The sequence below is a fragment of the Martinezella sp. CNPSo 3957 genome, from assembly GCF_057784395.1.
In genome coordinates, this window is the sequence record NZ_JBXSOU010000004.1 from 228658 (window position 1) to 286328 (window position 57671).

Sequence of the window (57671 nt, forward strand, 5' to 3'; positions counted from 1 at the left end):
GATTTCCGCCGCTGGGACCTTTTCGACAAGACGCCCCGCGTCGCTTCCCATTCCCATGACGGCGTCATCGAATTGATGCCCACCTCGGATGGCGCCGTCTACAGCTTCAAATATGTCAACGGCCATCCGAAGAACATGGCGCAGGGACTGCAGACGGTGACCGCCTTCGGCCTGCTTGCAGAAGTCTCGACCGGATATCCGGTGCTTCTGACGGAAATGACGCTGCTGACGGCGCTGCGCACCGCTGCCACCTCGGCGATGGCGGCCAAACATCTGGCGCCGGCCAATTCGCGCCGTCTCACCCTGATTGGCAATGGCGCACAGGCGGAATTCCAGGCGCTGGCAATGAAGGCGGTCCTCGGCATCGAGGAAGTTCGCCTCTACGACATTGACCCGAGAGCAACCGAAAAGACCGCCCGCAATCTCGCCAGAACAGGCCTGCGTCTGGTGCCCTGCACCTCGGCTCAGGCTGCCATCGAAGGCGCCGATATCATCACGACGTGCACGGCCGACAAGCAATTCGCGACCATTCTGACAGACAACATGGTCGGCGCCGGCGTCCACATCAATGCCATCGGTGGTGATTGCCCCGGCAAGACAGAGCTCCACCGCGACATCCTGCTGCGCTCCGACACTTTTGTCGAATATCCGCCGCAGACCCGCATCGAGGGCGAAATCCAGCAGATGGGCGCGGACTATCCGGTCACCGAACTCTGGCAGGTCGTCAGCGGCCGGGCACCGGGCCGTAGCAGTGACAGGCAGATCACGCTCTTCGATAGCGTCGGCTTCGCGATCGAGGATTTTTCCGCTCTGCGCTATGTCCGCGAAAAGCTGGCCGGCACGGACTATTTCCAAAAGCTCGATATCATCGCCGATCCAGACGATCCGCGCGACCTCTTCGGCATGCTGCTGCGGGCAGCCTGACACAACTCCCAGAAAGAGCGCGAAAATGATCCGATCTCCCGAATTTCTGGTAGCCAACTCGAAGCGAGCGTCAAATTGGCGCCTAGCCAAGACGGGAGCTTATGGCGCTCCCTTTGAATACCCCAGATATTCGTAGCGGACATTCACTTATCTCACTTAAAATACATCGAAATCAGCAGTTTTCTCCCTGCACTTTTTGAGGGAGAATATGCTATGAATTCGCAAGCATCGGGGAGACCCGGAAGTTCTTGCGAACTGCAGTCGCTAACGAGAGGATGCATTCTGAACATCGTGCCCGAACTGGCTAGACAAACGAACGAAATGGCTGACCTTATCTCCGGCTTCGATTGGGCAGCCACTAGTCTTGGGCCTAGGTCGGAATGGCCCGCATGCCTTACAGCTGCTGTCGATATCATGCTCCCCGCCCAAGCTCAGATCGTTATGTTCTGGGGCGAGGACTTTATTGCACTTTACAATGACGCCTATGCGCCGACGATAGGCGACAAACATCCTCGCGCACTCGGCCGGCCTGCGCGAGAAAACTGGGCCGAACTCTGGAGCGACCTCGAACCGCTTCTTCGCTCCGTTCTTCATGATGGCATGGCAGTCGTCGCCAAGGACCGGCCCTTCTACATCGAGCGCTACGGATATCCCGAAACGGTTTATTTCGACATTTCCTATTCGCCCGTCCGTGATGCGGACGGCCGGGCGCTCGGTGTCTTCTGCATCGTCAACGAAACGACGGAACGAGTTCGTACCGAGCAGGCGGCGCGTGAAAGTGAAGAGCTGTTTCGCGCCGTCATCTCGCAATCGACGACAGGGTTTGCCCAGTGCGAACTCGATGGCCGTTTCGTCCGGGTGAATGAGCGTTTCTGCAAGATTGTCGGCTATTCCGAAAGCGAGCTCCTCGGCCTGCGGACGTACGACATTACCTATCCGGACGATTTAGATGAGAATAAGCGCCTGTTCGAGGCAATGATGACGACCGGCGAAAGCTTCGAGCTCGAAAAGCGCTATGTTCGCAAGGATGGTAGCCTCGTCTGGGTTGCAAACTCCGTTTCCGGTTTGAAGGACAGCTCGGGACGCATCCAGCGAACCGCCGCGATCGTCACCGATATCAGTGAACGCAAGCGTGCACAGGAGGTAGAACGGCAGCTGGCAGCTATTGTCGCCTCATCGGACGACGCCATCCTCAGCATCGATCTCAACATGATCATCACAAGCTGGAATAGCGGTGCGGAAAGGCTTTATGGACAATCGGCCGAAGAGGCCATCGGTCAGTCCGTGATGATGCTCGTTCCGGAAGACCGCAGTGACGAAGAGCCGGCGATTCTGGCGCGGATCCGTTCGGGCCAAAAAGTAGAGCCTTACGAAACCAAGCGACGCAACAAGAACGGCGAGCTTGTCGATGTTCTCCTTAGCGTTTCCCCGATCTATGACGTCTATGGCAGGATCGTGGGGGCGTCGAAGACTGCTCATGACATCAGCGCCAAGAAGGAGGCCGAGCGCCTGCAGACCGTGCTGGTGGGCGAACTTAATCATCGTGTCAAGAATGTGCTTGCGACCGTCATGGCCATTGCACGCCAGACATTGGGAAGAGATGACGTCGACAAGACATCCGTCGAGACCTTCGAGGCAAGGCTCTCCTCAATGGCGCGCGCTCACGATTTGCTGATCCATGGCAAATGGGAGCAGGCCGAATTGACTGAAATCATAGCCCAGGCATTGTCGCCCTATCCGAAAGACCGGTTCGAAATCTCCGGCCCTGCCATCCAGCTTGCGCCGCGGGCCGTTGTTTCCATATCGCTCGCGCTGCATGAGCTTGCGACGAATGCCGCCAAATACGGTGCGCTTTCAGTGGCGGATGGCCGCGTTGCGATCACCTGGTCCGTGGAAACGGGTGAGACCGACCGGCTCAAGCTGCGTTGGCAGGAATCAGGAGGGCCAATCGTAAAGCCTCCGACCCGCAAGGGCTTCGGCTCCCGCTTGATCGAAAGCCTGCTGGCAGCTGAATTGAGCGGCAAGGTCCAAGTCCGTTACGAGCCGAGCGGCTTGATCTGCGAGGTAGATGCCGCCGCAGGCATCGGCTGGGATCAAGCCCACGACACGGCGGAGTAACGCCGCGCCCGGTGCCGAAGCAGTTTCGGTCGATTCAACGCAGCCCCTTCGGCCGCGTCGCAAGCACGTTGCGGATCGAGAAGCTCGAATGGATTCGCAGCACTCCCGGCATGGTCGACAGAATATCCTTATGGATACGTTCGAAGTCGCCAGGATTGGCGACCTCGACACGCAGCAGATAGTCGGAGCCGCCCGTCATCAAAAAGCATTCCTTGATCTCGGGATGTTTGCGCACCGCCGCCTCGAAGCGATCGAGATGCTCTTCCGTCTGCCGCTCGAGCGTGATGTTGATGATAACGGCGATCGATGCCTCCGCCTGGGAGGTGTCCACCAGCGCCGTATAACCGCGGATTACCCCCGCCTGCTCCATCAATTTGATGCGCCGCAGGCAGGCCGATGGCGATAGTCCCACCTCACTTGCCAGCTTGGCGTTGCTGACGCGGGCATCGAGCCGAAGCACACGGAGAATATTGCGATCGATAGCGTCGAGAGCAGCCATGTGGATTCTTTCAAAAATTCGCAGATCGTTTCAATATTGATGCAACTACACAATTATCAATCACTATTTGATAGGCAATTTCACGATCCTTTCAATAATCTGCCTTGAAAGAAGCGAGGGCGGACATGGACGGCGGTATTGTGGATTCTCGGACGCCAAAGTTGGCGATGGATAGTGGAGCATGTGGCTATCTGACGATCGATCTGGCCGCGCTATGCCGGAATTACGACAAGTTATCCACCATCGTCGCGCCGGCGAAAACAGCTGCCGTCGTCAAGGCCGATTCCTATGGACTCGGTGCCAATCAAGTCTCGAAAGCGCTCTATGGACGCGGGTGCCGGCATTTCTTCGTAGCCCATTTCATCGAGGCATTGCGGCTGCGGCCGCAACTCTCTGGCGATGCGACGATTTTTGTACTGAACGGCCTGTTGCCCGGCAACGAGGCTACCTGCGCCGATGGCGGCATCGTGCCTGTCATCAATTCGCTCGATCAGTTGCGGCAGTGGTCCGACACTGCGCGATCCCTGCAGCGCCGGCTGACGGCAGTTCTGCAATTCGATACCGGCATGTCGCGCCTTGGCATTCCGCCGGAAGATCGTGGCGCGGTCGCGGCGCACCTGCAGTCATCCGACGACATCGATATCCTGTTCATCATGAGCCATCTCGCCTCCGCAGATGAGGCCGACAGCGAACAAAATGCCGATCAGCTCGCCGAAATGCGTCGCGTTGCAGCGGAATTCGCGCAATATCAGGTCTCCTTCGCAAATTCCGGCGGCATCTTCCTCGGCGGAGATTTTCACGGCGTGTTAGCGCGCCCGGGGATTGCCCTTTATGGAGGCGCTCCGACCGGTGGCGTTGCAAACCCCATGGAGGCCGTCGTTCGGCTCGATGTCGCAGTCGTACAGACGCGAACCGTTCCGGAGGGCGCGCGGGTCGGCTATGGCGGGGTGCATGTGACGAAGGGCCGGACCCGGCTCGCGACGATCGCCGCCGGCTATGCCGATGGCTTGCCGCGCAGCCTCAGCGATCGAGGCGCGGTCTATTACAACGGCGTCCGCCTGCCGATCGTCGGCCGCGTCTCGATGGACAGCGCGACAATCGATATCAGCGCCTTACCTGAAGGCGCGCTCTCCTTCGGTAGCATGGTGGAAGTTCTTGGAGATCATCAGACCGTGGATGATCTTGCGCGCGACGCCGGCTTGATTTCCTACGAAATCCTGACCAGTCTCGGCCATCGCTTCCACCGTCAATATCGCTGACCTTCCCATCTCTCAAGTCTCTGAGGACATCATGAAAGTCGTCGTTCTGGGTGCCGGCATCATCGGCGTGACGTCAGCCTATCAGCTTGCCAAGGCGGGCCACGAAGTCACGGTCATCGACCGGCAGCAGGGACCGGCGCTGGAGACGAGCTTTGCCAATGCCGGCGAAGTCTCTTTCGGCTACTGCTCGCCCTGGGCGGCCCCCGGCATTCCGATGAAGGCGATCAAGTGGCTGTTCATGCACCATGCGCCCCTCATCCTGCGCCCGAAGGTCGATGGCGCCATGCTCTCGTGGCTCGTCAAGATGCTGTCGAACTGCACGTCGGAACGCTACGCGATCAACAAGAGCCGCATGCTGCGCCTTGCCGATTATAGCCGCATTTCGCTCGCTGAGCTTCGTGAAGAGACGGGTATTGCCTATGACGAACGCACGCAGGGCACGCTGCAGCTTTTCCGCACGCAAGCGCAGCTCGATGCATCGGCCAAGGACGTCAAGGCCCTGGCAGCCGACGGCATCCCCTATGAGGTGCTCGATCCCGATGGCTGCGTCAGCGTCGAACCGGCGCTTAGGCACGTTCGCGGCAAGATCGTCGGTGGCCTGCTGACGCCGAAGGACGAGACCGGCGACTGCTTTAAATTCACCAATGCGCTTGCGGCGAAGGCAAGCGAGCTCGGCGTGAAGTTCCAATACGGCACGACGATCAAGGGGCTCGACGTCGAAGGCAGCCAGGTACGTGGCGTGATGACGAATCTTGGACGCGTGGATGCCGATGCGATCGTTGTCGCGCTCGGCAGCTATTCGCCGCTTTTGCTGAAGCCGCTCGGCATCAGCCTGTCCGTCTATCCGGTCAAGGGTTACTCGCTGACGATCCCGATCACCGATGCCTCGCGCGCACCGGAATCGACCGTCATGGACGAAACCTACAAGATCGCCATCACCCGGCTTGGCGATCGCATCCGCGTCGGCGGCATGGCCGAGATTTCCGGCTATACCAACGATCTCGGGCTTGCCCGACGCCGGACGCTCGAGCATTCCGTCACCGATCTCTTCCCCGGCGGCGATGTCGCAAAGGCATCCTTCTGGTCGGGCCTGCGACCGATGACGCCGGATGGGACTCCGGTCATCGGACCGACGAAGATCAAGGGGCTTTACCTCAATACCGGCCACGGCACGCTTGGATGGACCATGAGTTCGGGCTCGGCGCGCGTCATCAGCGATCTCGTCAGTGGCCGCAAGCCTGATATCGACGCCACCGATCTCGCCATCAGCCGCTACGCCTGACAAGCGGCTTGCGCATAAGTGCTCCAGAAAAGAGGCGGGCTGCTTGCCCGCCGATTTCGATCAATGCCGTGGAATTCGTGGCAGGAAGATCGTGAATAATCCCAACAACGGCAGATACGAGCAGAGCGTATAGACGAAGGGGATGCCATGGGTGTCGGCAAAATCTCCGAGAGCCGCAGCCCCCAATCCACCCGCGCCGAAGGCGAAGCCGAAGAAGATGCCGCCGATCAGTCCGACGCGGCCGGGGATCAGCTCCTGCGCAAAGACCACAATCGCCGGGAAGGCTGAGGCAAGCACGAGGCCGATGACGACAGTCAGGACGCAGGTCCAGAATAGATTCGCATAGGGCATCAAAAGCGCAAACGGGATGACGCCGAGGATCGAGAACCAGATCACGAAACGCGCGCCAAAGCGGTCGCCCACCGGACCGCCCATGATCGTGCCGACGGCGACCGAACCGAGAAAGAGGAACAGCATCAGCTGCGCGTCGCGGACATCGAGATGAAACTTGTCGATGACGTAGAAGGTGAAATAGCTGGATATGCTCGCCATGTAGACATTCTTTGTGGCGGTCAGCAGGATGAGGATGGCAAGCGCCCACATCGCCTTGCTGCGTGCGATCGGCAAGGCCCGGCTCGGTGCGGGACGGGCCGACTGCTGGCGGCGGTGGTTGATGAACCAGTTGCCGACCCAGCTCAGAACGATGAATCCGATCACCGCGAGCATCGAAAGCCAGGCCACGCTCTTCTGGCCGTTCTGCAGGACGAAGAAAGCGGCAATCAGCGGCCCGATTGCCGAACCGGCATTGCCGCCGAGCTGGAATAGCGACTGCGCCAGACCATGGCGTCCCCCCGACGCCAGCCGGGCGACACGCGAAGCCTCCGGATGGAAGACGGCCGAACCGAAGCCGATCAGGCTTGCAGCGATCAGGAGAACGCCGAAACTGCCGGCATAGCCAAGCAGCAGCAAGCCTGCAAAGGTGCTTACCATGCCCACAGGCAGCGAATAGGGCATCGGCCATTTGTCAGTGACGATACCGACCACCGGCTGCAGCAGCGATGCGGTGATCTGAAACATCATCGTCAGCAGGCCGATCTGCACGAAATCGAGCGCATAATTCTCTCTGAACATCGGGTAGAGCGATGTCAAAAGCGACTGCATCGTGTCGTTCAGCAGATGGCACGTGCTGACGGCCATGACGACCGACATCGTCGTCTTTTGATATCGGGCCTGCGTGCCCAAGACTTCCGCAACCATCGGGGTAATCCTTCCTGTGCCGGCAGATTTGCCAAGCATATGACTTGATCCGCCTTTAGCACGGCTTGCGTGTGTCCTTCTTTCGTGTTCTGGTCCAATAGTTTCTCGATTGGGCCAAAATGGAAAAGCTTTCGAAACAGTTGCTGGCAACCCTCGCCGACGATCATGTGCAGAACATGCGCTGGATGGAGGATTCGCCCGCGGATATCCTCGTCCATAGCGCCGAGCCGCCGCAGGGCTATACCGTTCCGTGGCACCGCCACCGCCGCACGCAACTGCTGTGCATCTTCGCCGGCGTCGCGCTCATCATGACGGCGCGCGGCCGCTGGATGGTGCCGCCCGGTCATGCCCTTTTCATTCCCGTCGGGCTGGAACATTCGATCGAGATCCTGAGCGATGTCAGCATGAAATCCGTCTACGTGACGCCGCGCAGCCAGCCGCCGAAGGACGAGGCCCCGCGCGTCGTCGAAGTGACTGACCTCGCTCGCAGCCTGCTATTGGAGGCCATTCGGCTGCGGGAGGCGCCGGTCACTCATCGAAAGGCAAGGCTGGTCCTGTCTCTTCTCGTCGAAGAAATCGCGACGCTGCCGGAACGGCCCCTCGGTCTCCCCTTCCCGTCCGACCGTCGGATGGCCGCGCTCTGCCGCGACTATCTGTCCACTCCATCGCCCAACGCTAGATTGGACGATTGGGCGGAGAAGCTTTCAGTAAGCCGTCGCACCTTCACCCGACAGTTCCGCAAGGAAACCGGCATCAGCTTCACCACATGGCGGCAGCAGGCGAGCGTCTTTGCCTGCCTGCCGCAGCTCGCCGAGGGTCAGCCCGTCACCAATGTCGCGCTCGAAGCGGGCTACGAGAGCGTGGCCGCCTTCACCACCATGTTCCGCCGCATGCTAGGCACCTCGCCGCGCAGCTATATGGCCAGCCGCTGGACCTTCGAGCGGCAATCGGCTTGAACGTCTGCTCTTGAAATGGTCGAGCGCTTCCGGCAAACAGCGCTGAAGAGCGAGGGCGAGCACATGCGGCATATCCACATCGTCGGTATCGGCACGGGAAATCCCGAACATCTGACCGTGCAGGCGATCAACGCACTGAACGCGGCCGATGTCATTTTCATTCCCAGCAAGGGCGCGGCCAAGACGGAACTTGCCGATGTCAGGCGCGAGATCTGCCAGCGCTATGTCACCAATCCGGCCACGCGTTTCGTTGGTTATGACGTGCCCTCGCGCCAGACAGCGGACCGCAGCTATGTGCAGAGTGTCGACGAATGGCATGACGCAATTTCCGCGACTTATGAGCGGTTGTTTCTGGAACATCTGACGGAAAGCCAGAGCGCTGCCTTTCTCGTCTGGGGCGATCCGGGCCTTTACGACAGCACGTTGCGCATTCTCGAGCGTGTCGTCGCTCGCGGTAAGATCGCTCTCGACTATAGCGTTGTTCCCGGCATCACCAGCATCCAGGCGCTGACGGCAAGCCATCGCATCCCACTTAACCTCGTCGGCAAGCCGGTGCAGATCACCACCGGTCGGCGGCTGGCCGAGAGCTTTCCCGGAATTGCCGAAACGGCCGTCGTCATGCTCGACGGCGACCAGGCCTTCAGCAAGATAGATGATCCCGATGCCTATATCTATTGGGGAGCCTATCTCGGCACTCGGGATGAGATCACGATCGCCGGCAGGCTGGCTGACGTTTCCGAGCGCATTCTCGCGACCCGCGCCGAAGCCCGCGCCAGGCACGGATGGATCATGGATATCTACCTCATGCGCAAGGGGCAGGATTTCGACGATCTCGAATAAGCGCCGAATACCAAATCGTTTGCCCGCCGATCCGGTTTGTGCAAGGAAATGTCCCTTATGAAGGGCAGTTTTATGGATGCGGCCGACACGCAGACAATGGAGGACCAGGCGTGCTTCTCTGAGAGGGGAGCCGCCGAGGATGGCGTTGCGTCGCCCCTGCCCTCCATGGTTCGCGGTGCCTGCCCCTCCTTGAGCGCGCCGATGCAGACGGGCGACGGTTTGCTCGTACGCCTGCGGCCATCAACGCCGGGCCTCACCGTCGCTCAACTTCGCTCCTTGGCCGAGGCTACAGAAAAGCATGGCAACGGTCTGATCGAGATCACCGCGCGAGGCAATTTTCAGCTGCGCGGTATAACACCGCAAAGCATGCCGGGACTGGCCGCCGATATCGACCGCGCCGGCATCGTGCCGGAGAGCGGCGTTGCGATCGAAGTCCCGCCGCTCAGCGATGTCGATCCGTCGGAGATCGCCGATGCGCGTGGGCTCGCTCAACGGCTGCGAAACGCCATCCATTCCCTATATCCCAAGCCGGCGCTCGCTGCCAAGCTCGCTATCATCGTCGACGGCGGCGGCCGGGTGATCCTCGATGAAATTTCGGCGGATATTCGTTTGAAGGCGATTAACGCCATAGATGACAGGCAACTGTGGGAGCTTGCGATTGCCGGAACACAGGCGGCGGCCACGCCGCTTGCCAACTTGACCGACGAACAAGCGATTCCTGGCGTCATCACCTTGGTCAAAGCATTGACTGCAGTCGGTCCTCGCGCTCGCGGCCGCGATCTGGACATTGCCTCTCTGCAAGCGCAACTTCCGGCCGTTCCCCGTTTCTCACCCGTCGAAAGCGCTACCCCGGCCTCTCCTGTCGGCCTCATCCCGCTCGGCAAGCAGCATGCGGCCCTCGGCCTGCGACCGGCCTTCGGTCGGATCCACGCCCAAGATCTCATTCGCTTTCTCGACACGGCTGAGGTTGCGGGAGTGCATGATATTCGGACGGGCCCGGCGCACAGCCTGCTATTGCTCGGGCTTCCTCGCGATCGCATTGAAGACATCCTAGCCACGGCAGCTGAATGCGGCTTTCAAACACGCGCCGACGATCCGGCCAATTATGCAATCCCGTGTTCCGGTGCCGGAGCATGCGCCTCTGCGCATTATTCAACGAGGCAGGCGGCCGCCGATCTCATCAACTTAGGCCCCGAACTGCTAGACGGCTCGCTCAAGGTACATCTGTCCGGCTGCACGAAAGGCTGCGCCCATCCCTCACCGACAATGCTGACCATTGTCGGTGCTGCAACGGGCTATGCTATTGTCGTAAATGGGTCATCATCATCAGAGCCGGTGGCTTACATCCACAAGGAAGACCTGAAATCGGCGCTGGCTGCGCTCGGGAAACTGGTACGGAACAACAAAGCTGCTGGCGAATCGGCACAGCAGTGTCTTAAACGGCTCGGCTGGGACGCAATCGCGACGGCTTTACGACAGGGATAGAAATGCCTGACTATGACTATATCCGCGAGGGGGATGCGATCTATGAACGCTCCTTCGCGATCATCCGCAGCGAAGCCGATCTCCAGCGTTTTCCCGAAGCCGAGGCCGATGTCGCCGTCCGCATGATCCATGCCTGCGGATTGGTGGAAGCAGCAGAGCATTTTTTCTTCTCCCCCGATTTTGTCGCATCCGCCCGCAAGGCGCTGACTGACGGTGCGCCGATCTTCTGCGATGCCGAAATGGTCGCCCGTGGCGTGACCCGCGCCCGCCTGCCCGCCGCCAACGAAGTGATCTGCACCTTGCAGGATCCGCGCACGGTGGAGATCGCAAAGACCATCGGCAATACGCGCTCGGCTGCCGCCATGCATCTTTGGACCGACCGCCTTGCCGGCTCGGTCGTTGCCATCGGCAACGCGCCGACCGCCCTCTTCCATCTTCTCGAAATGCTGCGTGACGGCGCGCCGAAGCCGGCCGCCATCATCGGCATGCCCGTCGGTTTCGTGGGTGCGGCGGAATCGAAGGATGCGCTCGCCGAAAACTCCTATGGCGTTCCCTTTGCCATCGTGCGCGGCCGGCTGGGCGGCAGTGCGATGACGGCAGCCGCCCTCAACGCGCTTGCGAGGCCAGGCCTATGAGCGCGCCGTCAATTGGAAGCCTGATCGGTGTCGGCACCGGCCCCGGTGATCCGGAATTGCTGACAGTCAAGGCCGTCAAGGCCCTGGAGCGCGCCGACGTGGTTGCCTATTTTGCCAAACAGGGCAGAGGCGGCAACGGCAAGGCTATCGTCAGCGGCCTCCTGAAAACCGACGTGACGCTGCTGCCGCTCTACTATCCCGTCACGACCGAGATCGACAAGGACGCGCCTGACTACATCGATCAGATCACCGCCTTTTACGACGTCTCGGCCGAGATGGTGGCGGCGCATCTTCGCGAAGGAAAGACGGTTGCCATACTCAGCGAAGGCGATCCGCTGTTTTATGGCTCCTACATGCACCTGCATGTGCGCCTTGCCGATCGCTTCCCCACAGAGGTCATTCCCGGTGTGACGGCCATGTCCGGCTGCTGGTCGCTCGCCGGCTTGCCGATGGTGCAGGGAGACGACGTTCTCTCCGTGCTGCCGGGAACGATGGCGGAGGCTGAGCTTACTCGCCGCCTGGGCGATACGCAGGCGGCCGTCATCATGAAAGTCGGCCGCAACCTGCCAAAAATCCGCCGCGCGCTCGATGCCGCCGGCCGGCTGGAAGAGGCGATCTATGTCGAGCGCGGCACGATGGCGAACGGCGCCATGACGCCACTTGCCAGCCGCGACGATGCCGAGGCACCGTATTTCTCCCTGGTTCTCGTGCCCGGCTGGGAAAGCAGACCATGAGCGGGCGTCTTTATGTCATCGGCACCGGCCCCGGCAAGCCTGAGCAGACGACGCCGGAGGCGCTGGCCGCTGTCGCGGATTCCCATGAATTTTACGGCTACGGTCCTTATCTTGACCGCCTGACGCTGCGCGACGACCAGATCCGTCAGGCATCGGACAATCGCGAGGAATTGGATCGCGCCAAGGTGGCGCTGCAGCGGGCCTCAGCCGGCATCAATGTCTGCGTCGTGTCCGGCGGCGATCCCGGCGTGTTTGCCATGGCGGCCGCCGTTTGCGAGGCGATCGATCACGGTCCGGCAGAATGGCGGACAGTAGACCTTATCGTCGTGCCCGGCATCACCGCCATGCTTGCCGTGGCGGCGCGCATCGGTGCGCCTCTTGGGCACGATTTTTGCGCCACCTCGCTATCGGACAATCTGAAACCCTGGCCGCTGATCGAGAGTCGTCTCCGCGCCGTCGCCGAAGCGGGCTTCGTGATCGCGCTCTACAATCCGATCAGCAAGGCTCGACCCTGGCAGCTCGGCAAGGCCTTCGAAATCCTGCGCGCCGTACTGCCCGGCGAAACACCTGTCATCTTCGGCCGGGCCGCCGGTCGTCCTGACGAGCGCATTATGGTGGCTCGGCTCGCAGATGCGGAGGCGTCACAAGCGGATATGGCGACCTGCGTCATCATCGGCTCGGCCGAAACGCGCATCATCGCCCGCGAAGGCCGTCCGGATCTGGTCTATACGCCGCGTTTCATCGGAGAAGAGGCGAAATGATCGATCCAACCGAGCGCAGCCTCCACCGTTTCGACCACCGGCAGACCGGCGGCCTCAGCGCGTTCGACCATGATCACCTTGATGCCAAGGTGCCTTGCAGCCTCGATCTTCCCATAGGTCGCGTCGCCACCACTGTTTTTGGCGACGACCACCTCGATCTGATACTGTCGCAGCATGTCAAGTTCGTCGGCCAGGCGAAACGGACCCCGGCTATGGATGTAGCCGACATGCGGCACCTCCAGCGGCGGCTCGACGGGATCGACGCTGCGGACCCAATAATGGTGCTGCGGCGCGGCGTTCGCCTGGTGCGCCTCCTGCCGACCGGTCGCAAGGAAAACGCGCAAGGGCGCATCGCCGAGGGCGGCGATAGCCTGCGAGACGCTGTGCACGGAAAGCCAATCATCGCCTTCGACCGGCACCCACGCCGGACGGCGCAGCGCGAAAGCGGACACATGGCATTCAGCAGCCGCCGCTGCGGCATTGGCCGAGATGCGGGCTGCGAAGGGATGCGTGGCATCGATCAACAGGTCGATCTCCTCGTCACTGATATAACGGGCAAGCCCCTCTGCGCCGCCGAAACCGCCGCTGCGCACCGGAACGGGCTGCGGCGCCGGATCGGTGGTTCTGCCGGCAAGCGACAGGATGATCTCAAGATCCGCTCGCGAGGCAAGAGCCGTCGCCAGCGCACGGGCTTCCGTGGTGCCGCCGAGGATCAGAATGCGGGCCTTGCCCATGGCTGAGACACCTTCAATTCAACGCTGGCTCATTCTTATCGGCATCGGCGAAGACGGTCCAGCCGGTCTCGGCGACGAAGCCAAGCGGCTGGTCGCCTCATCGCCGGTCGTCTTCGGCGGGACGCGCCATATCGAGTTGATGAGCTCGCTCATATCAGGCGAAACGCAAACATGGCTTTCGCCATTCGAAAAATCCGTCGAGGCGGTGCGTGCCCGGCGCGGCAAGCCGACGGTGGTTCTCGCATCAGGTGATCCCTTTTTCTACGGCGTCGGCGCGACACTTTCGCGGAGCATTCCGGCCGCTGAAATGACTGTTATCCCGGCGCCCTCCTCCTTCAGCCTCGCCGCTGCGCGCCTCGGCTGGCCTTTGCAGGAGACGACGGTTCTCTCGCTGCACGGGCGGCCGATCGATCTGATCCGGCCGCATCTGCATGCTGGCCGCAAAATCCTGGTGCTGACGTCCGACGGCAAAGGCCCTGCCGAATTGGCGGCCCTGCTGCAAAGCTCCGGCTTCGGCCCATCTGAGCTTACGGTTCTGGAAGCGCTGGGCGGCCCGCATGAAAAGACCTCTCGCCAGAGTGCGGCCGATTTTTCCCTATCCGGCATCAACGATCTGAACATCTGCGGCGTCGAGGTCAAGGCGGACGCGGGCGCGCGCATTTTACCGCTGAGTGCGGGTCTCCCCGACGAGCTTTTCGAACATGACGGCCAGATCACCAAGCGGGAGATTCGCGCGATGACGCTATCGGCGCTCGCCCCGCGCCATGGCGAACTGCTCTGGGATATCGGCGCCGGCTCCGGTTCGATCGGCATCGAATGGATGCTGGCCGATCCCTCGCTGCGCGCCATTGCCATCGAAGCATCGCCCGAGCGTGCGGCGCGTATCCGCCGTAATGCCGGCAATTTCGGCGTACCTGGCCTGGTGATTGTCGAAGGCGAGGCACCGGCTGCTCTTTCTGACCTCGCCGCGCCCGATGCGATCTTCATTGGCGGCGGCGGCAGCGATGCCGACGTGCTGGAGGCCGCCATCAATGGATTAAAAAGCGGCGGCAGGCTGGTCGCCAATGCCGTGACGACGGAAATGGAAGCGCTTTTGCTGGCCGAGCAGGCACGCCGCGGCGGCTCCCTGATCCGCATCGATATTGCGCGCGCCGCCCCCGTCGGCCGCATGACCGGCTGGCGGCCGGCCATGCCGGTGACGCAATGGTCTTGGACCAAGCCATAGTGATGAATGAGGTAGAGCGATGACAGTGCATTTCATTGGCGCAGGCCCAGGGGCCGCCGACCTGATTACGGTGCGCGGCCGCGACCTGATCGGCAAGTGCCCGGTCTGCCTCTATGCCGGCTCGATCGTTTCGCCGGAACTGCTGCAATATTGCCCGCCCAGAGCTCGCATTATCGATACGGCGCCCATGTCGCTTGACGAGATCGAGGCGGAATATCTGAAAGCGGCTAAAGCTGGGGAGGATGTTGCGCGTCTGCATTCCGGCGACCTCTCGGTCTGGAGCGCGGTCGCTGAACAGATCCGCAGGCTAGAACAGCATGGCATCGACTATACGATGACCCCAGGCGTTCCCGCTTTCGCAGCCGCTGCTTCGGCGCTCGGACGCGAGCTGACCATCCCGGCGGTAGCTCAAAGTCTCGTCCTGACCCGCGTGTCCGGTCGTGCCTCGCCGATGCCGAACAACGAGACGCTGGCAAAATTCGGCGCGACCGGCGCCACGCTCGCGATCCATCTGGCAATCCATGCGCTCAAAGAAGTCGTCGAAGATCTGATGCCGCTATACGGGCCCGATTGCCCGGTTGCGATCGTCGTCAAGGCGTCCTGGCCCGATGAGCGGATCATTCGGGGTACGCTTGCCACGATCGAAGCGCAGGTGGCCGCCGATCCGATCGAGCGCACGGCCCTGATCTTTGTCGGTCAGTCACTTGGCGCCAGCGATTTCCGCGAAAGCTCGCTCTACGACCCGACCTATCAGCGCCGTTTTCGCGGCCGGCAATAGCGCGGCACCGTTGCAAATCTCTCCGAAATTTCCTCTAGTCGGGGCCGACAAACCGTGGGGAACAGGATCGGGACATGCAGCGGATTACCATTACCATCGATGACGATCTTCTGGAGACGATTGACCAGATCAGCGCACAGCGCGGCTATGCCAGCCGTTCGGAAACCTTGCGCGATCTCGTTCGCGACGCCGTTACGCGCGCGCAGCCGACCGTGGATGGCGACGCCAGATGCTACGCCGCCCTCGCCTATGTCTATGAACATGAAACCCGCGACCTATCGCGCCGGCTGACGACGGCGCAACACCATCACCACGATCTCTCAGTCTCGACGCTTCACGTTCACATCGATGGGCACGATTGCCTCGAAGTCTCCGTGCTGAAGGGCAAGACGGATGACATCAGGGCATTTGCCGACAGCGTGGTGACACAGCGCGGCGTGCGCTTCGGAAACCTGCACATCATCCCATCGGACGACGGCGCGAAGCACTCCGAGACGCATTCACATGACTGAGCGGGCGCATGATTGCACGGGCACACGAGTTGCCGGGCTACTCGGTCAAAGCCGACCGGCGATATAAGCCATGCTTTCCTTGAGAGCCGTAACCGGCTCCTTCAGGGCATGCACCGCCGGGGCAAAAGGTTCGAAAGACACCGGTCCGGCATAGCCAGCAGAGAGTAGTGCCCGGAGCTGACCGACATTATCGAGACGATCCTCCGCATCGACAAGAACACGATGCGGATCGCGCATGTCCGCAACGGAAACATCGGGATCGCTGACGCCGGAAATATGCACGAGACCCGTCAGTTCGGGGAAGGTTGCCGCCTCACCTGCGAGGTGATGGTGGAAAGTATCGTGCACGAGGAGGAAGGTGGATCTCGCACCAAGTTCCTCGATCGCCGCTGCCGCTTCGCTCTTCAGGCGCAGCGAGCAGATCTCGAAGCCGAGCGGCTCTACCAGGCCGATGATGCCGGCCGCTTCCAGCATCGGCTTCAGGGCCGACAGCGCCTTGCGGAGATTAGCATGCCGCGCCTCCGGCTCGCGGCCGCTGCCGTCGTTGACCGGAACGAGGACGAGCGCCCCGGCGCCGCAATCGCGCGCGTAATCGATCAGCGCCGCTGCCTCCCGGGCACGCTCGTCGTTCCACTCATTGAAACGCTGCAGAGCGTTGATCGAGATGATCGTCAGCCCATGCCGCGCCGCGAGCTCCTTGACGGCCGCTGCCGGCGTACCATCCAGGATCGCGTTCCCGGCAAGGTCATTGCGGATCTCGACGCTATCGATGCCGAGCTCTTTTGCGGCGGCAAAGAACGATTCGAGCCTCAATGACGGCGCACACATATGATTGAGCGCGAAACGAATGGAACTCATGATGGGCACTCCTCCTCAAGGCGTCCGGCAGCAAGAGATATTCCAGATCCGCTGCGCCTGCTTTGCGAAGAACTAGCGACATTCCTGTCCTTCTTCCATCGGCATCAGCCATCATTCCTGATAGAATTCTTGAGATAATGATAGAATTACATCATACTTGTCAGATGTTTTCCGAGAGGAAGATTTCAAACGGCAGGAAGCTCTGCCCGGGAACGGCAGCGTCATCGCTCTCGACGGACTTGATCATCAGGCTCATCAGTTCCTTGCAAAGCGCCGGCAGCGGCGTGCCGATCGCCATGGCTACGACATCGTCGGCAAGCGCTGCCCTCGATTCCGGCGTCAACTCGTTGACGACGGCGATCAGCTTGCCGGATAAACGCTCCTCGCGAATGGCGGAAATTGCTCCCTCCATGCCGCCACCGCAGACATAGAAGCCGATGAGTTCGGGATGCTTCTGCAGGAGATCGAGCGTCGCCTCATGGGTAATCTCGGGCGTGTCGAGATTGATGAGCGTATCCAGCACCTCGAATTCCGGGGCATTTTCGCGGAAATAGGAGCGAAAGCCGATTTCGCGCAGCTCATGGCCGAGGAAGCGGTGGCTGCCGACAAAACAGGCGACCTTTCCCGGACGCCGTGCGGAGCGTGCGATGATCCAGGCGGCCGTGCGCCCGACCTTGCGGTTGTCGACACCGATATAGCCCTGGCGCGCCGTGGTGGAGAAATCTGACAGGAGCGAAAAGACCGGGATGCCCTTTTCCTTCAGCTCCTCGATCGCAGCCGTGACCGCCGGATAGTCCGGTGCGACAAGCGCGACCGCCTGGCTGCGTGCGGCCACCGTCTTCAGCTTCTCGACGATCGCCGTCGGGGTCGAGGCTGCGACGAAGTCGATCTGGGCATTGATGCGCGCCGTCGTGACCGCCTGCGCCGCCGCCGCAATCTCCCTGGCAAAGGCCTGGTAGAAAGCTTGAACCGGTTTCTGCAAGACGAAGCCCAACCGATATTGCGGCAAGTCCTCGAAGACGCGCTGACGCAGGAGGCCCACGGCATGATAGCCGATTTCCTGCGCCGCCTCATAGACGCGGCGTGCCGTTTCTTCCCGTACGCGATGGCGCCCATTCAGCACACGATCGATCGTTGCGACGCTGACGCCGGACGCCTTGGCAAGATCCGCTATGGTGGGGCGACGCATGGCTACTCCTGAGATATGTCATCATTCATGACGTCAGAGTTTGATATGTTTTGATAGATTCCATCATTCATGCATTGAGGCAAGCGAAAAGTCGATCTATCGTTTTCGGCATCGAGGCGGTGCGCTGTTGCACATCGCGGGAGGCAGGAATGACGACGATAATCAAGCGTGACTATGATCTGCTCGGCGAAAGCGGCAGGCTGGCGGTGGAAACGGGACTTGCCGCCGCCGAATGGTATCATACAGATGTGCCGCGCAAGGACATGAAGGCGCTGATGCAGCGCTCGGACGCGCCTGCGATCCGCGACACCACCATCTGGCTCGGCAGCATGGTGATCTTCGCAGCACTTGGTGTCTACTTCTGGGGCTCCTGGATCTGTGTCCCCTTCTTCCTGGCCTATGGCGTGCTCTACGGCTCTGCCTCCGACAGCCGCTGGCACGAATGCGGCCATGGCACGGCGTTCAAGACACGCTGGATGAACGACGCGGTCTATCAGATCGCCTGCTTCATGATCATGCGCAATCCGGTCACCTGGCGCTGGAGCCATGCCCGCCACCACACCGATACCGTCATCGTCGGTCGCGATCCGGAGATCGCCGTCATGCGGCCGCCGGACCTCTTCCGCCTCGTCCTCAATTTTTTCGGCATCCTCGATGCCTGGTACGCGATCGTCGACATGCTGCGCAATGCGGCCGGCGGCGTCAGCGCTGCGGAAAAGAGCTTCATTCCAGAGATGGAACAGCCGAAGGCGATCCGCATCGCCCGCATCTGGCTGGCCATCTATATCGCCACCATTGCGAGCGCGATCGCCATCGGCTCGATCCTGCCGCTGATGTTGGTCGGCCTTCCCCGGCTCTATGGCGCCTGGCATCACGTCCTGACCGGCCTGCTGCAGCATGGCGGCCTTGCCGACAATGTCATCGACCACCGGCTGAACAGCCGTACCGTCATGATGAACCCGATCAGCCGCTTCATCTATTGGAACATGAACTACCATGTCGAACATCATATGTTCCCGATGGTGCCCTACCACGCCCTGCCGAAGCTGCATGCGATGATCAAGCATGATCTGCCGGCGCCAAACCCATCCATTTGGTCCGGTTACCGCGAGATGATCCCGGCATTCCTGCGGCAATTGCGCAACGAGGATTATTTCCTGAAGCGCGAGCTGCCGCCAACGGCGCGGCCTTACCGCGAGGAATTTCACGGCGAGTTACCGGCCGCCGCCGCTCAATAAATCGGACATAAAAAGGGAGGAAACGATGAGCAATTGGATCGAAGTCTGCGCCGCCGATGAGATCGACGAAGAGGATGTCATTCGCTTCGACCATGATGGGCGGACCTTCGCGGTCTATCGCAGCCCTGAGGGTGATTATTTCGCGACCGACGGCCTGTGCACCCATGAGAAGATCCATCTCGCCGATGGGCTGGTCATGGATAACATCATCGAATGTCCGAAGCATAATGGCCGCTTCGACTACCGCACTGGCGAAGCCAAGGGCGCGCCGGTCTGCGTCAACTTGCAGACCTATCCGGTTAAGGTCGAAAACGGCACCGTCTTCATCGGGCTCTGAGGAGGCAAGCGTGGCTCATTTCGTCATTATCGGAGCCGGAGAATGTGGCGCTCGCGCCGCCTTCGCACTTCGTGAAAAGGGATTTGCCGGCGACATCACGCTCATCGGCGCCGAGCCGCTGGCGCCATACGAACGTCCGCCATTGTCAAAGGGTGGGACGGATGAGGCGCCGGAGCCGAAATTCATCGCCCCATTGGAGCGTTATCGGGAGCAATCGATCGATCTGAAGCTCGATACGACGGTCACTGCGATCGATCCTGCAACGAAGACCGCCAGAATCTCGGATGGGCAGACGCTCGGTTATGACAAGCTTCTGCTTGCGACAGGAGCATCGGCGCGCAACCTTCCCGGCGCCGATGGCACATCGCACCGCATCCGCGTGCTGCGCACCCACGCCGATGCGGTGGCGTTGCATGCAGCGCTTCATCCCGGACGGCACATCGCCATCATCGGTGGCGGTTTCATCGGCCTTGAGCTGTCGGCAACGGCGCGTATCCGCGGTGCAGACGTCACCGTTATCGAGGGTCTGCCGCGCGTCTTGAAGCGCGGCGTGCCCGAAGAGATCGCTGAAGCGATTACCAGACGGCATCGCCTGGAAGGCGTGGATATTCGTTGCGGCCAGACCATCGAAGCCTTGCAGGAAGAAGCCGGCAGGGCGCTCGTTCGTCTGGCGGGCGGCGAAGTCATCTCCGCCGATCTGCTGCTCGTCGGGATCGGCGCACTGCCGAATGTCAGATTGGCAACCGAAGCCGGCCTTGCCATCGACAATGGCATTGCCGTCAACGAGCGGCTGGAGACCTCCCATGCGGATATCTTTGCGGCAGGCGATTGCTGCTCGTTTCCGCTGTCACTTTATGGCGGGAGACGCGTTCGCCTCGAATCCTGGCGCAATGCGCAGGAGCAGGCCAATCTGGCCGCCGCCAACATGCTGGGCGAAAGTGCGGAAATATCCGCCGTCCCATGGTTCTGGTCCGATCAATATGATTTTACGCTGCAGATCGCAGGGCTGGCGGATGAAGCGGTCACTCATGTGCGGCGCGACCTCGATGACGGGGCATTCATTCTCTTTCATCTCGGCGCAGACGGAAGGCTGCTTGCCGCCAGCGGCATCGGGCGCGGCAATGCCATCGCGCGCGACATCCGCCTTGCCGAAATGCTGATCGCCGCCCGCGCACATCCCGATCACGCCGCTCTGGCGGCAAACTCCGTCAAGCTGAAGTCGTTGCTTGCCGCATAATATCGCCGTCGGGCCTTGACCCAGGAGGCCAAAGCATAAATGTCTTCCCCTCACGGCAAATGGAGGAAGCAATGAAAATACTCGGCATATCAGGCAGCCTGCGCAGAGGCTCCTTCAACACGGCTCTGCTCCATGCCGCCGTCGAACTCGCACCAAGCGGTGTCGAACTGATCGCGCGCACCATCCATGGCGTGCCGCTCTATGACGCCGATCTCGAGGCCGCGGACGGCATTCCGGACAAGGTGCGGGAGCTCAAGGATCTGGCCATCTCGGCCGACGGGCTGATCCTGTTCACACCGGAATACAACAATTCGCTTCCTGGCGTCTTCAAGAACGCCATCGACTGGATGAGTCGCCCCTCTACTGACATCGCGCAGGTCTTCGGCGGGAAACCGATCGCGGTTCTAGGCGCGTCGCCGGGCAATTTCGGCACCATTCTCAGCCAGAATGCCTGGCTGGCGGTCTTGCGTACGCTCGGTGCCGAAGCATGGTTTGGCGGCCGGTTGATGGTGTCGCGCGCCGGCAGCGTCTTCGATGCAGACGGGGCGATCGTCGATGAGAAGGTGAAGCACAATCTCTCGGCTTTCCTCGAAGGCTTCACCGCTTTCGTCGTAGATCGTGGCAAAGGTTGATCAACGGCTTTCCGGTTGAGCCGAAGGCAAACCGGAAGTCTATGATTGTGCCCAGGAATAGCCTAAGGTGAATCGAGGCGCCGAACCCGGCGTCTCCGGGGCCTTGCACATTCTCTTCCTTCGATAATCATGAAATCCAATAGTACCGGTTACGTCTTCACCCTGTTGGCAATCAGCATATTCGCCATACAGGACGGCATTTCCAAGCACCTTGTCAGCGCCTACCCGCCGCTTCTGGTGGCGATGATCCGCTATTGGGCCTTCATGCTCTTCGCCATCGCGATGGCCTCGCGCGCGCCAGGCGGATTGCGCCGCAACGCCCGGACCAAGCAGCCTATCCTGCAGATTGCCCGCGGCCTGCTGCTTGCCGCCCAGATCGTCGTCGCGATCTCGTCCTTCGTCATTGTCGGTCTTGCCCATACGCAGGCGATCTTTTCATCCGGACCGCTGATGGTGGCCCTGCTGTCCATACCGATCCTTGGCGAGAAGGTCGGCTGGCGACGATGGCTGGCAATTTGCTTTGGCTTCGTCGGCGTGCTGCTGATCCTGAAGCCGGAGAGCGGTGCCTTCGATGCGCGTTTCCTGGTGCCGCTTTTCGGTGCGCTGCTATTTTCGCTCTATGTCGTGCTGACGCGTTATGTCAGCCGCGAGGATGGCGCCATGACCAGTTTTTTCTATACAGGTGTGGTGGGTGCCGTCGCCATGACCTGCATCGGACCGTTCTTCTGGACACCGCTTGCGCCACATGATTGGGTCTTCATGGGCATTCTCTGCCTGACAGGCGTTTCGAGCCATTATTTCCTCATCCGCGCCTACGATATGCTCGACGCGGTGGTGATTCAGCCCCTGACCTATCTGCAGCTCGTCTTCTCTGCCATCATCGGCGTTACCATCTTCGGCGAAAGATTGAGCGCGCCCATGATTGTGGGCGCGCTCATCGTCGTTGCGGCGGGCATATTCACGATCTGGCGAGAACATGCTCTGGCGAGAACCCGGCTCAAGGCCGGCAAGACACAGACGGGTTAGAGCGGTTCAGCTTTTCGCGGAGCCTCCGAACCGTTCTATCTCTTTGTTGTCACGCAATTCCGGACGGAAAACCGCTGCGCACTTTTCCTGGAGCTGCTCTAAGCGTCCACCTCGGCACGCGGCTGCGCCTCGGTGTAGTAGCTTACATATTTCTGCCGGTAACGCTCCGTTCCGCCGAAATCGCTGTAGCGCGGCAGTTCCGACATGTCGGTCTTGTTGAGGATGACGCCCAGAATGCGCGAGTTGATCTGCGGCTCCTGTTCCAGGACATGGCGCACCAGATTGGTCGGGGTTGCACCCCATTCGGTCACCAACAGGAAGGCATCGACTTGCGGCGCAAAAGCCTTCGCGTCGATGACGGGACCGAGCGGAGCAAGGTCGACGATGATATAGTCGAACATCTTGCGCGCATTCTCCATCAGATGCTGCATGCCCTGAGAGGATAGAAGCTCGCTGGTGTGCAGCAGTTGATCGCGCACCACGACCGGCAGGATCGCAAGTTTGGTGCGCGGGTCAACCTTCACGGCATTCGTCCAGGGCACTTCGCCAAGCACGGCTTCGATCAGGCCGGCATGCGGCTGTGACTTCAGCGTCCGGCTGAGGCCCGGATTGCGCAAGTCGGCGTCGATCAACAGCGTACGTTTGCCGCTGCTGGCAAGCAGCGCCGCGAAATTGGCGGCGGTCGTCGACTTGCCCTCACCGGGGAGTGCCGAGATGACGCCGATGACGCGGTCGGCGCGGCCCTGCAGCATTACGTCGCTTGCAAGTTTCGCGTTTCTCAGGGTCTCGGCAAAGATCGAGCGCGGCGCTTCAACGGATATGCGCATCATGCGCTCGAAAGCAACGCCGTTTTCTCCATCTTCCGCCGTCGCCGGCTCCGCTCCTGCACTGGCCCTGCGTGACTTCTTCTTGTTCTTGCCCTGCTGGCCGAGCAGCGGCAGATAGCCGAGGAACTTCAATCCGAGCGCTGCCCGCACATCGGCTTCGACGCGGAAGAAGCGATCGCGAAACTCCTGGAATGCGGCGACACCGCAGCCGACCATCAGGCCGAGAATGATCGAGAGCGCCATGACGAGCGTCTTCTTCGGACTGGACGGCGCAGTCGGCACACCGGCGAGTGATATGACGCGGGCCTTGGCGATGGGGAACGAGCGCTGTTGCGTCGCCTGCTCGAACCGGCCAAGATAGGATTCATAGAGCGTCTTCAGCGCGGATGCCTTCTGGTTCAGCTCATTCAGGTGAACCAGCGACTTGTTGGCTTCGGAATTCTTGCCGACGACCTTGTCGATGCTTTCGCGCAGCGATTCCGCCCGCGACTGCGCGACATCAAGTTCGTTCTTGTAGCTGGCGGTGAGCTGCTGAAGGACCTGATAAATCTGCCGGGTGATGTCCTGCCGCTCGGCCTTGAGCGCCACGGCCTGCGGATGATTGGCACCGAAGTTCTGCGTGACGTCCTGCTCGCGCTTTTCGACAGCGAGGTAGCGCGTCTTCAGATCCTGCAGCACCGAATTATCCGTCGTGTTTGACGAGATGGTCGCATTCTTGACGGCGTTGTCGGGGCCTTGGTCGATGATCGATTTATATTGATTGTAGCGAGCGGCGGCGCTGGCCGTATCGGCTTGCGCGATGATCAACTGCTTGTTCAGGTCGGAAATCTGCTGTTCCGACATCAGTTCGCCGCCGGTCGAGGTCAGACCATTGTCGGCCTTGTATTTCTCGACTTCGAGCGAAGCCTCCTGCGCGCGCTGGCGCAGATCGTTCAAGCGCTCCTGCAACCAGACGGAGGCACGTTCCGTCGCGTCGAAATTGGCGTTCAGCTGGTCGGTCAGATAAGCGTCGGCATAGGCACGCGTGATCTTGGCAGCGAGAAGCTTGTCCGTCGAGCTGAAGGAGACGGCAACGACCGAGCTTCGTGTGACGCGCTCGACCTTCAGATTGTCCTGCAGAACAGCAGCAACCTTCTGACGCTGGGCCTCGCGCTGCTGCTCAGCTGTCATCGGCGGCCGGCCGGGCGTGAAGACGCTGACGATCAGGCCGACGCCGGATTTGAGCAACGCTGCCGGAGACGCGGGCGGGTTGAGCAATGTGTTATTGTCCGCAAGGCCGGCAGTATCGACCACTCGCAGCGCCATCTCATTTGATTTGAGGATTTCGACCGCACTGGCAATCTCCATATCCGCCTGCTGGCTGCTTGCCGCCGGCGGCTGATCCTCGGCATATTTTGTCATGCTTTCGTCGAGCAATATCTGCGTCATCGAGGTATAGCTCGCAGTGGCCGTCAACAAATAGACGACGGCCAGGATGACAAAGGCGGCCATGGCGAAAATGATGGTGCGGATGCGCCGGACCACGACGGCCATCAGCCGATCGAGATCGATAAAGCTATCCTGCGACTCCGCTTGCGGGAGAGCGCTGTGGAAAGTGAAGTTCTTCTGATGCATGGCGACCACCTTGTCGGAGAAGCCCGAATGAACAATTGCCATGGCCTGCGGCCTTCCCGGCCGCAGGCCACAATGTGACAGGCTTAAGCGGCAGTCATCTGCGCTTCGTGCGAGACGACCAGGTTGCGGATCGAGTCATAGACCAAACCGCCGATATCGGCGCGAGCGAGCGCGAAGGCAACGTTCGCTTCGATGAAGCCGTGCTTCGACCCGCAATCGAACGTACGCCCATTATAGACCTGGGCATGGAAGTATTGCGTCTCGGACAGGCGCAGCATGCCGTCGGTCAGCTGGATCTCGTTACCGGCACCGCGCTCCTGGCGGGCCAGAATATCGAAGATTTCGGGCTGCAGAATATAACGGCCATTGAGGTAAAAGTTTGAAGGCGCCTCGGACGGATGAGGCTTCTCGACCATTTTGGTCACAGCAAAGCCATGGCGCACGGACTCGCCCTTGCCGATAATGCCGTATTTCGACGTCTCTTCCGGGGCGCATTCCTCGACGGCGACGATGTTGCCGCCGGTCTCGTTATAGAGATCCATCAGGCCGGCCATGCAGCCACGCATACCGTAGCAGAGCATATCAGGCAGAAGCAGCGCAAAGGGCTCGTCGCCGATTAGGTCGCGAGCACACCAGACGGCGTGGCCGAGGCCAAGCGGCGCCTGCTGCCGGGTGAAGCTTACCGAGCCCGGACGCGGCAGAAGACGTTCCAACTCGCTGACCTGCTGGCTCTTGCCGGCCCGCTGCAGCGAGGAGATCAGCTCCGGCGTATCATCGAAATGATCTTCGATCGCCGACTTGTTGCGGCTGGTGACGAAGACGATGTGCTCAATACCGGCCTCGATGGCTTCATCAACGGCGTATTGAACGACGGGACGATCGACGATCGTCAGCATTTCCTTCGGCATCGCCTTGGTGGCGGGCAGGAAGCGCGTTCCGTTGCCGGCAACCGGGATCACTGCTTTTCTCACACGACGTTTGGGGTCCATGGCTCTATCCTTTGTTAGAGTGAGGGCCTGCGCCCATATTGGGCAGAGGGGAGGAAAGTTGAGAGGGCGTCGGCTGGCGGCTGCTCCGCAGCGACGCGGCCAACCGACGAAAACGGGCAAAGACCGGCATGCTGAGATGACGTACGGCCCGCGGGTTGAGGCATGCGATCTTGAGCATCTCCTGCAGTTCGCGCTGCTTGATGCTGTCGACCAATTTAAGAAAAGCGATGACTTCCTTCAGATTGCGCGTGCGCCGCCGTTGGGCGGCAAGGGCAGCGGCGCCGAAGTGATGTTCGGCGAAGAACTTGGCGTCGGCGGCAAGCATGGCCTCGACATGGTCCTGCCGGAGAACACGCGAGATCGACCCATCGCGGATGTAATAGAGATAACCCACGCTCGGCTCGACAACGCAGACGCCGCCGCGAGCGAGAGCCGAAGCGAGGAAAATATAATCCTCGCCGATCCGCAGGGTCTCCTCGAAGCGCAGGCGATGTTTCTCGATGAAGGCACGCTCGAAGATCGGCTTCATATAGCCGAAATTGTGCTCCGACTGGAAAATCATGTTCGAGGCGATGAACTTAGCCAACGTTAGTATCGGCATGCGCGCGAGCATCGGCTCGGGAAACATCGGCAGTATCGTGCCGACGTCTTCGCGGATCACGTCGAGATTGTCGACCGCGATCTGTGCCTCGGCTTTTTCCGCTCTGGCGATCAGGCGGGCCATCCGATCCGGACGTAGGGCATCATCGGAATCGAGCACGGCCACCCAGCGGCCCCGGGCCGCGTCGAGCCCGGCATTGCGGGCAGCGCCCGGACCGCCATTGCGGGCCATAGCAACTAGACGCACACGCGGATCGGGATGGTTGCCGGCAATCTCACGCGTATTGTCCGTCGAGCAATCGTCGACCACGATCACTTCCATACTGACGGCGCCTTGCGCCAGCGCGCTGTCGATGGCGCGCTCGAGCGTTTCCTCGGCGTTATAGGCAGCAATGACGAAGCTGACATCGGGGATGAAATCCGTCATTGCGGTGCCTTCTCCAGATTTCCGTATTGTTCGATTTCGCGGACTCCGAAGAGGCCGCTGACCACGCCGGCATGCATGATGCCGCGCAGACCGTAGCGATGCCGCTTGATGGGTGATGGAAAGAGCAGCGCTGCGGCAACGAAGCAATAAGCGGATTTCGAGGCCGCCAGTGCGATCGCGCGCCAGCGCCCGACGCCGCCTGCGGTCTCCAGCAGCATGCGGCCATGGGTCTGGCCCATGCGATACCGGCGCTTCGAGAGCCAGGAGACCGTCGCCCTCCCTTCCGGGACGGGTTCGTAGACCAGCGCATCCATCGCATAGGCGATCCTGCCGCCGGCGTTATGCATATGAGCGAAGAATTCGGTGTCCTCGCCGCCGCTGCGTCCGAGCGCGATATTGAAGCGCCGGCCTGCAAGCGAAGGCGCGATGCGGCGCAGCAATACATTGCAGGTGTAGCCGGTCAGGATTTCCCCGGCGACCCAGACAGGCAAAGTCGAATGAAAATCGCCGCGCCGCATCCATCCCGGAGCGACGTTTCCGTAGACGGCCTGAACGGGGCCAAGAACGGCGTCGGCGCCGGTCGTGTCGGCCATGATGAGCAATTCGCTCAGCCAGTCTTCCGAGGCGGTCTCGTCGTCATCGATGAAGGCGAGAAAATCGCCGCTTGCATGATCCAGGCAGGCGTTGCGGGCTATCGAGATGTTCGATGCGGGGCAATGGACATAGACGATCTCGAACGGAACGGTCGAACGCATGGCATCGACGCGGCCCCGGGCACTCGGCGTCACATCGTTGTCGGCAACGATGATCCGGACGACGGCGCCTGCGGGGATGCTCAGGACGGCAAGCGACAGCAGCGTCTGATCGAGTTCGGGCCGCCTATAGGTGCAAACCGCAATGTCGATCTTTATCGGGCGCCGATGAGCCTGTGTCATGACGCCACCCTGCGATTGCGGAAGCTCAGGACTTCCATCCAGAATCCCATCGACCAGGCGAAATGCATGACCATCGCGGAAATGGCCGCCAGCGGCCCATAGGGGTTCTTATGTCCGAGAGCGATCCAGAAGCCATAGGCGATGCAGGCGACGGCCCAGAGGCCGACCGGAATAACCGCAATCCAGTTGAGGACGGCAAGGAAAGCGCCGATGAAGATCGGCACGACCGCAAGCGGCAGCATCTGGCGCAGGCTCGGCATGCTGCGATGCTTGAGTATATTGCGCGCGCGGCCACGACCGTACCCCAGATATTGCCTGAAGAGCGTCGGAATGCTGGCGCGCGGATAGTAGGTCATGGCGGTCTTGTCGGTTAGCCAGATCCGATACCCCGCCTTGTTCAGCCGATAATCCAGCTCCGCATCCTCGTTATGGCTGAAGCTTTCGTCATAACCGCCGACGGCGCGGAAGGCGGCAACGCGCATCAGCGCATGATGCCCGTGCTCCGCCCAATCACCCTTGGCACCTTCGCGATGTTTGGAGCCGCCATTGCCGAGCTTGGAGTTCTGGGCGACGGCTGTTGCCTTCTGGAAGGCACTGAACCCCATGGTGCGCATGGCGACGACGACGGAGTCGGCACCCGTCGCACCAGCCTCCTGAACCAGTGTCTGGCAATAATCATCCGGATAGTCGCCATGGGCGTCGATGCGGATGAAATACTCGTGATCGTCACCGAAAGTCTCGATGGCGAGATTGATCGCCGCGCTCTGCAGCCGCTTTGGATTGTCAAGCAGAAGAACGCGCGGATCTCTCTCGGCTATATGGCGCACGATCTCACGCGTGCGATCGGTGCTGCCGCCATCAGCCACCACCATCTTCGCATCGAGTTCGTCGAGAGCCCGCCCGAGCTTGTCGATCAGCGGCTCGATATGCCTTTCCTCGTTGAGGCAAGGAATAACGATTACGCAACGCATATCCCCTGAACTTCCGGTCATCATTGCAATCCACCTCTATTGCGATGCAGTTGTGGGAGGGCCTGTATCTCGGCCATCTGCTCATTGGCGCGCGTCAGCGATGCCAGCCGCTGCACCAGCAGCTGACAGTCGGCGCGATCCATCATCCATTGCTTGTGATCCTGGGATGCCACGGCCTCGAAAGCGGCGAGATAGCGCTTTACGTCCATCTCACCCAAAAGCGCCGTCAGATGTTCGGCGTCGGCCCGGTCAAGCGTGAGCCCGATCTTTCGGCTGGCAAGAAATCTTGCCGTCTCCGTATCCCTGATCGCGATCGGCACGGCGCCGTAAAGACCGCCTTCATAGAGGCGGTTCGGCAGCAGCCAGCTGGAGTTCAATCCCTCTTCGAAAAAGTCGATCGCCCAGGAAAACTGGACCTCGCCGTAAATCGCCGCGAGATCCTCAGGGTTCTTGTAGGCGCCGGCAAAATGCATGAAGGGTGCATCGCGGACGGTGCGGTCGAAGTCGTCGAATTCGGAATAGGCGGGACGGCCGCGAAGAACGATCTCGAAACGGCCTTCCATCCGGCGCGAGAATTGGTCGAGCAGTGCCAAGGATTTGCGGCAGCGAAGGGCGCCGAACCAGCCGATCTTCCAAGGCTTGCCCGCAGCCGGCGGCCTTGCGGCCGATGCGATGACGCGCGCCGCGGGCTCAAGCGCCAGCACCTTGTTTTCAAGCAGCATGACCGGCACTTGCAGCCCGGAGCGCGGACGGAAATAGCGTTCAATGAAAGCGGGCGAACTGGTCACCAGCAACGATGCCTGCGAGCCGAAATGACGCTCGGCACTGCGAAGCGCGCTGCCCACCACATCATCGCGCAACAGCAGCCTATGAATATCGAGGCATTCGTAGACAATAGGCACATCGCCGCCGAAGACGGATTTGGCGCGGTTGGCGAGCACCAGCATTTCGAGATTGCGGCCGATGATAATGTCCGGTCTTGCGATGGAGCGCAGCGCGCTGCGCAGTTTCGCCGCCGATCTGGCCACTGCCGCGATCCGCTGTGCAAACTGGGCATCCCGCGTCTTGCCGAGTTCGATCGGCTCGACGCCGCTAATGGCAGCCAGCGCATTGTCATCGCGCCGGAAACCCGCAAGCGTTACGAGCGCCCCGCCGGCCTGCAGCATCAGCACCCGCCTGCGCACAGCCGGATCGGCAAGATCATGTACGAAGTACAGTATATGCAGCATCAAAATTTCCGCTTTTGCGCCCGGCCGAAACCAGGCACTTGGTGTGGTTGGTGTTGCATGGCGGCGTTACCACTGGCCGCGCGTGATGGCGCGGCCAGCCGTGTTCAATCGAGCTTGCAGGTGATCGATTCCGGAAAGAGGCACTTCTCTCCCGGAGCGGTGAAGGCGACGCGCTTGATCTCCATGGTCGCCGGCTCGCCGCTATAGGCGAACTTGCCCATCCAGCCACTGAGCGTATCGGTGCCCCAGAGGCTGAAGAAGATCTTCTGCGGGTTCGTCGGTATTTTCGAAGGATCGGTAACCTCCTGGACGAGCTTGCCGTTCACATAGTAGCGCAGGCGATCCTTTTCCCAGACAAAGGCATAATCGTTGAAACCCTTGTCGGCACCGCCTGGAACCGGCGCCAGCTTTTCGTTGCCGCCCTTGGCGGAAATATACTGATTGACCTGAACCTGACCGGAATTCTTGCCGAGCACCTCGAAATCGATCTCGTCGTGCGGCTTCTTGTCGGTCGGGCCGATATAGGTGAAGAAGGCAGAGTTCAGACCAGGCCCGGTAGCGGTGCGGTAGCGCGCTTCATAGGTGCCGTAGCCATAGCGTTTCGTCGTCTGGATTTCGCCGCAGGCATAGTTGCGCTGACCGGTCTTGGACTGGACGAACTGCAGTTGCAGCGCTCCATCCTTGATGCCCACCTGCTTGCGCGACCAAGTGCAATTCTGATGTGGCCCGTTGTTCCAGCCATCGGAAATATACCAACGACTGGTGTCCAGATGTTCGAAATTGTCGACGAAGGAACCGCCCGTGGGCTGATCATCCTGCGCGGATGCGGCCTGCGGCATCAGGAAGGTGCTCATGAGAGCGATTGAAACAAGACCAAGTCTGTACATGCAGCTTTTCGATATCGTCATGGTATCACCCTTGCTTACGCAGGACACACCTACAGGGAACAAAGTGTCGCGCAGCAATCCCCGCAAACAATCGAAAAAACCGTAGGCCCGGTTGAACGGCCAGGTATGGGGCTCGAATGATATGGGGACAGAAACTGTGCCCGGGAGCAATATGCTACGCATGAGGTTTATCCGCGAAGACACGTTGGCAGTCACATTCACGATGTCTGTCACCTCTTCTTCGGGCTGCATCCCCCCTCGCAGCCATTTCCAACACAGCAGAACTCGCAGTGATAACCTAGGGCACTCTTCGGAAAGGAAATACGGCAGCGCAGCAAAAATGAGCAAAAAACGATATGTCGCCTCGCACAGAAAACATGGTTTTGTCCTGCGTAAAGGGGTGAAAAATCGATTTAGATGCAAGAAAACGCAGTTACGAAAGGCACTTAGCTGCTTACCCGAGGCCTCGCTTTGCGTTCCGATCGAACGTTCCCCACCCTTCCATATTTTCCGTTGAAGGTGAAGATTTTTTGCAGCGCAGCATGAGTTGGCATGCAAAGCGTGACCAAAATGCGACAAAGCTTCAATCAGAATGAGAAAACCGATTCATATCGCTCTGCCAATGGCTGTATTAGTGTACGATCCTGGCGCGCCATGTGTTATAATAGCTCATCGGCGGATAGCCTTGACCGCTGGCGTGCTGGGATGAAAGTTTCAGAAAATCTCGCCTCTCATCATTGCTCGACATCGATTGGACGCTACCTGTTGGCGTCACAACGACTTCCGCTGTGGCTCATTTGCCGGAAAATTGCGGCGAATGTCGTTGGAAAAGCCAATAATCATGCCCTAAGACATGAACCGCAAGCCCTTGAACTAAAACCGTAAAGGCGGGAAAATGGCGTCTATCACGATTGTTATTCCGTTCTATCAGAAGCAAGCCGGCGTTCTGCAGCGCGCTTTGAAATCGATCTCCCGGCAGACATTTCAGGATTTCGATATCATCGTCGTCGACGATCAATCGCCGCTTTCGGCGGAAAGCGAGCTGCAATCGCTGAGCAGCGAGGAAAGAAAACGTATCCGTGTCATCCGTCAGGCCAATGCCGGTCCTGGCGGGGCGCGCAATACCGGCCTTAACAGCGTGCCGGCCGAGAGCCGGTTTGTAGCCTTTTTGGATTCCGATGACGAATGGGCGCCCGAACATCTTAGCAATGCCTTCGGAACGCTGACCCATTACAACGCCGACTGCTACTGGGACTCCATCGATGGGGGGAAGGAGTTCTATTACCATTTCAGCATCGCCGAGCTTGGGAAATCGACGGATACGGTGCGCTTGTCGGATAGGCCGGCCGTCGTCGAAATCCCCAATATCGCCAGTGTCATGCTGCAGGATTGGAGTTTCCTGCACATGTCCTGCATGGTGATCGGGCGGCCGCTTTTCGAAAAGATCCGCTTCGAGCCTTCCTTGCGACTGGCGGCAGAGGACGTTCTGTTTTTCTGCGACTGCGTTCTCGCCGCCAAGCGGGTCCTGCTTTGCGAGAATGCCGGAGCGCTGCGCGGCGAAGGCGTGAACATCTTTCACAGCATCGACAACGATTCCCCGCAATTCCTGCGCCAGCAATTCAACACATGGACGGCGCTCAACACGCTGGAGCAGAGATTTTCGCGCCGGCCGCAGGATGTCGAATCCATCCGTCTCTATAAGAATCGCGCCCGCCAGCAGGCGCTTTGGAGCCAGGCGCGGCAGGTGCGGCGGCGGCGCCTACCGCAATTTGGATTGCTGGCAAAATGGGCCTTGCGCGATCCTGGAATTTTACAAAGCGCCATGCAGCTTGCCGTGGGCAAACTAGCGCCCTAGATTTTGCGGTGCAGCATGGGCTGCACATGCCGCATCGAAGAGCCACGGCATGACCCGCTATAGTCTGGATCAGCAAGGAGTCCTGCATGAAGCCGTTCCACTGGGAATCCACCCATGGCAATTTCGGTGACGATCTCAATCTCTGGCTCTGGGATTTCCTACTTCCCGGCCTTCGCGATGTTCGAGAGGAAACATTGCTGGTCGGCGTTGGAACCGTCCTCAACACGGAGATCCTGCCTGACAAGGGGCACAAGCTCGTTATCGGCAGTGGTTTCGGCTACGGTTCTCTTCCGGACATGCGCGATACCTCGCAATGGGATGTCCGCAGCGTGCGTGGGCCGCTGACGGCGCAAAAGGCCGGCTTGCCAACCGAAATGGGCATCGTCGATCCTGCCGTGCTGGTGACGGAGATGCCGGAATTCCAGGCCATTTCGAAAAACGGCAAGCGCACCTTCATTCCGCATTGGGAATCGGCTGCCGCAGGCCTCTGGCCTGAGATCTGCAAGACCGTCGGTCTTTCCTATCTCGATCCGCGCGGCGAGGCGAAGGCCGTTATCCGCGAAATTGCCGCCTCCGAGTTGATCGTGGCGGAATCGATGCATGGCGCCATCCTTGCCGATGCCTTCCGTGTTCCGTGGATTGCGGTCAGCTCCTCGCGTTCCATCAACAGTTTCAAATGGAACGACTGGGCTCTCTCACTCGGCGTCACCTATCAGCCGAAGCATATCCCCGTCTCCACCCGCGCCGAGGCGATCGCCAAAGGGGCCAAATTCTGGGGTGTCGGCTTCGAGCGCAACAAGCAGGCGGCAGCCGAGCTCGAAAAGCAACGCTATGGGGAAAACGTCATGCTTGCAGATCCCGAGCAGACCACGCTGCGCGTCATGGCAAAGCAGGCGCTGGCCGTACCTTCGGCTCTGGCTCTATGGCAGGCGAGCAAGGCAAAGCCGCAGCTGAGCAAGGATAGCGCGCTGGCAGCCTGCAAGGAGCGTCTCCTGAACGCAATCGAAGGCGTGCGCCGCGATTATCTCTAAGCCGCGATACCGCTATTCCGGAGCGGCCTGCAGCAGATAGCGCAGGCCGTTTGCACCGGGATGGGCAATGGTGGTGGTGCTCCGCCTGCGGAAACGCTCCGTCTTATCCGCCAGAATGCCACCGGCAATAGCCGGGACGGCGAAGGGGTGCGATAGCGCATAGGCGGCCGCTGACAACAGCCCGGACTGTGCTTTGATATCGAGGAAATGCCGCAACTCGTAACGATCGCGAATATGCTGTTCGTGACGACGGATCACGGCTGCGTCCGCTGAAGAAAGCCCACCCTTGGCAAGAATGGTCCGGTCAGCCTCATAAAGACGGCGCAAATCCTCGGTCCTGTGCCGGCCGCTCAGGGAATCGCTGCGCACGACCGCGCCATAACCGCAGCTATGGATGATCTTATAACGGGCCTGCTTGGCCAGCGCGCGGACATAGAGATCGTAATCTTCCCCGAGACGCAGCGCCTCATTGTAGCGCAGGCCATTCGCATCCAGAAAGGAACGTCGCATCAAGGGCTTCAGGAAGCCGATCTCGCCGCGACGCACGCCGCGCTTGGAAATATTGCCCTCGACGAAAGCAGCAAGATCGAGAAAACGCGGTTTCGCGTCGAAATGATCGAGCCTCGCATGCGCATCAGGCACGGTATCGGCGCTGACGAAAGCGATGTTGTCGGCAACGAAATCCCAGTCGTCAGCGGCAAGCAGCGCTGCGAAGCGACCTGGGAAGAAAAAATCATCGGCATCGAGGATACCGATCAACGGCGCCTTGGATATCTCGATTGCGTGATTGCGTGCTGCGGCAGGGCCGCGGTTCTTTTCGAATTCCCGGATAATCAGTCGACCGCTGCCGTCATCGGCTTTGGCGGCGGCGATAGCCGTTCCATCCGTCGAGCCGTCATCGATGACGACGACTTCGGCGACCTCGACCTCCCGAAGAGCTGAGGCAACGGCAAGCCCAATGGTTTCGCTGGCATTCTTCGCGGCAATGATTACGCAGACGCATTTTTCTGCAGGGTCGGTCACATCGGCCTCCAAGGGTTCAGACGGAGACTTAGGACATGGCTACGATCCGGCAACCGCCGAGCTTCAAAAGATCTGATCGTTTTCCCCGAAGTTCAGGGGTTGAAGGGCTCGGACCGCTTTAAACTGGATGCGGAAAGACCGGCGACCTTGCTGTCTTCCTGAAGCGAGGCCGGGCCTTTATCTTCGTTCAACAGGGCCTCATGTGCTTTGCGCTCTTTCCAGACCAGGTAGAGTACGCCCAAGAAATAGCCGACCTGCAGAAGGACGGCACAGAGGGCCGTTTCGATCAGCGTGGTCGAAAGCGAGTTCGTCAGGAAATATGTTGCGATGGCAAATACGATCAGCGTGCCTAGCATGCTGATGAAAACGCGGGGCGCGTACATAATCTTACCCCGCCCGTTCGATGAGCAAATGATAAACGATCAAGGTCTTTCCTCCCTTATCAGACCTAAGTCTTAAATATATTTTATGATTCATTGAGATTCAACCAAGTTACCAAGATCCGTTGCGATTTGAGACGATCCTAGCGCCGAGCCTGTTAAAACTACGCATCGATTATAATTACAATTGAATTTGTTCATCTTTCTCATTGCAATTAGATGGCGGCATATCGAAATAATACAATCTGGAAGAAGCACCCGGGCCATCCGGCCGATAGGGTATTCTCGTCCATTCAATCAACTTTTATTACAAAGTCCTGAGGAATCTGCTTTCAGTATGTGCGCTGCAAAATATTGCTGCACTGCAATATATCCTCAGAAGAAAACTGGATAACCTGAAGCTGAAAGGAAACCGAGCAGAGGCTAGCGAAGCTAATGATAATGAACAGCTTAGCGTTTCATGCCTATAATATCCTTAGAGAGGGTCGGCTAAGAGACGACAGAGCTGTCAAGAGCGACATTATACACAAGATGATACAGTACAATTCATCGACTATTGCTCGCTGAACTAAACCAAGTCACCGTTGGTGCGGTAAATTTATACCACCATGCCATATCGCTACAAAAATTTGGCTTAAAAAGTCTCAATCCCAACCTACACTCCGGCCATCGCGGCTCTAGTTACGCGTCCGAGAATTTCCGACCAATCGTCAACATGAATGGAGTTTTCTCTATGAAATCTGCGACGAGATCGGCCACATCGGCTTTTTTCAGCGCTGCGGAAAGCGACGTCTTTCCGCCCACTGGCGGAGTATTGAAACGCATTTTCGACGTTTCTACCGCTCTGACCGCCTTGGTTCTCATCAGCCCGCTCTTTCTGCTGCTGATGCTGCTGGTAAAACTTTCAGACCCCGGCCCCGTTTTCTACGGCCATCGCCGTATTGGCCATAATGGCAAGACCTTCCGTTGCCTGAAGTTCCGCACCATGGTCGTCAATGGCGACAAGGTGCTGCATGCTTACCTTCAGGCCAATCCGAAAGCGTTGGAGGAGTGGCGTGCAACGCGCAAGCTGCAGAACGATCCTCGCGTCACCACCGTTGGGTCTGTCCTGCGCAAGCTCAGCCTTGACGAGCTGCCGCAGTTGATCAACATCATCCGCGGCGAGATGAGCGTCGTCGGGCCACGCCCGGTGGTGGAAGACGAGCTCGAGCGCTACGAGACCGCGGCGATCTATTATCTGCAGTCCCGTCCGGGCTTGACCGGTCTTTGGCAGGTGAGCGGCCGAAACGACGTTTCCTACGAAAGCCGCGTCGCCTTCGACACGCATTATGTGAAGAACTGGTCGCTCAGCAGCGACATGGTGATCATTGCCAAAACCATTCCTGCAGTCTGCCTTTCACGCGGCAGCTATTGATGATGACTGGCAGATACCGCGGGATGCGTCCTGCGGTTTTCCCGCGTCCTGCGGGATTGCCTACCGGTAACAGGGAAGATCCTGCATGATTGAATTCCGGCCTTCGACGAGGCTTCTACGTGTCAATTCATCGCTGCGCTGCGCAGCTATTATTGCTCTCGGCCTTGGCGCAGCTGCTGCTCCGGCGCTAGCCGAAAACCTTGCCGGATATCACCTAGGCGTCATGGACAAGCTGCATGTGCGCGTTGCCGAGTGGCAGACGGCCGAAGGCACCATTCGCGACTGGTCGATGGTTTCGGGCGACTACACCGTCGGCCCTTCGGGCTCGATCTCGGTTCCCTTCATCGGGGATATGCCGGCCGTCGGCAAGACGACGGATCAGATCGCCGAAGCTATCGGTCTCGGTCTGCAGAAGCAATTCGGCCTGCGTGATCGTCCTTCGGCCTCGGTCGAAATGTCACAGTTCCGGCCGATCTACCTTTCCGGAGAGGTCCAGAATCCAGGCGAATATCCGTTCGCGCCCAACCTGACCGTGCTCAAGGCTATAAGCCTCGGCGGCGGCATGCGCCGAGCCGATGCCGGACAGCGTTTTGCGCGCGATTTCATCAATGCCAAGGGTGACGCGGTCGTCTATATGGCGGAGCGTAGCCGCCTGTTGATGCGCAAGGCGCGCCTGATGGCCGAATTGGCCGGCAAGGACGATATCGACGTCCCCACCGAGCTCAAGCAGCTGCCGCACATGGCGGATCTGCTGGCGAGCGAGAAGGCGCTGATGGATACGCGTGCCAAGCGCATGACGACGCAGCTGCAGTCCCTGGAAGATCTGAAGACGCTTCTGCAAAACGAAGTCGAGGCGCTTTCGAAGAAGAACGACACGCAGAGCCGTCAGCTTGATCTGGCCAAGGCCGACCGCGACAAGGTCGAAAGTCTGGCCGAGCGCGGGCTGGAGCTTGCCTCCCGCCGAATCTCCGCCGAACAGCGCGCCTCCGATCTGGAAGCCACACTCCTCGATACGGAAACCGCCGCGCTGAAAGCTAAGCAGGATATCAACAAGGCCAATCAGGACGAGATTACCTTGCGCAACGACTGGCAGAGTTCGCTGGCCCGGGACATGCAGGATACCGACACGCAGCTGGAAACGCTACAGCTCAAGCTGTCGACCAGCCAGTCCCTCATGCAGGAAGCCGTCGCTCAATCGGCCGATGCCGGCAATCTCGACCCAAGCGGCCCCGGGGTGAGCATCTCCTACACCATCATTCGTGACGACAACGGGCAATCGAAGGAAATCCAGGCCCAGGAAAACACGCAGGTATTGCCCGGCGATCTGATCAAGATCAGCACCGGGCTTGCCATTCGATAGGAAAATCGATGCGGATAGCCAAATCGATCTTTGTCCGTCCGGGCAGCAACGCCACCTATGGCACGGTGGCGATTACCCTGTCCTTCTTCGTTTTTGCCTACTCCTCCCGCTTCGGTCAGCCCTCGATCCTGCTCTACTACGCGCTATGGTTTCCGCTTGTCATGATGGACTACCGGAACGTACTTGGCAGCTATCACAGGCAGCTCTGGCTTTTTGCCTTTGGCTTCTTCACCTTTCTATCGATCTTCTGGTCGGTCGTCCCCCCGACGACGGCACGGGCATCCATCCAGTATATGACGCATATCTTCTGCGCCCTGGTCGCCATGCGCACGCTCGATATCCGCACGCTGACACGCGGCGCGATCGCCGGCACCAGCATCGTGCTGCTCTATTCCATGTTGTTCGGCTACTATGCCTATGATCCCATAGACGGAACCTACAGTTTCGTCGGCGCTTTCGATTCCAAGAACCAGCTCGGCTTCTATGCTTCGCTCGGCATCTATTTCGCCTTTGCCGCGGTCTTCGTTCTGGGCGAGCGGCGGATCTGGATGATCGGTGCTGGAATTGCCGGGCTGTTATCGGCCTATTGCCTGCATGCTTCGGCATCGGCAACATCGGTTCTGACGACGATGTTGGTCGTGCTCTTGTGCATGAGCCTGCGTATTATCCTATATTTGTCGCCCAAACAGCGGAAAAGGCTGTTTGTGACGGTAGCCGTGGCCGGGGTCGTCCTTGCGGTCGCGGGCGTCTACCTCGGTGCAGTCGATCTCATCCTCGGCGTCTTCGGCAAGGATTCCACGCTCACCGGGCGCACATACCTCTGGCAACAGGGCATCGCGACGGCGCAGCAAAATCTCCTCTTCGGCGTCGGCTACCAGGCGTACTGGGTCCAGGGCTTTTCCGAGCCCGAACGGCTGTGGGAGGAATTTTACATTGCCTCGCGCGCGGGCTTCCATTTCCACAACACCTATATCGAGACGATGGTCGAGACCGGGCTCATTGGTGTGTGCCTGCTCGCCTCCATCCTGCTGACGGCTGTGATCGGCCATATCAGCCGCTTTCTGAGCGATGTCAGAAACGACGAATCCTATCTGCTTCTGGGGGTTGCGACGCTTTTGCTGATCCGGTCTTTCGTGGAGATCGATATTCTGAATCCGTACCATGTCGGTTCCTTCCTGTTCTATTTCACGGCAGGAAAGCTTTCCATGCGAACACGCATGCCTGCGGAGGCGCCCCCGCATATGGGCGAGCAGATGCCATTCGCGCCGCCGGTCAATTGGGAGCCGCGAACGGGACAATGAAGACGCTTTACGGCATCCAATATCTGCGTGCTCTTGCTGCTCTTGCGGTCGTGCTGTTTCATGCAGCCGAGCGCAGCGGTGGCCATTTCCGCATCGGCGCCGCCGGCGTCGACGTCTTCTTCGTCATCAGCGGCTTCATTATGTGGACCATGAGCGAGCGCCGTCCCGTGACGCCGCTGCGTTTCGTGCTCGACCGGCTGCAGCGCATCGCGCCATCCTACTGGATCGTGACCATCATCATGATTGCCGGCGCCGTGGTGGGACTGTTTCCGAACATGAAGCTGACGGCGAGCCATATAGTCGGTTCGCTGCTGTTCATTCCCGTCAGGTCGCCCAGCAGCGGCGAGATATGGCCTGTGCTGGTGCAGGGATGGACGCTGAATTTCGAGATGTTCTTCTACGTCATCTTTGCGGCCTGCCTGCTCCTGCCGCAGCGCCTGCGGCTCGGTAGCTTGATCGGCATCTTTGCCGCTTTCGTCGCGATCGGCGCTCTCATCCATCCGCAATCGCCGATGCTTGCCACCTATGTGAGACCGATTATTCTGGAATTCGTGGCAGGCGCAGTGCTTGCCCGGTTCTGGTTGAAAGGACATGTTCCAGGCATTGGCGTTGGCCTTGCGCTAGTGATCGTATCGATCGCCGGTTTTGCCGCCATCGAGCTGCTTGGCCTCGACTTCAACGAGATGACGTGCGGTCCGCTTGCCGTCGCCCTGGTCCTCGGTACGGTCTCCATTGAGCGCAGCGGCAAGCTGCCATCCGTCCCCCCTCTCACCTATCTCGGCAACGCGTCCTATTCGATCTATCTCTGGCATACGCTCGCGATCTCGGTGATCGTCAAGCTGCTGTCGTCGCTGCAGATACCGTCAGACGCCGTTACCTTTGTCAGCGTCATCTCCGGCACGCTCCTCGGCGTTGTCGCCTATGAAGCCGTCGAAAAGCCGTTGCGCAATCTGCTGAAGGGCCTGAGCTGGCGGTGGTCCCGGCCCTCGCCGGCCTGAGACCTGACGGGGCTGCGCTTCTCGCTCTCATACCTGTTGCTGGAGAGCATCATCCATCGCCCCTGCGTGCCCCTTGCATTCGGGACTGTACGGGCTCTGGTCGACGCCACGTTTTGGGTGATCGTCCAACCCGATCGTGAGACCCTTGTTTCGCACGGCAATCGGGCGGGGTAGTCCGCCCGATTTGCTTGCATCGCGTATCAATTACACTGCTAAGCGCGGCGGCGGCGCAGCTGATCGAAATAAACGATGACGATGATCAGGACGCCGGTGATGATGCGCTGCCAGAACGAGTTGAGGTTCAGCAGGTTGGCGCCGTTGTTGATGGTCGCCAGGATGAAGGCGCCGATTAGCGGGCCATAGACCGTCCCGACGGCGCCGAACAGGCTGGTGCCACCGATCACCGAAGAGGCGATCGCCTGCAGCTCCCAGCCATCGGCCTGGGTGGCATTGCCGATGGCGATGCGCGAGGCAAGCAGAATGCCGACGAAGGCGGCACAGGTTCCCGACAGGATATAGGCGAGATAGATCATCCAGTTGACGTTGACGCCGGAAAGCCGAGCTGCTTCGCGGTTTGAGCCGACGGCGAAGAGATAGCGGCCCCAGCGGCTCAGATGCAGGAAGATGACAGCCGGAATCGCCACCAGGATCACCATCCAGAACAGGCTCGGGATGCCCAGGAAATCGGACACTGCGAAATTGCTGAAATCGTCATTGACGATGTTGATCGTCGAGCCGTTGGTAATCAGCAGCCCTATGCCGCGAAGCGACGTCAATGTCGCCAGCGTGATGATGAAGGGCGGCAGGCCCATGCGCACGATGCCGAACCCATGAAATGCGCCGATCAGAACCCCGAACAACAAGGTGATGAGGATGGCGGACCACACCGGGAAGCCCGCCTGCAACAGCCAGGCGATGATGACGGTACAGAAGCCGACGATCGCGCCGACCGAAAGATCGATGCCCGCCGTGATGATGACAAAGGTCTGCCCGAGCGCAAGAATGGCCGTCATCGAACCCTGACGCATCAGGTTGGTTATGTTGAGCGGCGTCCAGAACTTGTCGGTCCAGAATCCGAGAACAATCCAGAGCGCCAGAAGCAGCAGGATCAGCGTCAGGCTGAAGAGGATGTTCATCTTGCGCCGCGGCGCTACGGTCGGGCCTTCTGTCGTATTCGCGGCCATTTTTTTCTCCCTCTTTAGACTTGTTTATCGTTTAGACGCCAATCGCTTCGCCGAGGACTTCCTCATGCGTTGCCGCGTGGAAATCATGGCTGGCAACCAGCTGGCCGCTACGGAAGACGTGCAGGCGATCGGCCAGCTCATAGACCTCCGGCAGATAAGACGAGATCACGATGATGCCGGCGCCATCACGAAGCAGCTTGGCAAACAGGCGATAGATCTCGGCCTTGGTTCCGACATCGACACCGACCGTCGGCTCATCGAAGATGAAGAGCTTGGCGCCGTGGCTCAGCCATTTGCCAATGACGACCTTCTGCTGGTTGCCGCCGGACATGGCGGAGACCAGAACCCGCCGGCTCGGCGTCTTGATGCTGAGATCGCGGATCTGCTTGTCTGCATTGGCCGCTTCGCTCTTGTTATTGATGATCGGGCCATGGCTCAGCCGCCCGAACACGGGCAAATTGATGTTGAGGCCGATCGGCAGATTGAGACAAAGCCCCTGATCGCGGCGGCTTTCGGGCGCCAATGCGATGCCGAGATCCATCGCGTCGCGTTCGTTGCGGATATCGACCTTGCGCCCCTGCCAGTAGATTTCGCCTGCAGAAAGCGGCTGGCGCCCGTAAAGACCGAGCGCGAATTCGCTGCGGCCGGCACCGATCAGTCCGTAAAGGCCGACGATCTCGCCGGCACGAACGCTGAGCGAAACATTCTCGAAACCGGGGCCGGAAAGGCCGCGGGTCTCAAGGATGGTATCGCCGATCGGGATCTCCTCCTTATGGTAGATCTGCTCGATGGAACGATTGATCATCAGCTTGATCAGCTCGTCCTCGTTGGTTTCGGCGATCGCGCGGGTGCCGACATGCGTGCCGTCGCGCAGGACGGAGACCCGGTCAGCGAGTTCGAACACCTCTTCCATGCGATGGCTGATATAGACGATCGTCACGCCCTCGCTCTGAAGCCGGCGGATCAGCTTGAAGAGCTGCGCCGATTCCTGACGGGTGAGATAGGCGGTAGGTTCGTCGAAAATCAGAAACTGCGTACCGCGCATCGCGGCTCTTGCCGTTGCCACCAGCTGCTGCTGGCCGATCGTGAGCGAGCTCAAGAGTTCGCCGGCCGGCAATCCGAAGCCAAGATCGTCTAGAACGGTCTGCGCCATCGCGACCATCTGCTTCTTGCGCATCAGGCCGAAGCGATTGACTTCATCGCCGAGAAAAAGATTTGCCGCGACCGTCAGGTGCGGGCAGAGCACCACTTCCTGATGAACCGCGTTGATGCCGCGGGCGATCGCCTCGTTCGGCGTTGCGAGCGCAACCGGGTGACCACACCAGAAAATCTCACCCGCCGTTCTCGTGATAACGCCGGTCAGGAGCTTGATGAGCGTCGACTTGCCGGCACCGTTTTCACCGACAATCGCGTGAATTTCTCCTGCGAGAAACGTTATCGTTGCCGGCTTCAGCGCCTCGACGAAACCATAGCGTTTCTGCAGGCCCTTAAGTTCAAGGATGGGCGAACCGGCCGGAATGCGGTTTGCTTCCGTTTTGACGGTGTCGTCGTGCCGATGGCTGATTTCTTCCAGGTTCGTCATGAGGTCTCCTCGCTCTCGCATCGCCACGCGGCCACCTTGGGAAAGCGACCAGACGAAAAGCCGCGCCCGATTTCGCGGGCGCGGCCCTTAGACTTACTTGACCTTCGGGTTCAACAGAGCGTCGATCTTCGGATCGCTCATATTCGCCTTGGTGACGAGATTGGCGCCGGTGTCGACGTTTGCCGGAACCTTCTCTTTCTTCGAGGCTGCAAGCGCCGTCTTGATGCCATCGTAACCCATGCGGTAGGGATCCTGCACCACCAGGCCGGCAAGAACGCCGGACTTCAGGAAGCCGACGGTCTTGTCGTCACTGTCGAAGCCGATGACCTTGATCTTGTCGCCGAGCTTGTTTTCGGCGATCGCCTGGCCCACACCCTGTGCCATAATCAGGTTGGAGGCGAAGACGCCGACCAGTTTCGGATTGGCGGTGATCAGGTCGGTCATGATATTGAGGCCGGTGGTTGCCTGGCCATCCGCATACTTATCGGCAACGACCTTGAGGCCTGGATACTTGCTCTTGACCTCTTCCAGGAAGCCCTGGCGACGCTGGTCGAGAGAGCCGACACCCGGAAGGCTGGTGATGATGGCGATTTCACCCTCTTCCTTGCCGGTAACTCCCTTGACAGCGGCGGCAAGACCGTCAGCGGCAATACGTCCGCCCTGAACGTTGTCGGTGGTCAGGAACGAGATGAAGGATTTGGAATCGGCGGCAGAGTCGATACCAACGACCGGCACGGACTTGGCGGCTTCATCCACAGGCTTGCCGAGCGCCTTGAACTCGGTCGGCGAAATGACGACCGCAGCCGGCTTGCCAGCAACGGCGTTTTCGAGAATGCTGATCTGGCCGTTGATGTCGGATTCCGATTGAGCGCCGAGTTCCGGCACCTTCACGCCGAGATCCTTGCCTGCCTGGCGAGCGCCGGCAAGAACGATCTGCCAGTAGAAGGACGTCGTATCCTTGACGATGATCGGGATGGTCACGTCGGCCGCGAAGGACTGCATAGGCATCGCCATGGCGATGACGGCAGCACCGGCAAGGCCTGTAAAGCTGCGGCGGGACAGAAGTGACTTGGCAATTTTCATCTGCTTCTCCTCTCAAAGCGCTCTATTCTCCTGCACACCCGCCGTTGAACGCTTACGGCTCGGTATCGTCACGCCCTGAGGCATCACGCTTGGCTCGGTGGAACTGCCACTGACGCCAAAACAGGCTTTCCTCCTCTACGAAACCGCCTCTCCGGCCGGCTCGATAGCTCTCAATTTACTAGACTCTCACGGCCTCGTCTCCCAAAGGAGGCGCAACCACAGTCAACCCTTCGAATTCCTCATACAGGCGGTCGGGAAGCCTTGGCTCCATCAGTTGCATGTTGCGAACAAGACTCTCGGGCTTCGCCGTACCGATCAGAACCGAGGCCACGCTGGGACTGCGCAGCGGGAACTGAAGCGCCGGTTGGGCAAGCGGCAGACCGTGCTTGCGGGCAATCTCCTCCATCGCTCCGACCTTGGCCAAAATATCGGGCGTCGCCGGCAGATAGTCGAAATGCGCGCCGGGCACGGGTCCTGTCGCCAGAATGCCGGAATTGAAGACGCCGCCCACGACCAGCGATGTTCCCTTCTTCTCGCAAAGCGGCAGCAGTTCGGCAACGGCTGAACGATCCAGCAGCGTGTAACGGCCGGCAATCAGGATGCAATCGATATCGGCCGCATGCATTACATCCAGGCAGACCGGTATCTCATTGACCCCGAGACCATAAGCCTTGATCGCGCCGGACGACTTCAGCTCCTCAAGAGCTTTCAGCCCGGAGCCTAGAAGCTGGCCGAGATAGTGCTCATTGAGCGCTTTGCCGTGGGTATAGCCGCCGATATCGTGGACATAGAGAATATCGATGCGGTTAAGGCCGAGACGAGCATAGCTGAACTCCACCGAGCGCATGATGCCGTCATAGGAATAGTCATAGTCGGCATCGAAAGGCAGGGGATCGACATAGCCGTAATTCGGCACCTTGTCGGTCAGCACCGGGCGCATGAGGCGACCGACCTTCGTTGACAAAACATAGCTGTCTTCAGGCTGATCACGCAGGAAATCGCCGACGCGACGCTCGCCGAGGCCGAAGCCATACCAGGGCGCAACGTCGAAATAGCGGATGCCGCTGTCCCAGGCTGCCTGCAAGGTCGCCATCGCCTGGTCGCGGGGGCAGGCGCGGTAGAGGCCGCCCAGCGCCGCAGCGCCAAAGCTGATCTCCGTGACCTTAAGGCCCGTCCTGCCGATCGTTCTCGTCTGCATCACCTCTCCCTTGTGATGACGGTCATTTCAATTTCGGTGGCGTTAACGGAGGCTCTCGACATCCATCGCCATTGATTTTGTTTTTTATCTACAATAAACATTTTGGTGTCAACGAGGAAATCATGGGGACCGTCGCGGGAGACGACGGAAACTGCGGTTTCGAGAGAACTCCTGCAATTGACTGCCATCGGGACATGGTTCAGACAGCGCCACCGGCAAAGAGCGGCGACGAGACGTGAGGGGGAAATGGCAAGGCAAAACACGCTCTTCAAGGAAGCCTATAATCGCTATGCGGCCCGCTTGAAGCTCGATACCGAGCTGCCGAGCGAGCCTGAAATCGCAGCCGAACTTGGCGTCAGCCGCAGCACGGCCCGGGCGATCCTCATGCGTCTAAGCGACGCTGGCATCATTCTGTGGAACAAGCGGCAGAAGACGGTGCTTCGCCTGCCGACCCAGGCCGATTTCTTCCCCAAGGAAGAGACCGATTCCCTGCACAATATCATCGAGCGCAGCTTCATGACGCGCATCATGTCCGACGAAGCCCAGCCGGGCATGCAGATCAACGAGCTGGAACTGGCGCGCGAAATCGGCACCGGCACATCCGTCGTTCGTGAATTCCTTATCCGTTTCAGCCGCTTCGGCCTGATCGAGAAGCGGCCGAACAGCCACTGGATTCTCAAGGGCTTCACCAGCGAATTCGCACTCGAGCTTGCCGACGTGCGCGAAATGTTCGAGCTGCACTCGGCGGCCGAGTTCGGCCGCCTGCCGGCCAATCATCACGCCTGGGAGGATCTCAAGGCGATCGAGCAGGAACACTATGAACTGCTTAAAGATTTCGACGCGCACTACCGCGATTTCTCGCGCCTTGACGAAAAATTCCATCTCCTCATCCATCGCGCCTCGAAGAACCGCTTCATAACCGAGTTCTACGACGTCATTGCCATCATTTTTCACTATCATTATCAGTGGAACAAGGCTTTCGCGCGCGAGCGCAATGCCCGCGCCGTGGCGGAGCATCTCGACTACATCGAAGCGCTGCAATCGCGCGACCAGCAAAGGATCGATGCCGCCTGCCGCCTGCACCTTGCCTCGGCGCGACAGACGCTGTTGCAGTCGATCCCGCAAGCCGCAGGTGAAATTGCCGGCTCCGCCGCCTGACGGAAGAGAGCCGGCAGCGCGTTATTTTGCGGTAAAGCTCACGCTTTGGCTGGCAAAGCGCGGAGATGAGACTTCGAGCTTGATCGCACCGGCCTCTCCGGTTGCCTGCAACCAGAAACCCGTGGTCCCGCCCTGGAATGCCACCGTTTCCGGCCCGATGACCTTCGCCGGACCCTCAACCTTGATCGTGATGGCTTCATTGAGGAAAGGAAGACGCGAGCCGGCCTGATCGAGCGCGCGCACGATGACGCGCACCGTATCGCGCTCGCCTGCGCGCAGCGTATCGGCATCGGCTTCTACCTGCAGCGAGGTCGGCAGCGGATTGGCGACCATATGTTGCTGCGCCACCGGCTTGCCGCCGATATAGCCGGTGAAATGCACGTCCTCCCACTCCATGCCCCATACGCCGAGTTCGTCCGGCGTGAAGGCGCGGTGATCGAAAACGACGGGCGGATGCGGTAGATGCGGGAACGTTTCCCGGTCCGGACCGAGACGCTTGGTTAGAGAGCCGTAGCGCAGCTCGACCTCGTCGCAATTGGTGAGCACGATCAGCGGCAGGGCGCCGCCGATATTGCGCTCGCCGCGTGCCCAGATCGTGACCGGCTTCATGACGACCTCTTCGGAGGGCTCGCACTGGCTTGCATAGACATAGGCGGCGAATTTCGGCTCGCGGAACATGTCCATGACGCCATGATAGCAGATGCGGTCGCCCGAGCCGAAATCGCTATGGGTATTATAGTCGAACATGCACCAGCCGATTGCGCCTGAGATCGATGGGTCACCATAGGCGGCATTCAGAACTTCCAGATGCCGGCGCACATGCTCGGCCTGGCGCTGCTCCTGATCGTAGATTTTCGTCGGGTACATATGCCCGCCGAATTCGGTGATCAGATAGGACACGTCCTTGGAAAGACCGGTATTTTCCTGCTGCGGCCTCAGCGGCGTGCGCGGCCGGTTGGCGCCGGGCAATTCCTCATTGCCGAGGATGAAATCATTCATCGTATAGACGTCCTCAAGCATTTCGCTCTCGGTGATGTAACGCACGCCGCCGGTCTGGCGCGTCGGATCGAGTTCGCGTGCCAGACGGTTCGTCTCCGTGTAGAAATCATGCGAATCCTGGGATTCGTTGATACGCACGCCCCAGATGACGATGGACGGATGGTTCCAGTCGCGCTCAATCATCCGGCGCACGTTGCGGATCGATTCCTGCTGCCATTCCTTATCGCCGATATGCTGCCAGCCGGGGATTTCCTCGAAAACCAGCAAACCGATGCGGTCGCAATGATCGAGGAACCATTTCGATTGAGGATAATGCGAGGTGCGCACAATGTTGCATTTCAGTGTACGCTTCATGATCTCGGCATCTCGCTCCTGGGCGGAGCGGCCCATTGCGTAGCCGACATAGGGAAAAGCCTGATGGCGGTTAAGGCCGCGCAGCTTCAGCTTCCTGCCATTCAGCAGAAAACCTTCCGCGGTGAAGCTTGCCGTGCGAAAACCGAAAGTCGCGGCATGACGGTCCGCTCCATGCTCGCTCACAAGCTCCACTTCGGCCGAATAAAGAACGGGATTATCGAGTTCCCAGAGCGAAAGACCTGAAAGGCCGGCAAAGCTGAGCTTCACGCTTTCACCCGAGGTGTCAGCCTGGCCGGAAGCGATGGCCGCGCCGTCGGCAGATCGCAAAGTAACCGTCACTGTACCTTTGAAAGCGAGATTTTGCGGATTGGAGATGTCGCAGCGCACCGTCGCGGATTTATGGTCGGAAAGAACATCCGTCGTCTCGACCTTGATGTTGGCGACGGAGGCGGGCGCAGCAACCTTCAGCCAGACATCGCGATAGATTCCGCCATAGGTGAGATAATCGATCCGGCCGCCGAAAGGCGGGATCTCAGGGTTCTCGCTGCCGTCGATCTTGACCGTGATCAGGTTTTCGCCCTGACGCAGGCGGCCGGTCAGGCGGGCCTCGAACGGCGTGTAGCCATCCTTGTGGGCAACGATTTCCTCACCGTTCAGATAGACGACGGCATCGGCCATGGCCGCATCGAAGATCAGCGATACCTCGCGGCCTGCGAAGGCCTCGTCCCAGTTGACGATTTTCTGATAGGTGAAGGCGCGCTGATAGGATTTCTCATCGAAATAGTTGAAAGGCAGTTCGACGGCCGTATGCGGCAGCGTAACACTCTGTCCTTCCTGCGAGCGACCGGCATCCTCGGGCGAAAACCCTTCATGAAACGTCCAGGATTCATTGAAGGCGACAACAGAACGCATATTCAATCCTATCGATTAAGCCCGTCGCATCGGATGACGAACAGATGTTGCTGGAAAGTCAGGCACGCGGCGAGGCAGGCGGGACGCCGCGGGGCGATATCTATACAGGCCCGCCGCCGTTGCGCAATGCGACCAGTTGGCGGATTTCGATTTTCAAGGCACGCGAGCGATAGCAAGGATGCCGACCTATCACGGATCTATCGGCTCCGCGCGTTCTTCGTCTCCTCGACCGGACTGCGCACGGCGGCATACATGCCTGTCGTGCGGAACTCCGTCGGATTGATGCCGTAGATGCGGCGAAATACCTTGGAGAAATAATTGGCATCGTCGAAGCCCGACATAATCGCGACTTCCTTGACGGGAATGAAGGCAGCCTTCGTCAGCAGCTTCGCCGCGCGCTGCATCCGTTGTTGCAGCACGAATTCCGCCGGCGGCACGCCTTCGCTCTCGGCGAAGACGCGCGAAAAATGCGCGCGGCTGAGACCGCCCACCTTCGCAAGCTCTTCGACCGGCAGCGGCTTGTCGAGATTGGCATTGATGTGGTCGATGACAATCTGCATGACGGAGCGGTCGGCAGCAAAGGCATGCGAGCCGAAGACGTCGTCATAGAGCGCCATGGCGGCTTCATAGGCGATCGCCGAAGCCGAAGCCGGCGTCGTGGCGCCCTTGACGAGCCGAAGGCTGCAATCGGCAAGATGATCGATGGTCGCCTGCTGCAGCTTCAACACCGGACCGGCTGCGGCGAGGATCAGCCGATGGATACGCAGCGCTTCCTCGCCGTTCATGGAAATCCAGAAATATTCCCAGCGCTCCCCCTTCTCCAGCCAATAGCGATGATTATGCGGCACGAGAACGAGCAGCGTATCACCGGCATTAACGCGATAATTGCGGCTTTCATAGCGCAGGCGACCCGTGCCGCTGATCGTGTGCTGTAGCACGGTGAACGGCGTGAGGCCGCGCCGTCGTCCATCCCAATCATAGGGTTCGTCGTCGCGGATTTCATATCCCGCACTGGTCGGCATGGCGTGCAATCGGTGGCGTCCACGCGGCAGGGAAACCGTCCGCATGACCTGTCCGTTATCGATCAATTCTCGCAGCACAAAATTACCCTCAAAAGCATAATAGTTCTCTGTTCGCCTCCGTGATTATAGGCATAATCCCGCCAGAAAACAGCGCATGCTCGCCGGCGAGGAACGGCGAACGGAGGAAAAATCACGATTTCGGCCAGTTTCGCAATCTCTGCGATCATGGACCAAAATGCTGTCGATTTCCCTGCCGCTGCTTATTCGATCGACTTGAAGGTGAGGATCATGAGTTTCAAAATCGCTATTATCGGCGCCGGCAGCGTCGGCTTCACGAAAAAGCTGTTCACCGACATTCTCTGCGTGCCGGAATTCCGCGACGTCGAATTCGCGCTGACCGACGTAAGTGAGCACAATCTGACGATGATCAAGGCGATCCTCGATCGCATCGTCGAAGCCAACAAGCTGCCGACGCGCGTTACCGCGACCACAGATCGCCGCGCGGCACTGTCAGGCGCACGCTATATCATCAGCTGCGTGCGGGTCGGCGGCCTCGAAGCCTATGCCGAAGATATCCGCATCCCGCTGAAATACGGCATCGATCAATGTGTCGGCGATACGATCTGTGCCGGCGGCATTCTCTACGGCCAGCGCAATATCCCGGTCATTCTCGACTTCTGCAAGGATATCCGCGAAGTCGCAGAGACGGGCGCCAAGTTCCTGAACTATGCCAACCCGATGGCGATGAACACCTGGGCGGCGATCGAATACGGCAAGGTCGACACGATCGGCCTTTGCCACGGCGTCCAGCATGGAGCCGAACAGATCGCCGAAGTACTCGGCGCGAAGGACAAGAGCGAACTCGATTATATCTGCTCGGGCATCAACCACCAGACCTGGTTCGTCGATCTGCGCTTCAACGGTCGCAAGATCGGCAAGGATGAGCTGATCGCAGCCTTCGAGGCGCATCCGGTCTATTCGCAGCAGGAAAAGCTGCGTATCGACGTTCTCAAGCGTTTTGGCGTCTATTCGACGGAGAGCAACGGCCATCTGTCGGAATACCTGCCCTGGTATCGCAAGCGCCCTGACGAGATCAACAAGTGGATCGACATGTCGGACTGGATCCATGGCGAGACCGGCGGCTATCTGCGTCATTCCACCGAGACACGCAACTGGTTCGAGACGGAATTCCAGCAGATCCTCGATAGTGCCTCGCAACCGATCGACCCGGCACGCCGCTCCAACGAGCATGCCAGCCATATTCTCGAGGCGCTGGAAACCAATCGCGTCTATCGTGGCCATTTCAACGTCAAGAACAATGGCGTCATCACCAATTTGCCTGCCGATGCCATTATCGAATCGCCCGGCTTCGTCGATCGCTTCGGCATCAACATGGTGGCGGGAATTACTCTGCCGGAGGCATGTGCCGCGACCTGCATATCCTCGATCAACGTTCAGCGCATGTCGGTCCATGCCGCTATCAGCGGCGATATCGACCTCTTGAAGCTTGCCGTCCTGCATGATCCGTTGGTCGGTGCCGTCGCCACACCGGAGGAGGTTTGGCAGATGGTCGACGAAATGGTCGTCGCGGAAGCGCGCTGGCTGCCGCAATATGCCCACGCGGTCGATGGCGCGAAGGAGCGCCTGTCGCAGGGCAAGGTCAAGACGCGCGATTGGAAGGGTGCGGCAAGCCGCAACGTACGCTCGATCGAAGAGTTGCGGGCAGAAAAGGCCGCGCTGAAGCAGGCGGGCTGACGAACAGCAGATCGGAAGACAAGGGCTGCGGCGGCAGAGGGGTGAAATCCCGCCGCAGCCGGCCGTCTTCCGTTTTACGGGAGGAACGCGACGCCTCGAACGGAACGCTCGCGATATTGGGAGAGAGAACAAGATGAGACATTTTCGACCGATCGGCCTTCTCGCCGCATTGACGATTGCCACATCCGCGATCGCCATCAGCGCCTACGCAGCCGAGCCGACAGTGCCGCCCGTTCCGCCGGTTTTCCCGGCTGAGGGCAAGATCAAATATGTCGAGCGCAACTCCATTCTGGAGTTCAAGGCGCTGCCGGAATATCACGAGCCTGCCTGGGTGACGGACAAGTTCGTCAAGACCGGCAAGCTGCCGCCCGTCAAGGATCGCCTGCCGAAAGAGCCACTGGTCTTCAAGACCGGCAACATGCCCGACGGCATCGGCGTCTACGGCGATACCATGCGGCATGTTATCGGAGGCCGGCCGGAGGGCTGGAACTACGGCGCCGGGCAAACCCAGGGCTGGGGCGGCATCGACATCGCCCTTTCGGAGTGCCTGACGCGCACGGCTCCCCTCTTCCAAGTGGAAGCAAAGGATACCGAACCGCTACCGAACCTTGCCAAGGGCTGGGAATGGTCGCCCGATGGTCATAAGCTCACCATGCATCTGATCGAAGGCGCGAAATGGTCCGACGGCGTGCCCTTCAACGCCGATGACATCATGTTCTACTGGGAAGACGAGGTGATCGACCCGAACGTCTCGCCACTCGGCGGCGGCGCATCGCCGGAAGCCTTCGGCGAAGGAACGACGCTGAAGAAGATCGACGATTACACCGTCGAATGGACGTTCAAGGACGCCTTCCCGAAGCAATATCTCTATACGATGGCCTATCCGAATTTCTGCCCGGGCCCGTCGCATATCCTGAAGCCGCAGCACCCCAAATATTCCAAGAACACCTACGATCAGTTCAAGAATGCTTTCCCGCCGGAATATATGAACATTCCGGTCATGGGTGCCTGGGTGCCGGTCGAATATCGCCCTGACGATATCATCGTCCTGCGTCGCAATCCCTACTACTGGAAGGTCGACGAGAAGGGTAATCAGTTGCCCTACCTCAATGAGCTGCACTACAAGCTCTCGACCTGGGCGGATCGCGACGTGCAGGCTGTTGCCGGTTCTGGTGACATTTCAAACCTGGAGCAACCGGAAAATTTCGTCGCTTCGCTGAAGCGCGCCGCACAACCCGATGCTCCGGCTCGTCTTGCCTTCGGCCCTCGCCTCATCGGCTATAACCTGCAGATGAATTTCTCCGCCAATGGCTGGGGCAGCCCCGATCCCCGCGCTCAGGCCGTTCGCGACCTGAACCGCAATGAGGATTTCCGCAAGGCCGTTACGATGGCGCTGGACCGCAAGGCCCTCGGAGAGTCACTGGTCAAGGGTCCGTTCACGGCGATCTATCCGGGCGGTCTTTCTTCCGGCAGCAGCTTCTACGATCGCAATTCCACCGTCTACTACCCGTTCGATCTTACCGCGGCCAAGGCGGAACTCGCGAAGGCTGGTCTGAAGGATACCGACGGCGACGGCATCGTAAACTTCCCGGCGGGCGTCAACGGCGGCAAGGATGTCGAGATCACCCTGCTGGTCAGCAACGACTACACCACCGACAAGAGCCTGGCCGAAGGCGTCATTGGCCAGATGGAGAAGCTCGGGCTGCGCGTCATCATCAATGCGCTCGACGGACCCAAGCGTGACGATGCCAATTACGGCGGCCGTTTCGATTGGATGGTTCGGCGTAACACTACGGAGCTCGCTTCGGTTGTCCAGAATACGGAGCAGCTTGCACCTGTCGGTCCGCGCACGAGCTGGAATCACCGTGCGGGTGCGGATGGCACGGTCGATCTCATGCCCTTTGAAAAGGACATGGTGGATGTCGTCAGCAAATTCACGACATCGAAGGACAATGACGAACGCGTGGCTTTGATGAAGCAGTTCCAGAAGATCTCGACGGGACACCTCTACAATATCGGTCTGACCGAATATCCAGGTGCACTGATCATCAACAAGCGCTTCTCCAACGTTCCTCCGGGCACGCCGATCTTCCTGTTCAACTGGGCAGAGGACTCGATCATCCGCGAGCGCCTTTGGGTCGCAGCCGACAAGCAGGGCAAGTACGAACTCTTCCCAGAAGAGCTTCCGGGTGCGCCTGGCAGCGCCGGTCCGATCAAGTAAGGTCGCATGAAATGCCCATGGCAGCCGGTATGATGCCGGTTGCCATGAGGCTTGAAACATCCAGCGATCAGCTGTCGCCGGGATAGAATTGAACCGCTGGCGTATATCAATCCCGATGGGACGAGACCGCCGACAGCATCAAGAGAAGCGAACCGTTCTATGTTACGATTCCTGCTCGTGCGAATAGCCTCCGCCATTCCCGTGCTCTTCATCCTGAGCGTGGTGACCTTCGCGATCATTCAGGCACCGCCTGGCGACTATGCCGATTACATACGCTCGCAATTGATGAACCAGGGCGGTGCATCCTTCGCGCAAGCCGATGAGCAAGCACAGATTTACCGCCGCGAACATGGGCTCGACAAGCCGCTGGTCGTTCAATACGTCAACTGGATCGGCGGTATCGTCACCAGGGGCGATTTCGGCTACAGCATGTTCTACAACAAGCCCGTCGCCGATGTCGTTGGAGAGCGCCTGCCGCGGACCTTGGCTCTCGCGCTGGTCTGCCACATCTTCGCATCCGTTCTCGGCATCGGCTTCGGCATATGGGCAGCGACACGGCAATATAGCTGGATCGACAGCCTCCTCTCGGGCATCTCCTTTCTCGGCATGACGGTGCCGCGCTTCCTGATGGCGCTGATCATCGTCTATCTTCTCGTCTTTCAGCTCAATGTGTCGGAGATCGGCAGCTTCTTCTCGCCGCAATATGGCGGCGCGCCCTGGTCCTGGGCCAAGTTCGTCGATCTGGTCAGGCATGTCTGGCCTGTCGTTGCGATCGCGACCTTCGGCGGCCTTGCCTACAATATGCGCGTCATGCGCGGCAATCTTCTCGACACGCTGAATGCTCAATACGTGGAGACCGCGCGGGCGAAAGGCCTTTCGGGCGGCGCCGTCGTCATGCGCCATGCGGTGCCGAATGCGCTGCATCCGCTCGTCATGTATCAGGGCGTCGTCCTACCCTACATGCTGACCGGTGAGATCGAGACCGCCATCATCTTCACGCTACCGACCGTCGGCCCGGCCATCGTCGGCTCGATGGCGATCGGCGACGTCTATGTGACGGCAACCTTCATGATGGTGCTTTCGGCCACCCTCATCATCGGCAATATCATCGCCGATATGCTGCTCGCGCTGCTCGATCCGCGTGTCCGTCAACAGGGAGGAATACACTGATGCTGGCCTTCAGCAACTCCCCGCCGCCGCCGGAAGAAAAGATCCAGCACAAAAGCGGCAATGAAAGCTATATCGCACTGGTCTGGCGGCGCCTGAAGCGCTCCTGGACGGGCATGAGCGGTCTCGTTCTCGTCATCCTGCTGCTGCTGATGGCGATCTTTGCCGAATTCGTCGCGCCTCTCGATCCGACGGCGACCGATACCGGCTTTGCACCGCCACAGGTCATCAGTTTCCATGACAAGGACGGCAACTTCGTCTTTCTGCCCCGCGTCTACGCGCTTGCCGAGACGACGGATCTCGATCCGGTCACCTTCCAGCCGATCGTCGGGCCGGACTATGACCACCCGCGCCTGCTCGGCTTCTTCGTCAAGGGTGATCCCTATTATTTGTTTGGCCTGATCCCCGGCGACCGGCACCTGTTCGGCGCGACCGACGGCGGTCCGGTTCATTTCCTCGGCACCGACAAGTTCGGGCGGGATGTGTTGTCGCGCGCCATCTATGGTTCACGCATCTCGCTGATGATCGCCTTGACCGTGGTGTCCATTGTCACCATCGTCGGCACGACGATCGGCATGATCTCCGGTTATTTCGGTGGTACGGTGGACGCCTGGATCCAACGCTTCGTCGAGGTCGTGCTGGCTTTCCCGCAAGTGCCGCTCTATCTGGCGCTGACCTCCCTGATCCCGGTGACTGCGCCTACGAACGTCTTCCTCGCCTTCGTCATTATCGTGATGTCGGCGCTCGGCTGGGCACAGATGTCCCGCGAGGTTCGCGGCAAGACGCTGGCTCTGGCGCGGATCGAGTATGTTCGCGCCGCAATGGCGGTGGGGGCAACCGATTGGCGTATCATCCTGCAGCACATCCTGCCGAACGTCATGAGCCATGTCATCGTCGCGGTGACACTTGCAATCCCGAGTGTGGTTCTGCTGGAATCCTTCCTCGGCTTCCTGGGTTTTGCCGTCAAGCCGCCACTGATCTCATGGGGTCTGATGCTACAGGATACCTCGACCTATTCGGTCATCGGCTCCTATCCCTGGATCCTCTCGCCCGTCGCCTTCGTTCTCGTCACCGTCTTCGCCTTTAATGCGCTCGGCGACGGCCTGCGCGACGCAATCGACCCCTATTGAGGAGAACGGATATGGCTCTCGCACTCGTCAATCCCTATGCTCCCGACACCAGGCACGATGCCGGCGAAAAGACCACCTCGCCCGTCATCGACGCCCGTAATATTGCCGTCAAGTTCAAGGTCGAGGACGGCATGGTCGATGCCGTCAAGGACATCACCTTCCAGCTTTATCGCGGAGAAACCATCGCGATCGTCGGCGAATCCGGCTCCGGAAAATCGGTAACGGCCCGAACCGTCATGGGCCTCCTGACCAAGCGTGCCGTGGTCTCAGACAAAGCCGCCGTTCATTATGACGGCAAGAACGTGCTGAAATTTTCGGAGAAGGCGCGGCGGCAGCTGCGCGGCGACCGCATCTCGATGATTTTCCAGGAGCCGATGAGCTCGCTCAACCCGATCTACACGATCGGCAGCCAGATCGTCGAAGCGATACGGGTGCATCGCAAAGTCAGCCGCCGCGATGCCGAAAAGCGCGCGCTCGATCTTCTGAAGCAGGTGCAGATCCCCGATCCGGAAGCGCGGCTGAAACAATATCCGCATCAGCTCTCGGGTGGACAGCGGCAACGCGTGATGATCGCCATGGCGCTCGCCAACGATCCGGACGTGCTGATCGCCGACGAGCCGACGACGGCACTCGACGTCACGGTGCAGGCGCAGATCCTCAATCTCATCCGCGACCTGCAAAAGCAGCTCGGCATGGCGGTCATCCTGATTACCCACGACCTGACCGTGGTGCGCCAGTTCTCCGACTATGTCTATGTGATGCAGCATGGCGAGATGCGCGAGCACAATACGACCGAAGCGCTCTTTGCCAATCCGCAGCATCCCTACACGCGGCATCTGCTGACATCAGAGCCGCGCGGACATGCGAAACCGCTGCCGCCGAATTGCGACACCGTGCTCGAAGGCAAGTCCGTCAAGGTAGCCTTCATGCTGCGTCACGGCAGCTTCTTCAAGCCCGACATGCGCGAACTCGTCGCCGTCGGCGGACTCAATCTTCAGCTGCGCCGGCACGAGACGCTCGGCCTTGTCGGTGAATCCGGCTCGGGCAAGACCACCTTCGGCCAGGCGCTACTGCGCTTGATCGATACCGATGGCGGCGAGATTTTCTTCGACGGGCAACCGATCCACGGCCGGTCGCGCGCCCAAATGCGGCCCTTGCGCTCGCGCATGCAGATCGTCTTTCAGGATCCTTTCTCGTCGCTCAATCCGCGCATGACCATCGGCCAGATCATTTGCGAGGGGCTGATTGTCAACAACCTCGGCGCCAACAAGGCCGAGCGGCTGGACCGCGTCAAGGAAGCGCTCGTCAGCGCGGGCATGCCGGCCAATATTCTCTCGCGCTTCCCGCACGAGTTTTCCGGCGGCCAGCGCCAGCGCATCGCGATTGCCCGCGCCATCGCGCTCGAGCCGGAATTCATTCTTCTCGACGAGCCGACCTCGGCCCTCGACCTTTCCGTCCAGGCCCAGATCATCGACCTCCTGCGCAAGCTGCAGGACGAGCGGGGTCTGAGCTATCTCTTCATTTCCCACGACCTCAAGGTCGTCCGCGC

Annotated in this window: 50 protein-coding genes (2 of these 50 only partly in view); 30 read left to right on the top strand and 20 right to left on the bottom strand. The window is 59.8% G+C overall.

The window, feature by feature from the left end:
- Together ocd and AC13QE_RS12490 are read left to right on the top strand one after the other, a co-directional pair.
- Nucleotides 1-924, top strand: the 3' portion of a protein-coding gene (ocd, locus tag AC13QE_RS12485; protein ID WP_488483906.1) for an ornithine cyclodeaminase. It extends 126 nt beyond the left edge of the window; 924 of the gene's 1050 nt are visible here — the last part of the coding sequence; the start codon falls outside the window, past its left edge; its stop codon occupies nt 922-924.
- 321 nt (nt 925-1245) lie between these two features.
- Nucleotides 1246-3042 carry a PAS domain S-box protein gene (locus AC13QE_RS12490; RefSeq protein WP_488483907.1) on the top strand — a complete coding sequence of 599 codons (1797 nt, stop codon included), beginning with the start codon at nt 1246-1248 and terminating at the stop codon, nt 3040-3042.
- A 34-nt stretch (nt 3043-3076) separates the two neighbouring features.
- On the opposite strand, the gene AC13QE_RS12495 is transcribed toward AC13QE_RS12490, so the two are convergent.
- Nucleotides 3077-3541 (bottom strand): Lrp/AsnC family transcriptional regulator, encoded by a 465-nt coding sequence (locus tag AC13QE_RS12495; RefSeq protein WP_488483908.1) that lies wholly within the window; start codon nt 3539-3541, stop codon nt 3077-3079.
- A gap of 125 nt (nt 3542-3666) precedes the next feature.
- Here AC13QE_RS12495 and alr point away from each other — a divergent pair, with 125 nt between their 5' ends.
- Nucleotides 3667-4800: an alanine racemase gene (alr, locus tag AC13QE_RS12500; RefSeq protein ID WP_488483909.1), complete on the top strand. Its 1134-nt coding sequence runs from the start codon at nt 3667-3669 to the stop codon at nt 4798-4800.
- 31 nt (nt 4801-4831) lie between these two features.
- Entirely contained in the window at nt 4832-6082 is a 1251-nt protein-coding gene (locus AC13QE_RS12505) for a D-amino acid dehydrogenase (protein WP_488483910.1), read from the top strand.
- A 60-nt stretch (nt 6083-6142) separates the two neighbouring features.
- Here the strand turns inward: AC13QE_RS12505 and AC13QE_RS12510 are convergent, their stop codons facing one another.
- The gene (locus AC13QE_RS12510; RefSeq protein ID WP_488483911.1) at nt 6143-7339 is read right to left on the bottom strand and encodes an MFS transporter; all 1197 of its coding nucleotides are present in this window, start codon (nt 7337-7339) and stop codon (nt 6143-6145) included.
- 119 nt (nt 7340-7458) lie between these two features.
- Here AC13QE_RS12510 and AC13QE_RS12515 point away from each other — a divergent pair, with 119 nt between their 5' ends.
- The 6 genes from AC13QE_RS12515 (at nt 7459) to AC13QE_RS12540 (ending at nt 12750) form a co-directional block, all read left to right on the top strand.
- Nucleotides 7459-8295: an AraC family transcriptional regulator gene (locus AC13QE_RS12515; protein WP_132719352.1), complete on the top strand. Its 837-nt coding sequence runs from the start codon at nt 7459-7461 to the stop codon at nt 8293-8295.
- Nucleotides 8296-8358: 63 nt separating this feature from the next.
- Nucleotides 8359-9135 carry a precorrin-6A synthase (deacetylating) gene (cobF, locus tag AC13QE_RS12520; protein WP_488483912.1) on the top strand — a complete coding sequence of 259 codons (777 nt, stop codon included), beginning with the start codon at nt 8359-8361 and terminating at the stop codon, nt 9133-9135.
- Nucleotides 9136-9192: 57 nt separating this feature from the next.
- Complete coding sequence (cobG, locus tag AC13QE_RS12525) at nt 9193-10620, top strand: precorrin-3B synthase (protein WP_488483913.1); 1428 nt, start codon at nt 9193-9195, stop codon at nt 10618-10620.
- A gap of 2 nt (nt 10621-10622) precedes the next feature.
- Entirely contained in the window at nt 10623-11255 is a 633-nt protein-coding gene (locus AC13QE_RS12530) for a precorrin-8X methylmutase (protein WP_488483914.1), read from the top strand.
- On the top strand, nt 11252-11989 hold the full coding sequence (locus AC13QE_RS12535) for a precorrin-2 C(20)-methyltransferase (protein ID WP_488483915.1): 738 nt from the start codon (nt 11252-11254) through the stop codon (nt 11987-11989). Before AC13QE_RS12530 ends, AC13QE_RS12535 begins: the two co-directional genes overlap by 4 nt.
- On the top strand, nt 11986-12750 hold the full coding sequence (locus AC13QE_RS12540) for a precorrin-3B C(17)-methyltransferase (RefSeq protein WP_488483916.1): 765 nt from the start codon (nt 11986-11988) through the stop codon (nt 12748-12750). The genes AC13QE_RS12535 and AC13QE_RS12540 overlap by 4 nt, the downstream gene beginning before the upstream one ends.
- Here AC13QE_RS12540 and AC13QE_RS12545 read toward each other — a convergent pair.
- Nucleotides 12714-13484, bottom strand: coding sequence for a cobalt-precorrin-6A reductase (locus AC13QE_RS12545; RefSeq protein WP_488483917.1), 771 nt, complete (start codon nt 13482-13484; stop codon nt 12714-12716). The two genes, AC13QE_RS12540 and AC13QE_RS12545, sit on opposite strands and share 37 nt — an antisense overlap.
- On the opposite strand from AC13QE_RS12545, the gene cbiE reads away from it, so the two are divergent.
- From cbiE to nikR, 3 genes are all read left to right on the top strand, one after another.
- Complete coding sequence (gene cbiE, locus AC13QE_RS12550; protein ID WP_488483918.1) at nt 13468-14709, top strand: precorrin-6y C5,15-methyltransferase (decarboxylating) subunit CbiE; 1242 nt, start codon at nt 13468-13470, stop codon at nt 14707-14709. The two genes, AC13QE_RS12545 and cbiE, sit on opposite strands and share 17 nt — an antisense overlap.
- Before the next feature lie 19 nt (nt 14710-14728).
- Nucleotides 14729-15487, top strand: a complete 759-nt coding sequence (gene cobM, locus AC13QE_RS12555) for a precorrin-4 C(11)-methyltransferase (protein WP_488483919.1) — start codon at nt 14729-14731, stop codon at nt 15485-15487.
- A 74-nt stretch (nt 15488-15561) separates the two neighbouring features.
- The gene (nikR, locus tag AC13QE_RS12560; RefSeq protein WP_488483920.1) at nt 15562-15999 is read left to right on the top strand and encodes a nickel-responsive transcriptional regulator NikR; all 438 of its coding nucleotides are present in this window, start codon (nt 15562-15564) and stop codon (nt 15997-15999) included.
- Nucleotides 16000-16044: 45 nt separating this feature from the next.
- On the opposite strand, the gene AC13QE_RS12565 is transcribed toward nikR, so the two are convergent.
- Both AC13QE_RS12565 and AC13QE_RS12570 read right to left on the bottom strand, forming a co-directional pair.
- Nucleotides 16045-16857, bottom strand: coding sequence for a TIM barrel protein (locus tag AC13QE_RS12565; protein ID WP_488483921.1), 813 nt, complete (start codon nt 16855-16857; stop codon nt 16045-16047).
- 160 nt (nt 16858-17017) lie between these two features.
- The gene (locus AC13QE_RS12570; RefSeq protein WP_488483922.1) at nt 17018-18046 is read right to left on the bottom strand and encodes a LacI family DNA-binding transcriptional regulator; all 1029 of its coding nucleotides are present in this window, start codon (nt 18044-18046) and stop codon (nt 17018-17020) included.
- A 149-nt stretch (nt 18047-18195) separates the two neighbouring features.
- On the opposite strand from AC13QE_RS12570, the gene AC13QE_RS12575 reads away from it, so the two are divergent.
- The 5 genes from AC13QE_RS12575 (at nt 18196) to AC13QE_RS12595 (ending at nt 22516) form a co-directional block, all read left to right on the top strand.
- On the top strand, nt 18196-19284 hold the full coding sequence (locus tag AC13QE_RS12575; RefSeq protein WP_488483923.1) for a fatty acid desaturase family protein: 1089 nt from the start codon (nt 18196-18198) through the stop codon (nt 19282-19284).
- A 25-nt stretch (nt 19285-19309) separates the two neighbouring features.
- Nucleotides 19310-19621 carry a MocE family 2Fe-2S type ferredoxin gene (locus AC13QE_RS12580; RefSeq protein ID WP_488483924.1) on the top strand — a complete coding sequence of 104 codons (312 nt, stop codon included), beginning with the start codon at nt 19310-19312 and terminating at the stop codon, nt 19619-19621.
- Nucleotides 19622-19631: 10 nt separating this feature from the next.
- A complete protein-coding gene (locus AC13QE_RS12585) occupies nt 19632-20858 on the top strand; it encodes an NAD(P)/FAD-dependent oxidoreductase (protein WP_488483925.1) in 1227 nt (408 codons plus the stop codon).
- Nucleotides 20859-20929: 71 nt separating this feature from the next.
- Nucleotides 20930-21490, top strand: a complete 561-nt coding sequence (locus tag AC13QE_RS12590) for an NADPH-dependent FMN reductase (RefSeq protein ID WP_488483926.1) — start codon at nt 20930-20932, stop codon at nt 21488-21490.
- 129 nt (nt 21491-21619) lie between these two features.
- On the top strand, nt 21620-22516 hold the full coding sequence (locus AC13QE_RS12595) for a DMT family transporter (RefSeq protein WP_132719326.1): 897 nt from the start codon (nt 21620-21622) through the stop codon (nt 22514-22516).
- A 98-nt stretch (nt 22517-22614) separates the two neighbouring features.
- On the opposite strand, the gene AC13QE_RS12600 is transcribed toward AC13QE_RS12595, so the two are convergent.
- The 7 genes from AC13QE_RS12600 to exoK all read right to left on the bottom strand — a co-directional run bounded on the left by AC13QE_RS12600 (nt 22615) and on the right by exoK (nt 31016).
- Nucleotides 22615-24957 (bottom strand): polysaccharide biosynthesis tyrosine autokinase, encoded by a 2343-nt coding sequence (locus AC13QE_RS12600; protein ID WP_132719555.1) that lies wholly within the window; start codon nt 24955-24957, stop codon nt 22615-22617.
- Between the two features lie 83 nt (nt 24958-25040).
- Nucleotides 25041-25946: a UTP--glucose-1-phosphate uridylyltransferase GalU gene (gene galU / locus AC13QE_RS12605; protein WP_015343418.1), complete on the bottom strand. Its 906-nt coding sequence runs from the start codon at nt 25944-25946 to the stop codon at nt 25041-25043.
- A 4-nt stretch (nt 25947-25950) separates the two neighbouring features.
- Nucleotides 25951-26973, bottom strand: coding sequence for a glycosyltransferase family 2 protein (locus tag AC13QE_RS12610; protein ID WP_488483927.1), 1023 nt, complete (start codon nt 26971-26973; stop codon nt 25951-25953).
- The gene (locus AC13QE_RS12615) at nt 26970-27908 is read right to left on the bottom strand and encodes a glycosyltransferase family 2 protein (protein ID WP_488483928.1); all 939 of its coding nucleotides are present in this window, start codon (nt 27906-27908) and stop codon (nt 26970-26972) included. The genes AC13QE_RS12610 and AC13QE_RS12615 overlap by 4 nt, the downstream gene beginning before the upstream one ends.
- Entirely contained in the window at nt 27905-28879 is a 975-nt protein-coding gene (locus AC13QE_RS12620; protein WP_488483929.1) for a glycosyltransferase family 2 protein, read from the bottom strand. Before AC13QE_RS12620 ends, AC13QE_RS12615 begins: the two co-directional genes overlap by 4 nt.
- 20 nt (nt 28880-28899) lie before the next feature.
- A complete protein-coding gene (locus AC13QE_RS12625) occupies nt 28900-30108 on the bottom strand; it encodes a glycosyl transferase family 1 (RefSeq protein WP_488483930.1) in 1209 nt (402 codons plus the stop codon).
- 104 nt (nt 30109-30212) lie between these two features.
- Nucleotides 30213-31016 carry an endo-1,3-1,4-beta-glycanase ExoK gene (gene exoK, locus AC13QE_RS12630; RefSeq protein ID WP_132719317.1) on the bottom strand — a complete coding sequence of 268 codons (804 nt, stop codon included), beginning with the start codon at nt 31014-31016 and terminating at the stop codon, nt 30213-30215.
- A gap of 874 nt (nt 31017-31890) precedes the next feature.
- Here exoK and AC13QE_RS12635 point away from each other — a divergent pair.
- Nucleotides 31891-32850 carry a glycosyltransferase family 2 protein gene (locus AC13QE_RS12635; RefSeq protein ID WP_112399590.1) on the top strand — a complete coding sequence of 320 codons (960 nt, stop codon included), beginning with the start codon at nt 31891-31893 and terminating at the stop codon, nt 32848-32850.
- Between the two features lie 86 nt (nt 32851-32936).
- A complete protein-coding gene (locus tag AC13QE_RS12640; RefSeq protein WP_132719315.1) occupies nt 32937-33881 on the top strand; it encodes a polysaccharide pyruvyl transferase family protein in 945 nt (314 codons plus the stop codon).
- 12 nt (nt 33882-33893) lie between these two features.
- Here the strand turns inward: AC13QE_RS12640 and AC13QE_RS12645 are convergent, their stop codons facing one another.
- Both AC13QE_RS12645 and AC13QE_RS12650 read right to left on the bottom strand, forming a co-directional pair.
- Complete coding sequence (locus AC13QE_RS12645; RefSeq protein WP_488483931.1) at nt 33894-34904, bottom strand: glycosyltransferase family 2 protein; 1011 nt, start codon at nt 34902-34904, stop codon at nt 33894-33896.
- A gap of 92 nt (nt 34905-34996) precedes the next feature.
- Nucleotides 34997-35287 carry an exopolysaccharide production repressor protein gene (locus AC13QE_RS12650; protein ID WP_132719311.1) on the bottom strand — a complete coding sequence of 97 codons (291 nt, stop codon included), beginning with the start codon at nt 35285-35287 and terminating at the stop codon, nt 34997-34999.
- 730 nt (nt 35288-36017) lie between these two features.
- On the opposite strand from AC13QE_RS12650, the gene AC13QE_RS12655 reads away from it, so the two are divergent.
- From AC13QE_RS12655 to AC13QE_RS12670, 4 genes are all read left to right on the top strand, one after another.
- Nucleotides 36018-36698 (top strand): sugar transferase, encoded by a 681-nt coding sequence (locus AC13QE_RS12655; protein ID WP_112410367.1) that lies wholly within the window; start codon nt 36018-36020, stop codon nt 36696-36698.
- Between the two features lie 85 nt (nt 36699-36783).
- On the top strand, nt 36784-38058 hold the full coding sequence (locus AC13QE_RS12660; RefSeq protein WP_132719310.1) for a polysaccharide biosynthesis/export family protein: 1275 nt from the start codon (nt 36784-36786) through the stop codon (nt 38056-38058).
- An 8-nt stretch (nt 38059-38066) separates the two neighbouring features.
- On the top strand, nt 38067-39359 hold the full coding sequence (locus AC13QE_RS12665; RefSeq protein ID WP_488483932.1) for an O-antigen ligase family protein: 1293 nt from the start codon (nt 38067-38069) through the stop codon (nt 39357-39359).
- Entirely contained in the window at nt 39356-40357 is a 1002-nt protein-coding gene (locus AC13QE_RS12670) for an acyltransferase family protein (RefSeq protein ID WP_488483933.1), read from the top strand. The genes AC13QE_RS12665 and AC13QE_RS12670 overlap by 4 nt, the downstream gene beginning before the upstream one ends.
- Nucleotides 40358-40569: 212 nt before the next feature.
- Here the strand turns inward: AC13QE_RS12670 and AC13QE_RS12675 are convergent, their stop codons facing one another.
- The 4 genes from AC13QE_RS12675 to AC13QE_RS12690 form a co-directional block, all read right to left on the bottom strand.
- On the bottom strand, nt 40570-41541 hold the full coding sequence (locus tag AC13QE_RS12675; RefSeq protein ID WP_112335828.1) for an ABC transporter permease: 972 nt from the start codon (nt 41539-41541) through the stop codon (nt 40570-40572).
- A 31-nt stretch (nt 41542-41572) separates the two neighbouring features.
- The gene (locus AC13QE_RS12680) at nt 41573-43123 is read right to left on the bottom strand and encodes a sugar ABC transporter ATP-binding protein (RefSeq protein WP_488483934.1); all 1551 of its coding nucleotides are present in this window, start codon (nt 43121-43123) and stop codon (nt 41573-41575) included.
- A 93-nt stretch (nt 43124-43216) separates the two neighbouring features.
- Complete coding sequence (locus AC13QE_RS12685; protein WP_488483935.1) at nt 43217-44206, bottom strand: substrate-binding domain-containing protein; 990 nt, start codon at nt 44204-44206, stop codon at nt 43217-43219.
- A 178-nt stretch (nt 44207-44384) separates the two neighbouring features.
- The gene (locus AC13QE_RS12690) at nt 44385-45404 is read right to left on the bottom strand and encodes an aldo/keto reductase (RefSeq protein WP_488483936.1); all 1020 of its coding nucleotides are present in this window, start codon (nt 45402-45404) and stop codon (nt 44385-44387) included.
- Nucleotides 45405-45650: 246 nt separating this feature from the next.
- Here AC13QE_RS12690 and AC13QE_RS12695 point away from each other — a divergent pair, with 246 nt between their 5' ends.
- Nucleotides 45651-46562: a GntR family transcriptional regulator gene (locus AC13QE_RS12695; RefSeq protein ID WP_488483937.1), complete on the top strand. Its 912-nt coding sequence runs from the start codon at nt 45651-45653 to the stop codon at nt 46560-46562.
- Between the two features lie 21 nt (nt 46563-46583).
- Here AC13QE_RS12695 and AC13QE_RS12700 read toward each other — a convergent pair whose 3' ends face one another.
- Nucleotides 46584-48827 carry a glycoside hydrolase family 2 protein gene (locus AC13QE_RS12700; RefSeq protein ID WP_488483938.1) on the bottom strand — a complete coding sequence of 748 codons (2244 nt, stop codon included), beginning with the start codon at nt 48825-48827 and terminating at the stop codon, nt 46584-46586.
- 197 nt (nt 48828-49024) lie between these two features.
- Nucleotides 49025-49927, bottom strand: coding sequence for an AraC family transcriptional regulator (locus AC13QE_RS12705; protein WP_112399599.1), 903 nt, complete (start codon nt 49925-49927; stop codon nt 49025-49027).
- Between the two features lie 210 nt (nt 49928-50137).
- Here AC13QE_RS12705 and melA point away from each other — a divergent pair, with 210 nt between their 5' ends.
- The 5 genes from melA to AC13QE_RS12730 form a co-directional block, all read left to right on the top strand.
- Nucleotides 50138-51604, top strand: coding sequence for an alpha-galactosidase (gene melA, locus AC13QE_RS12710; protein WP_488483939.1), 1467 nt, complete (start codon nt 50138-50140; stop codon nt 51602-51604).
- A 133-nt stretch (nt 51605-51737) separates the two neighbouring features.
- On the top strand, nt 51738-53825 hold the full coding sequence (locus AC13QE_RS12715) for an ABC transporter substrate-binding protein (RefSeq protein WP_488483940.1): 2088 nt from the start codon (nt 51738-51740) through the stop codon (nt 53823-53825).
- Between the two features lie 159 nt (nt 53826-53984).
- The gene (locus AC13QE_RS12720) at nt 53985-54995 is read left to right on the top strand and encodes an ABC transporter permease (RefSeq protein WP_015343442.1); all 1011 of its coding nucleotides are present in this window, start codon (nt 53985-53987) and stop codon (nt 54993-54995) included.
- Nucleotides 54995-56122, top strand: coding sequence for an ABC transporter permease (locus AC13QE_RS12725; protein WP_488483941.1), 1128 nt, complete (start codon nt 54995-54997; stop codon nt 56120-56122). The genes AC13QE_RS12720 and AC13QE_RS12725 overlap by 1 nt, the downstream gene beginning before the upstream one ends.
- Before the next feature lie 11 nt (nt 56123-56133).
- Nucleotides 56134-57671 carry the 5' portion of an ABC transporter ATP-binding protein gene (locus AC13QE_RS12730; RefSeq protein WP_488483942.1) on the top strand. 133 nt of this gene lie beyond the right edge of the window, so 1538 of the gene's 1671 nt are visible here — the first part of the coding sequence; it begins with the start codon at nt 56134-56136; its stop codon lies off the right edge, out of view.

Coding starts and splice junctions, on each gene's coding strand:
- AC13QE_RS12490 (WP_488483907.1), top strand. CDS start 1,246: ATGGCTGACCTTATCTCCGGCTTCGATTGGGCAGCCACTAGTCTTGGG.
- AC13QE_RS12495 (WP_488483908.1), bottom strand. CDS start 3,541: ATGGCTGCTCTCGACGCTATCGATCGCAATATTCTCCGTGTGCTTCGG.
- alr (WP_488483909.1), top strand. CDS start 3,667: ATGGACGGCGGTATTGTGGATTCTCGGACGCCAAAGTTGGCGATGGAT.
- AC13QE_RS12505 (WP_488483910.1), top strand. CDS start 4,832: ATGAAAGTCGTCGTTCTGGGTGCCGGCATCATCGGCGTGACGTCAGCC.
- AC13QE_RS12510 (WP_488483911.1), bottom strand. CDS start 7,339: ATGGTTGCGGAAGTCTTGGGCACGCAGGCCCGATATCAAAAGACGACG.
- AC13QE_RS12515 (WP_132719352.1), top strand. CDS start 7,459: ATGGAAAAGCTTTCGAAACAGTTGCTGGCAACCCTCGCCGACGATCAT.
- cobF (WP_488483912.1), top strand. CDS start 8,359: ATGCGGCATATCCACATCGTCGGTATCGGCACGGGAAATCCCGAACAT.
- cobG (WP_488483913.1), top strand. CDS start 9,193: ATGAAGGGCAGTTTTATGGATGCGGCCGACACGCAGACAATGGAGGAC.
- AC13QE_RS12530 (WP_488483914.1), top strand. CDS start 10,623: ATGCCTGACTATGACTATATCCGCGAGGGGGATGCGATCTATGAACGC.
- AC13QE_RS12535 (WP_488483915.1), top strand. CDS start 11,252: ATGAGCGCGCCGTCAATTGGAAGCCTGATCGGTGTCGGCACCGGCCCC.
- AC13QE_RS12540 (WP_488483916.1), top strand. CDS start 11,986: ATGAGCGGGCGTCTTTATGTCATCGGCACCGGCCCCGGCAAGCCTGAG.
- cbiE (WP_488483918.1), top strand. CDS start 13,468: ATGCGGGCCTTGCCCATGGCTGAGACACCTTCAATTCAACGCTGGCTC.
- AC13QE_RS12545 (WP_488483917.1), bottom strand. CDS start 13,484: ATGGGCAAGGCCCGCATTCTGATCCTCGGCGGCACCACGGAAGCCCGT.
- cobM (WP_488483919.1), top strand. CDS start 14,729: ATGACAGTGCATTTCATTGGCGCAGGCCCAGGGGCCGCCGACCTGATT.
- nikR (WP_488483920.1), top strand. CDS start 15,562: ATGCAGCGGATTACCATTACCATCGATGACGATCTTCTGGAGACGATT.
- AC13QE_RS12565 (WP_488483921.1), bottom strand. CDS start 16,857: ATGAGTTCCATTCGTTTCGCGCTCAATCATATGTGTGCGCCGTCATTG.
- AC13QE_RS12570 (WP_488483922.1), bottom strand. CDS start 18,046: ATGCGTCGCCCCACCATAGCGGATCTTGCCAAGGCGTCCGGCGTCAGC.
- AC13QE_RS12575 (WP_488483923.1), top strand. CDS start 18,196: ATGACGACGATAATCAAGCGTGACTATGATCTGCTCGGCGAAAGCGGC.
- AC13QE_RS12580 (WP_488483924.1), top strand. CDS start 19,310: ATGAGCAATTGGATCGAAGTCTGCGCCGCCGATGAGATCGACGAAGAG.
- AC13QE_RS12590 (WP_488483926.1), top strand. CDS start 20,930: ATGAAAATACTCGGCATATCAGGCAGCCTGCGCAGAGGCTCCTTCAAC.
- AC13QE_RS12595 (WP_132719326.1), top strand. CDS start 21,620: ATGAAATCCAATAGTACCGGTTACGTCTTCACCCTGTTGGCAATCAGC.
- AC13QE_RS12600 (WP_132719555.1), bottom strand. CDS start 24,957: ATGCATCAGAAGAACTTCACTTTCCACAGCGCTCTCCCGCAAGCGGAG.
- galU (WP_015343418.1), bottom strand. CDS start 25,946: ATGGACCCCAAACGTCGTGTGAGAAAAGCAGTGATCCCGGTTGCCGGC.
- AC13QE_RS12610 (WP_488483927.1), bottom strand. CDS start 26,973: ATGACGGATTTCATCCCCGATGTCAGCTTCGTCATTGCTGCCTATAAC.
- AC13QE_RS12615 (WP_488483928.1), bottom strand. CDS start 27,908: ATGACACAGGCTCATCGGCGCCCGATAAAGATCGACATTGCGGTTTGC.
- AC13QE_RS12620 (WP_488483929.1), bottom strand. CDS start 28,879: ATGCGTTGCGTAATCGTTATTCCTTGCCTCAACGAGGAAAGGCATATC.
- AC13QE_RS12625 (WP_488483930.1), bottom strand. CDS start 30,108: ATGCTGCATATACTGTACTTCGTACATGATCTTGCCGATCCGGCTGTG.
- exoK (WP_132719317.1), bottom strand. CDS start 31,016: ATGACGATATCGAAAAGCTGCATGTACAGACTTGGTCTTGTTTCAATC.
- AC13QE_RS12635 (WP_112399590.1), top strand. CDS start 31,891: ATGGCGTCTATCACGATTGTTATTCCGTTCTATCAGAAGCAAGCCGGC.
- AC13QE_RS12640 (WP_132719315.1), top strand. CDS start 32,937: ATGAAGCCGTTCCACTGGGAATCCACCCATGGCAATTTCGGTGACGAT.
- AC13QE_RS12650 (WP_132719311.1), bottom strand. CDS start 35,287: ATGTACGCGCCCCGCGTTTTCATCAGCATGCTAGGCACGCTGATCGTA.
- AC13QE_RS12655 (WP_112410367.1), top strand. CDS start 36,018: ATGAAATCTGCGACGAGATCGGCCACATCGGCTTTTTTCAGCGCTGCG.
- AC13QE_RS12660 (WP_132719310.1), top strand. CDS start 36,784: ATGATTGAATTCCGGCCTTCGACGAGGCTTCTACGTGTCAATTCATCG.
- AC13QE_RS12665 (WP_488483932.1), top strand. CDS start 38,067: ATGCGGATAGCCAAATCGATCTTTGTCCGTCCGGGCAGCAACGCCACC.
- AC13QE_RS12670 (WP_488483933.1), top strand. CDS start 39,356: ATGAAGACGCTTTACGGCATCCAATATCTGCGTGCTCTTGCTGCTCTT.
- AC13QE_RS12675 (WP_112335828.1), bottom strand. CDS start 41,541: ATGGCCGCGAATACGACAGAAGGCCCGACCGTAGCGCCGCGGCGCAAG.
- AC13QE_RS12680 (WP_488483934.1), bottom strand. CDS start 43,123: ATGACGAACCTGGAAGAAATCAGCCATCGGCACGACGACACCGTCAAA.
- AC13QE_RS12685 (WP_488483935.1), bottom strand. CDS start 44,206: ATGAAAATTGCCAAGTCACTTCTGTCCCGCCGCAGCTTTACAGGCCTT.
- AC13QE_RS12690 (WP_488483936.1), bottom strand. CDS start 45,404: ATGCAGACGAGAACGATCGGCAGGACGGGCCTTAAGGTCACGGAGATC.
- AC13QE_RS12695 (WP_488483937.1), top strand. CDS start 45,651: ATGGCAAGGCAAAACACGCTCTTCAAGGAAGCCTATAATCGCTATGCG.
- AC13QE_RS12700 (WP_488483938.1), bottom strand. CDS start 48,827: ATGCGTTCTGTTGTCGCCTTCAATGAATCCTGGACGTTTCATGAAGGG.
- melA (WP_488483939.1), top strand. CDS start 50,138: ATGAGTTTCAAAATCGCTATTATCGGCGCCGGCAGCGTCGGCTTCACG.
- AC13QE_RS12715 (WP_488483940.1), top strand. CDS start 51,738: ATGAGACATTTTCGACCGATCGGCCTTCTCGCCGCATTGACGATTGCC.
- AC13QE_RS12720 (WP_015343442.1), top strand. CDS start 53,985: ATGTTACGATTCCTGCTCGTGCGAATAGCCTCCGCCATTCCCGTGCTC.
- AC13QE_RS12725 (WP_488483941.1), top strand. CDS start 54,995: ATGCTGGCCTTCAGCAACTCCCCGCCGCCGCCGGAAGAAAAGATCCAG.